This is a genomic window from Polaribacter batillariae (assembly GCF_017498485.1).
Classification (GTDB): Bacteria; Bacteroidota; Bacteroidia; order Flavobacteriales; family Flavobacteriaceae; genus Polaribacter; species Polaribacter batillariae.
The window spans coordinates 980,017-1,037,687 of record NZ_CP071795.1 but is presented as its reverse complement, the minus strand read 5'-3'; the positions used below and the strand labels follow the sequence as shown (position 1 = coordinate 1,037,687).

57 protein-coding genes, 3 tRNA genes, 5 pseudogenes and 1 CRISPR repeat array (2 of these 66 only partly in view) are annotated in these 57,671 nt (G+C 30.5%); of the genes and pseudogenes, 29 read left to right on the top strand and 36 right to left on the bottom strand.

Annotated elements, in window-relative coordinates; translation table 11 throughout:
• Positions 1–382, top strand: partial view of a type II CRISPR-associated endonuclease Cas1 gene (cas1, locus tag JL193_RS04595; protein WP_207972694.1) — the 3' end only. The gene continues 512 nt to the left of window position 1, outside the view; the window shows 382 of its 894 coding nt (coding positions 513–894); its start codon lies off the left edge, out of view; its stop codon occupies positions 380–382.
• Between the two features lie 7 nt (positions 383–389).
• A complete protein-coding gene (cas2, locus tag JL193_RS04590) occupies positions 390–728 on the top strand; it encodes a CRISPR-associated endonuclease Cas2 (RefSeq protein WP_207972693.1) in 339 nt (112 codons plus the stop codon).
• 116 nt (positions 729–844) lie between these two features.
• A CRISPR array of direct repeats spans positions 845–2,486; the repeat unit is 46 nt; unit sequence CTTGTGAATTCTCACGTAAAAATACAATTTGAAATCAATTCACAAC.
• Between the two features lie 43 nt (positions 2,487–2,529).
• Here the strand turns inward: cas2 and JL193_RS04585 are convergent.
• On the bottom strand, positions 2,530–2,862 hold the full coding sequence (locus JL193_RS04585; protein ID WP_207972692.1) for a helix-turn-helix domain-containing protein: 333 nt from the start codon (positions 2,860–2,862) through the stop codon (positions 2,530–2,532).
• A 10-nt stretch (positions 2,863–2,872) separates the two neighbouring features.
• The gene (locus JL193_RS04580; RefSeq protein ID WP_207972691.1) at positions 2,873–3,205 is read right to left on the bottom strand and encodes a type II toxin-antitoxin system RelE/ParE family toxin; all 333 of its coding nucleotides are present in this window, start codon (positions 3,203–3,205) and stop codon (positions 2,873–2,875) included.
• Positions 3,206–3,379: 174 nt separating this feature from the next.
• Between JL193_RS04580 and JL193_RS04575 the strand changes: the two are divergent.
• The 3 genes and pseudogenes from JL193_RS04575 to JL193_RS04565 all read left to right on the top strand — a co-directional run.
• A pseudogene (locus JL193_RS04575) lies at positions 3,380–3,493 on the top strand (DUF3467 domain-containing protein); the annotation flags it as partial.
• A gap of 241 nt (positions 3,494–3,734) precedes the next feature.
• Complete coding sequence (locus tag JL193_RS04570; RefSeq protein WP_207972690.1) at positions 3,735–6,581, top strand: TonB-dependent receptor; 2,847 nt, start codon at positions 3,735–3,737, stop codon at positions 6,579–6,581.
• A gap of 8 nt (positions 6,582–6,589) precedes the next feature.
• Complete coding sequence (locus tag JL193_RS04565) at positions 6,590–7,618, top strand: phytase (protein ID WP_207972689.1); 1,029 nt, start codon at positions 6,590–6,592, stop codon at positions 7,616–7,618.
• A 372-nt stretch (positions 7,619–7,990) separates the two neighbouring features.
• Here the strand turns inward: JL193_RS04565 and aroC are convergent, their stop codons facing one another.
• The 4 genes and pseudogenes from aroC to JL193_RS04545 form a co-directional block, all read right to left on the bottom strand.
• The gene (gene aroC, locus JL193_RS04560; RefSeq protein WP_207972688.1) at positions 7,991–9,055 is read right to left on the bottom strand and encodes a chorismate synthase; all 1,065 of its coding nucleotides are present in this window, start codon (positions 9,053–9,055) and stop codon (positions 7,991–7,993) included.
• Positions 9,056–9,573: 518 nt separating this feature from the next.
• Positions 9,574–9,816: pseudogene (locus JL193_RS04555) on the bottom strand (transposase); the annotation flags it as partial.
• A 206-nt stretch (positions 9,817–10,022) separates the two neighbouring features.
• On the bottom strand, positions 10,023–10,322 hold the full coding sequence (locus JL193_RS04550; RefSeq protein ID WP_207972686.1) for a type II toxin-antitoxin system RelE/ParE family toxin: 300 nt from the start codon (positions 10,320–10,322) through the stop codon (positions 10,023–10,025).
• Entirely contained in the window at positions 10,322–10,570 is a 249-nt protein-coding gene (locus tag JL193_RS04545) for a type II toxin-antitoxin system ParD family antitoxin (RefSeq protein WP_207973382.1), read from the bottom strand. Before JL193_RS04545 ends, JL193_RS04550 begins: the two co-directional genes overlap by 1 nt.
• 267 nt (positions 10,571–10,837) lie before the next feature.
• Here JL193_RS04545 and JL193_RS04540 point away from each other — a divergent pair.
• From JL193_RS04540 to JL193_RS04520, 5 genes are all read left to right on the top strand, one after another.
• Positions 10,838–10,922: transfer RNA gene (locus JL193_RS04540), tRNA-Ser, on the top strand.
• Between the two features lie 57 nt (positions 10,923–10,979).
• Positions 10,980–11,053, top strand: a tRNA-Arg gene (locus tag JL193_RS04535).
• 295 nt (positions 11,054–11,348) lie between these two features.
• Positions 11,349–11,852 (top strand): helix-turn-helix domain-containing protein, encoded by a 504-nt coding sequence (locus JL193_RS04530; RefSeq protein WP_207970603.1) that lies wholly within the window; start codon positions 11,349–11,351, stop codon positions 11,850–11,852.
• Entirely contained in the window at positions 11,797–12,417 is a 621-nt protein-coding gene (locus tag JL193_RS04525; protein ID WP_207973381.1) for an IS630 family transposase, read from the top strand. The genes JL193_RS04530 and JL193_RS04525 overlap by 56 nt, the downstream gene beginning before the upstream one ends.
• Before the next feature lie 5 nt (positions 12,418–12,422).
• Positions 12,423–13,145 (top strand): ThiF family adenylyltransferase, encoded by a 723-nt coding sequence (locus JL193_RS04520; RefSeq protein ID WP_207973380.1) that lies wholly within the window; start codon positions 12,423–12,425, stop codon positions 13,143–13,145.
• On the opposite strand, the gene JL193_RS04515 is transcribed toward JL193_RS04520, so the two are convergent.
• Entirely contained in the window at positions 13,146–13,904 is a 759-nt protein-coding gene (locus tag JL193_RS04515) for a response regulator transcription factor (RefSeq protein ID WP_207972685.1), read from the bottom strand.
• Positions 13,905–14,091: 187 nt separating this feature from the next.
• Between JL193_RS04515 and JL193_RS04510 the strand changes: the two genes are divergently transcribed.
• The 18 genes from JL193_RS04510 (at position 14,092) to JL193_RS04425 (ending at position 34,239) form a co-directional block, all read left to right on the top strand.
• Positions 14,092–14,682 carry a hypothetical protein gene (locus tag JL193_RS04510; protein ID WP_207972684.1) on the top strand — a complete coding sequence of 197 codons (591 nt, stop codon included), beginning with the start codon at positions 14,092–14,094 and terminating at the stop codon, positions 14,680–14,682.
• A gap of 198 nt (positions 14,683–14,880) precedes the next feature.
• Positions 14,881–16,770, top strand: a complete 1,890-nt coding sequence (locus JL193_RS04505; RefSeq protein WP_207972683.1) for an O-antigen ligase family protein — start codon at positions 14,881–14,883, stop codon at positions 16,768–16,770.
• Between the two features lie 222 nt (positions 16,771–16,992).
• Positions 16,993–17,226 (top strand): hypothetical protein, encoded by a 234-nt coding sequence (locus tag JL193_RS04500; RefSeq protein ID WP_207972682.1) that lies wholly within the window; start codon positions 16,993–16,995, stop codon positions 17,224–17,226.
• On the top strand, positions 17,227–18,387 hold the full coding sequence (locus JL193_RS04495) for a BF3164 family lipoprotein (protein ID WP_207972681.1): 1,161 nt from the start codon (positions 17,227–17,229) through the stop codon (positions 18,385–18,387).
• Position 18,388: 1 nt separating this feature from the next.
• Complete coding sequence (locus tag JL193_RS04490; protein WP_207972680.1) at positions 18,389–18,958, top strand: hypothetical protein; 570 nt, start codon at positions 18,389–18,391, stop codon at positions 18,956–18,958.
• 140 nt (positions 18,959–19,098) lie between these two features.
• Positions 19,099–19,239, top strand: a complete 141-nt coding sequence (locus JL193_RS17460; protein WP_207972679.1) for a DUF1573 domain-containing protein — start codon at positions 19,099–19,101, stop codon at positions 19,237–19,239.
• Positions 19,203–19,394, top strand: a complete 192-nt coding sequence (locus JL193_RS04480) for a DUF1573 domain-containing protein (RefSeq protein WP_207972678.1) — start codon at positions 19,203–19,205, stop codon at positions 19,392–19,394. The genes JL193_RS17460 and JL193_RS04480 overlap by 37 nt, the downstream gene beginning before the upstream one ends.
• Before the next feature lie 24 nt (positions 19,395–19,418).
• Positions 19,419–19,685: a hypothetical protein gene (locus tag JL193_RS04475; RefSeq protein WP_207972677.1), complete on the top strand. Its 267-nt coding sequence runs from the start codon at positions 19,419–19,421 to the stop codon at positions 19,683–19,685.
• 216 nt (positions 19,686–19,901) lie between these two features.
• On the top strand, positions 19,902–20,171 hold the full coding sequence (locus JL193_RS04470; protein ID WP_207972676.1) for a hypothetical protein: 270 nt from the start codon (positions 19,902–19,904) through the stop codon (positions 20,169–20,171).
• 49 nt (positions 20,172–20,220) lie between these two features.
• On the top strand, positions 20,221–20,814 hold the full coding sequence (locus tag JL193_RS04465; protein WP_207972675.1) for a 6-bladed beta-propeller: 594 nt from the start codon (positions 20,221–20,223) through the stop codon (positions 20,812–20,814).
• 433 nt (positions 20,815–21,247) lie between these two features.
• The gene (locus tag JL193_RS17455; protein ID WP_207973379.1) at positions 21,248–21,847 is read left to right on the top strand and encodes a BF3164 family lipoprotein; all 600 of its coding nucleotides are present in this window, start codon (positions 21,248–21,250) and stop codon (positions 21,845–21,847) included.
• A gap of 102 nt (positions 21,848–21,949) precedes the next feature.
• Positions 21,950–23,059 (top strand): efflux RND transporter periplasmic adaptor subunit, encoded by a 1,110-nt coding sequence (locus JL193_RS04455; protein WP_207972674.1) that lies wholly within the window; start codon positions 21,950–21,952, stop codon positions 23,057–23,059.
• Positions 23,060–25,003: a hypothetical protein gene (locus JL193_RS04450; RefSeq protein WP_207972673.1), complete on the top strand. Its 1,944-nt coding sequence runs from the start codon at positions 23,060–23,062 to the stop codon at positions 25,001–25,003.
• A 7-nt stretch (positions 25,004–25,010) separates the two neighbouring features.
• Positions 25,011–28,094, top strand: coding sequence for an efflux RND transporter permease subunit (locus JL193_RS04445; protein ID WP_207972672.1), 3,084 nt, complete (start codon positions 25,011–25,013; stop codon positions 28,092–28,094).
• A complete protein-coding gene (locus JL193_RS04440; protein ID WP_207972671.1) occupies positions 28,081–29,694 on the top strand; it encodes a TolC family protein in 1,614 nt (537 codons plus the stop codon). Before JL193_RS04445 ends, JL193_RS04440 begins: the two co-directional genes overlap by 14 nt.
• 218 nt (positions 29,695–29,912) lie before the next feature.
• Positions 29,913–31,091: a signal peptidase I gene (lepB, locus tag JL193_RS04435; RefSeq protein ID WP_207972670.1), complete on the top strand. Its 1,179-nt coding sequence runs from the start codon at positions 29,913–29,915 to the stop codon at positions 31,089–31,091.
• A gap of 6 nt (positions 31,092–31,097) precedes the next feature.
• On the top strand, positions 31,098–31,676 hold the full coding sequence (locus JL193_RS04430) for an efflux RND transporter permease subunit (RefSeq protein ID WP_207972669.1): 579 nt from the start codon (positions 31,098–31,100) through the stop codon (positions 31,674–31,676).
• 145 nt (positions 31,677–31,821) lie between these two features.
• On the top strand, positions 31,822–34,239 hold the full coding sequence (locus tag JL193_RS04425; protein ID WP_207972668.1) for an efflux RND transporter permease subunit: 2,418 nt from the start codon (positions 31,822–31,824) through the stop codon (positions 34,237–34,239).
• A 163-nt stretch (positions 34,240–34,402) separates the two neighbouring features.
• On the opposite strand, the gene JL193_RS04420 is transcribed toward JL193_RS04425, so the two are convergent.
• The 13 genes and pseudogenes from JL193_RS04420 to JL193_RS17120 form a co-directional block, all read right to left on the bottom strand.
• Positions 34,403–34,476 (bottom strand) — tRNA-Thr (locus JL193_RS04420).
• A 118-nt stretch (positions 34,477–34,594) separates the two neighbouring features.
• Positions 34,595–34,957 (bottom strand): SnoaL-like domain-containing protein, encoded by a 363-nt coding sequence (locus tag JL193_RS04415; RefSeq protein ID WP_207972667.1) that lies wholly within the window; start codon positions 34,955–34,957, stop codon positions 34,595–34,597.
• A 38-nt stretch (positions 34,958–34,995) separates the two neighbouring features.
• Positions 34,996–36,300, bottom strand: coding sequence for a cryptochrome/photolyase family protein (locus JL193_RS04410; protein WP_207972666.1), 1,305 nt, complete (start codon positions 36,298–36,300; stop codon positions 34,996–34,998).
• Positions 36,301–36,397: 97 nt separating this feature from the next.
• Positions 36,398–36,864, bottom strand: a pseudogene (locus JL193_RS04405) (SRPBCC family protein).
• 1 nt (position 36,865) lies between these two features.
• Positions 36,866–37,327: a TspO/MBR family protein gene (locus JL193_RS04400; protein WP_207972664.1), complete on the bottom strand. Its 462-nt coding sequence runs from the start codon at positions 37,325–37,327 to the stop codon at positions 36,866–36,868.
• Between the two features lie 217 nt (positions 37,328–37,544).
• Positions 37,545–38,228, bottom strand: a complete 684-nt coding sequence (locus JL193_RS04395) for an SDR family NAD(P)-dependent oxidoreductase (RefSeq protein WP_207972663.1) — start codon at positions 38,226–38,228, stop codon at positions 37,545–37,547.
• 7 nt (positions 38,229–38,235) lie between these two features.
• Positions 38,236–38,451 (bottom strand): hypothetical protein, encoded by a 216-nt coding sequence (locus tag JL193_RS04390; RefSeq protein ID WP_207972662.1) that lies wholly within the window; start codon positions 38,449–38,451, stop codon positions 38,236–38,238.
• A 78-nt stretch (positions 38,452–38,529) separates the two neighbouring features.
• Entirely contained in the window at positions 38,530–38,757 is a 228-nt protein-coding gene (locus tag JL193_RS04385) for a hypothetical protein (RefSeq protein WP_207972661.1), read from the bottom strand.
• A 2-nt stretch (positions 38,758–38,759) separates the two neighbouring features.
• Entirely contained in the window at positions 38,760–39,458 is a 699-nt protein-coding gene (gene folE, locus JL193_RS04380) for a GTP cyclohydrolase I FolE (RefSeq protein ID WP_207972660.1), read from the bottom strand.
• A gap of 60 nt (positions 39,459–39,518) precedes the next feature.
• The gene (locus tag JL193_RS04375; RefSeq protein WP_207972659.1) at positions 39,519–39,791 is read right to left on the bottom strand and encodes a TIGR03643 family protein; all 273 of its coding nucleotides are present in this window, start codon (positions 39,789–39,791) and stop codon (positions 39,519–39,521) included.
• Positions 39,792–39,802: 11 nt separating this feature from the next.
• The gene (locus tag JL193_RS04370) at positions 39,803–40,237 is read right to left on the bottom strand and encodes a hypothetical protein (RefSeq protein ID WP_207972658.1); all 435 of its coding nucleotides are present in this window, start codon (positions 40,235–40,237) and stop codon (positions 39,803–39,805) included.
• Positions 40,238–40,362: 125 nt separating this feature from the next.
• Positions 40,363–40,995, bottom strand: coding sequence for an FAD-binding domain-containing protein (locus JL193_RS17125; protein ID WP_243456833.1), 633 nt, complete (start codon positions 40,993–40,995; stop codon positions 40,363–40,365).
• A gap of 53 nt (positions 40,996–41,048) precedes the next feature.
• Positions 41,049–41,381 (bottom strand): hypothetical protein, encoded by a 333-nt coding sequence (locus JL193_RS17120; protein WP_243456832.1) that lies wholly within the window; start codon positions 41,379–41,381, stop codon positions 41,049–41,051.
• A gap of 167 nt (positions 41,382–41,548) precedes the next feature.
• On the opposite strand from JL193_RS17120, the gene JL193_RS04360 reads away from it, so the two are divergent.
• A complete protein-coding gene (locus JL193_RS04360) occupies positions 41,549–42,847 on the top strand; it encodes an IS1380 family transposase (RefSeq protein ID WP_207971324.1) in 1,299 nt (432 codons plus the stop codon).
• On the opposite strand, the gene JL193_RS04355 is transcribed toward JL193_RS04360, so the two are convergent.
• From JL193_RS04355 to JL193_RS04285, 16 genes and pseudogenes are all read right to left on the bottom strand, one after another.
• A complete protein-coding gene (locus JL193_RS04355) occupies positions 42,813–43,241 on the bottom strand; it encodes a deoxyribodipyrimidine photo-lyase (protein ID WP_207972657.1) in 429 nt (142 codons plus the stop codon). The genes JL193_RS04360 and JL193_RS04355 overlap by 35 nt on opposite strands.
• Positions 43,234–44,718 (bottom strand): cryptochrome/photolyase family protein, encoded by a 1,485-nt coding sequence (locus tag JL193_RS04350; RefSeq protein WP_207972656.1) that lies wholly within the window; start codon positions 44,716–44,718, stop codon positions 43,234–43,236. Before JL193_RS04350 ends, JL193_RS04355 begins: the two co-directional genes overlap by 8 nt.
• 140 nt (positions 44,719–44,858) lie before the next feature.
• Positions 44,859–46,169 (bottom strand): DASH family cryptochrome, encoded by a 1,311-nt coding sequence (locus JL193_RS04345; RefSeq protein WP_207972655.1) that lies wholly within the window; start codon positions 46,167–46,169, stop codon positions 44,859–44,861.
• A complete protein-coding gene (locus JL193_RS04340) occupies positions 46,139–46,279 on the bottom strand; it encodes a DUF2256 domain-containing protein (RefSeq protein WP_207972654.1) in 141 nt (46 codons plus the stop codon). Before JL193_RS04340 ends, JL193_RS04345 begins: the two co-directional genes overlap by 31 nt.
• Before the next feature lie 2 nt (positions 46,280–46,281).
• Complete coding sequence (locus tag JL193_RS04335) at positions 46,282–47,703, bottom strand: SDR family oxidoreductase (RefSeq protein ID WP_207972653.1); 1,422 nt, start codon at positions 47,701–47,703, stop codon at positions 46,282–46,284.
• Positions 47,704–47,714: 11 nt separating this feature from the next.
• Complete coding sequence (locus JL193_RS04330; RefSeq protein ID WP_207972652.1) at positions 47,715–48,332, bottom strand: flavin reductase family protein; 618 nt, start codon at positions 48,330–48,332, stop codon at positions 47,715–47,717.
• Positions 48,332–49,637: pseudogene (locus JL193_RS04325) on the bottom strand (ABC1 kinase family protein). Before JL193_RS04325 ends, JL193_RS04330 begins: the two are co-directional and overlap by 1 nt.
• A 10-nt stretch (positions 49,638–49,647) precedes the next feature.
• Positions 49,648–50,304 carry a TetR family transcriptional regulator C-terminal domain-containing protein gene (locus JL193_RS04320; protein ID WP_207972651.1) on the bottom strand — a complete coding sequence of 219 codons (657 nt, stop codon included), beginning with the start codon at positions 50,302–50,304 and terminating at the stop codon, positions 49,648–49,650.
• Between the two features lie 170 nt (positions 50,305–50,474).
• Positions 50,475–50,651: a hypothetical protein gene (locus tag JL193_RS04315; protein ID WP_207972650.1), complete on the bottom strand. Its 177-nt coding sequence runs from the start codon at positions 50,649–50,651 to the stop codon at positions 50,475–50,477.
• Between the two features lie 28 nt (positions 50,652–50,679).
• On the bottom strand, positions 50,680–53,256 hold the full coding sequence (locus JL193_RS04310; RefSeq protein ID WP_207972649.1) for a DUF8693 domain-containing protein: 2,577 nt from the start codon (positions 53,254–53,256) through the stop codon (positions 50,680–50,682).
• Between the two features lie 11 nt (positions 53,257–53,267).
• Entirely contained in the window at positions 53,268–54,479 is a 1,212-nt protein-coding gene (locus JL193_RS04305) for a T9SS type A sorting domain-containing protein (protein ID WP_207972648.1), read from the bottom strand.
• Positions 54,480–54,491: 12 nt separating this feature from the next.
• Positions 54,492–55,244: a T9SS type A sorting domain-containing protein gene (locus tag JL193_RS17115; protein WP_243456909.1), complete on the bottom strand. Its 753-nt coding sequence runs from the start codon at positions 55,242–55,244 to the stop codon at positions 54,492–54,494.
• A gap of 120 nt (positions 55,245–55,364) precedes the next feature.
• Positions 55,365–55,631, bottom strand: a pseudogene (locus JL193_RS17450) (cellulase family glycosylhydrolase); the annotation flags it as partial.
• A 17-nt stretch (positions 55,632–55,648) separates the two neighbouring features.
• Entirely contained in the window at positions 55,649–56,395 is a 747-nt protein-coding gene (locus tag JL193_RS04295) for a glycoside hydrolase family 5 protein (RefSeq protein WP_207972647.1), read from the bottom strand.
• Between the two features lie 21 nt (positions 56,396–56,416).
• Positions 56,417–56,764, bottom strand: a complete 348-nt coding sequence (locus tag JL193_RS04290; RefSeq protein ID WP_207972646.1) for a hypothetical protein — start codon at positions 56,762–56,764, stop codon at positions 56,417–56,419.
• Positions 56,765–56,916: 152 nt separating this feature from the next.
• Positions 56,917–57,671 carry the 3' portion of a sugar phosphate isomerase/epimerase family protein gene (locus JL193_RS04285; protein WP_207972645.1) on the bottom strand. The gene runs 118 nt beyond the window's last position, so 755 of the gene's 873 nt are visible here — the last part of the coding sequence; the start codon falls outside the window, past its right edge; its stop codon occupies positions 56,917–56,919.

Here is a 57,671-nt window from a genome sequence, read left to right as displayed (position 1 = left end):
GACACCTAATAATTTGCTAAATTTTGGTTATGCAGTTTTAAGAAGTATAGTGGCGAGAGCCTTGGTTAGTAGTGGCATGTTACCAGTTTTAGGAATTTTCCATAAAAATAAATACAATGCATATTGTTTGGCAGATGATATTATGGAACCTTACAGACCTTTTGTAGATAAGTTAGTTTTTAATTATGTGAATAGTAGTTATCGAGATAGTTTTAAATTAACGAAACCGGCAAAAGCCCAAATTTTAACCATTGCAACACAAGATGTCTTTATAGATGGAGTGGTTAGACCTTTATTTGTAGCGGTTACGACTACAACATCGAGTTTATATAAATGTTTTACAGGAGAATTAAGGCAAATTAAATATCCAGAGTTAGATTAGAATATAAATGTCAGAAAATAGATATAGCGCTTATAGAATTATGTGGGTACTAGTTTTTTTTGATTTACCAACAGAAACCAAAAAAGAGCGAAAAGCAGCAGGCTTATTTCGTAAAAAACTAATTGCCGACGGTTTTACCATGTTTCAATTTTCTATTTACTTAAGACATTGCCCAAGTAGAGAAAACTCTAAAGTACATAAAAAACGCGTAAAAAGAAGTTTACCCAAACACGGTAAAGTCTGTATTTTAGAAATTACAGATAAGCAATTTGCAAATATGGAGCTTTTTCATGGTATTAAAGAAATAGATTTGCCACAACCCACCCAACAATTACAATTATTTTAGAAAATAGAATTAAAAAAATAACTGTAATTTGTTTCTAAAAGTGCTAAGAGTATTGTTTTTCTAATTTAAAAAAGGAATCCCAAAGTATTGATTTTACTCAATATTTTGGGATTGACCTTGTGAATTCTCACGTAAAAATACAATTTGAAATCAATTCACAACGGAATGTATAAAATCCCTGAAATAGCAAAACTTGTGAATTCTCACGTAAAAATACAATTTGAAATCAATTCACAACAAGAACAGAACAAGCAACAAAAACGCGATACTTGTGAATTCTCACGTAAAAATACAATTTGAAATCAATTCACAACGAAGAGATAGAAGAAACTGCTTTAAATAGACTTGTGAATTCTCACGTAAAAATACAATTTGAAATCAATTCACAACTAGGAATAAGTAATATCATGATTTTTATTGCTTGTGAATTCTCACGTAAAAATACAATTTGAAATCAATTCACAACCCATACGCTTGCCGATGCGAACCGCTAGACCTTGTGAATTCTCACGTAAAAATACAATTTGAAATCAATTCACAACACTCGGCCACGGCTGCTGTGATGACCACTGCTTGTGAATTCTCACGTAAAAATACAATTTGAAATCAATTCACAACATCAGAATTTAGTCGAAATAAAAAACAACACTTGTGAATTCTCACGTAAAAATACAATTTGAAATCAATTCACAACGTGGTTCTGGTGGTGGTAAAACTATAACCACTTGTGAATTCTCACGTAAAAATACAATTTGAAATCAATTCACAACGCACATCACAAATATACAATACTTTACGATCTTGTGAATTCTCACGTAAAAATACAATTTGAAATCAATTCACAACTTACAAACCAAAGATTTGAGTTGCAAAAGACTTGTGAATTCTCACGTAAAAATACAATTTGAAATCAATTCACAACTTGCGTTAGCCAAAACGAAAATCATAATTACTTGTGAATTCTCACGTAAAAATACAATTTGAAATCAATTCACAACTAACAATGATAAAAGAAGCAAGATTTAAAACTTGTGAATTCTCACGTAAAAATACAATTTGAAATCAATTCACAACTATTAGATGATGAATAATTATGGCAATATCCTTGTGAATTCTCACGTAAAAATACAATTTGAAATCAATTCACAACGCCTGACTTATAAGCGTTTAACGTACTTATCTTGTGAATTCTCACGTAAAAATACAATTTGAAATCAATTCACAACGCATATAAATGTTCTAACAAAATTTCTAAACTTGTGAATTCTCACGTAAAAATACAATTTGAAATCAATTCACAACCTAACAGCCATTTTTAACAAGTTTTTAAAGCTTGTGAATTCTCACGTAAAAATACAATTTGAAATCAATTCACAACTTGGCAAAACAATCTCCGATAGGGACGCTCCTTGTGAATTCTCACGTAAAAATACAATTTGAAATCAATTCACAACCTGTTTTACTTATAAATGCTGACCATCCTGCTTGTGAATTCTCACGTAAAAATACAATTTGAAATCAATTCACAACTATACTTACAATGATAAGTTTGTTTTCATTCTTGTGAATTCTCACGTAAAAATACAATTTGAAATCAATTCACAACCTGTTTTACTTATAAATGCTGACCATCCTGCTTGTGAATTCTCACGTAAAAATACAATTTGAAATCAATTCACAACCCAGCAACAGAAGTATAAGATTTTACAACACTTGTGAATTCTCACGTAAAAATACAATTTGAAATCAAACTTTCTTCAGGTAGAAATGTACTTACTAAAACTTTGTTGCTAGTAGTGCTTTACGTTACTTTAAAGTCAAAATCATTCATTTCGACGCTAAATCGGACGTTTGCTTTTAAGGCTTTAAATACCTTTAAAATTGTTTCGATAGTCACGTTTTTCGTGTTTCTTTCCAATTTAGAAATTTGTGATTTCTGAACTCCAATTAATTCGCCAAGTTGTTCTTGTGTTAAATTTCGTTCTTTTCGTACAGATTTAATCATATCGCCAAGGACTTCCATTCGCAAGTCAAATTCATATTTGTCACGCTCTGGCGTTCCAATCTTTCCGATGTCTTTGTCCTTCATTTGGTCAAGTGTCATCATTTTCATCTTTTTATTTTTAGTTGCCATAATTTCAAGTTTACTCGCCAAAAAATTCAGCTCTAATTTTTAATGCTTTTTCAATTTGTGCTTTTGGAACTTTGCTCACTTTTTTAACCATTCCGTGAGTAGATAAGACAAGAGTTTCAGTTTTATCGTTTTTGTCCCAAAAAGCAAAAAGTCTATATTGAATTCCTTGGTAAAGTGTTCTAAACTCCCAAATTTCATCAGTCAGTTTCTTAAACAGTTTTGGGTCATTCTCAAGTTTTGCCTTATCCAAATTATAGTAAATTTTCTTTTTTGCTTTAGCATCTATTTTACTCATAAAGTCAATAGCTTGTTCAAGAAAAATTACCTCAAATTTTGGTTTCATTCAGTTTATTTGTCGGTTTACTTTAACAAAGATAATAAAAAAGTTGAATTATATGGAAACTTTATGGATTTGTCTCGCATTACTAGCAACTCCGATTAAGACAAAAACGCTTTTAGAAACCTTGTGAATTCTCACGTAAAAATACAAATTAAACTTTCTTCAGGTAGAAATGGACTTACTAAAGTTTTGGTAGAAAATGTTCGTAAGTTCGAAGAAGCACATGGAGAAATAAAAAATTACCAGCAACCACCAATTCCAATGAATTTTGGACCTACAAATCCGCCTTAAAAATAATAAATGGTATTTATCATAAAAGACGATTTTTTAAAAGATGGTCTTTTTTTGTGATTTTATCAAAATTTAGAAAAACAACCGTATCAAATATCAATTAAAATTATTGTAAAAACAAATTTTCCTAAACGTTAAATCTCGTTTATTTTCATTCAAACTTATCATTTTCTTTTCATTTAGTTAATGATAAAAATGCTTTGGCATTGCTAATTTTATGGTTTATAAATCAACTATAAAAATGAAGCAAACTAATTTATTAAAATTCTTTTTTCTAACGATATGCCTATCGTTTTTAACTCAAAAAGTAACAGCACAAACAGGAAGCATTCAAGGCTTAATTACAGATGAAAATGGTATGTATGTTCCAGGTGCAAGTATCGAAATTAAAACTCTTAAAAAAGGAAGTATTTCTAACTTCGAGGGGCGTTTTACAATGGTAGCCATTCCAATTGGAAAACATACAATTAAAGTTACATACCTTGGCTACGAAGATGTTAAAAAAGAAATTCTTGTAAAAGATAATGAAACGACAAGTGTAAAAATTCAACTTAATTCTGCGAATATAGAGCTAGAGGGAATTGAGATTAAATCTTACAGATTAGGAGGGCAATCGAAAGCTTTAAATACCCAAAAAAACAATTTAAACATTACCAATGTGGTTTCAACAGATCAAATTGGTAAATTTCCAGACAGCAATATTGGAGACGCTGTAAAAAGAATTCCAGGAATTACAATGCAAGTAGATCAAGGTGAGGCTAGAAATATTATCATTAGAGGGCTTTCTCCACAATTAAACTCGGTAACTTTAAATGGAAGTAGAATACCGTCTGCAGAAGGAAATAACAGAAATGTACAAATGGATTTAATTCCTTCTGACATGATACAATCGATTCAAGTTAACAAAGCAATCACACCAGATATGGATGGAGATGCTTTGGGTGGTTCTGTAAATTTAATAACCAAAACTGCACCTATAGGTTTTAGAGTATCTGCAACAGCAGGTTCTGGGATAAACACCATTACCAATAAAAGAATTTTAAACGGTTCTTTTTTAGTAGGAAACCGTTCTAAGAATAAGAAATTTGGTTGGATGGTTTCTGCAACTATAAATGATAACGATTTTGGTTCTGACAATGTAGAAGCAGAATGGACAGATAAATTCGGGTATTTTAATGGAACAGATGAAGTGGAGATAGACGTAAACCCTTACACAAATGTATTCGAACAACGCACTTATTTGGTACAGAGAGTTCGTAGAAGTTTTGCCGCAAATTTCGATTATCGAATAAATAATAACAACAACATCTATTTAAAAACCATGTATAATTGGAGAGACGATCGTGAAAATCGTTTTCGATTAGAGCAAGAAATTTTAGATGCAGAAGATATAGAAATGGCCGATTTTACACTTACAAACAATACACCAACAAGGTTTCCTGTAGAAGTAAAAAGGCAGTCTAAAGGAGGTATAAATAATAACAGAAATAAAAACAGACGATTAGAAGACCAAAGAATGCAAAATTACAGTTTGGGAGGAAATCATATTGCAGGAAATTTAAAAATCGACTGGATGAGTTCTTTTTCCAAAGCTTCCGAAGAACGTTTAAACGAACGTTACGCAGAATTTGAATCTAAATATAGTATAAATAACGACATCTCTAATCCTAGATTTCCGCTTTTTACTGCAGAAAATTCTACTGACTTTAATAATCTTACGAGTTTCGAATTTGGAGAAATTACTGAAGAAAACCAATATACAGAAGAAAAAGATTACAATACATTTATAAATTTTGAATTGCCAGCCGACTTTTTTGGAGAAGGAGCAGGATTCATAAAATTTGGAGCAAGAGGCCGATTTAAAAATAAATTAAGAGATAACAATTTTTTCGAGTTCGATTTAGAAAGCGAATACCCAACCTTGGCTTCTGTACCCACAAAAAATTACTCAGACCCTAATTTTTTAGTAGGAAGTCAGTACCAAGCAGGTATTTTTGCTGATGAAAAGTGGTTAGGAGATTTAGATTTAACTAATGGAAAAGCAGTTACAGATGAGTTTTTACGCGCAAATTATAAGGTTAAAGAAAATGTTTGGGCCGCTTATATAATGACCAATCAAAAATTAACAAACAAATTAAGCGTCTTAGCTGGTTTTCGTTTCGAACAAACCAACTTAACAGCAACAGGAAATAATATTTTAGATGAAGATACTTTAAATGGTGTAATTACGAAAAAAAACTCTTACGCTAACTTTATGCCTGGTTTGCATTTTAAATACGACATATCTAAAAATACCGTCTTAAGATTTGCGTGGACAAACACCTTAGCAAGACCCAATTATGTAGATATAACGCCCACTTTAGATGTTATTACTGGAGACGAAGAAATATATATTGGAAATCCAGATTTAAATCCTACAACTTCGATAAACTTCGATTTAATGGGAGAAACTTATTTTAAAAGTGTTGGTATTCTTTCTGGAGGTTTGTTTTACAAAAAAATAAAAGATTTTATTTATACCTTTCAAACCGAAACTACAGGAAACGATTACGGACCTAATACAACAGGATTCGAAGTTTATCAACCTTTAAACGGAGATAAAGCCTCCATTTTTGGGGTAGAACTTGCTTTGCAGAGAAAATTAGATTTTTTACCAGGATTTTTAAAGAACTTTAGCATTTACGCAAACTATACATATTTAACTTCAAACGCAAACGGAATTCGTAACGAAGATGGAGAAGAAAGAACAGATTTAGACTTGCCCAACACAACTCCGAACATGTTTAACGGTTCTTTAGGCTATGCAGACAAACGTTTTACGGCAAGAATTTCTGCCAATTTTTCCGATTCTTATATCGATGAAATAGGAGGAAACAATTTTGAAGATCGTTATTACGACAAGCAATTTTTCTTAGATTTTAACACAACAGTAATTATCAATAAAAATTTTAGAATTTATGCTGATGTGAATAACATTACGAATCAACCTTTGCGATATTATCAAGGAGTTAGAGAGCGTACAATGCAAATAGAATATTACGGTAGAAGATTAACAATAGGTTTAAAATACGACCTTTTTAACAACTAATAAAAGATATGGTTTTTTATAAAATAAAAAATAGCATTGTTTTTACAATTTGTGTTCTAGTTACTTTATCCTGCTCGAAAGGAAGCCAATTACCACAAATTAAACCAGATGTTATTACAGAAAAAACGGTAAACGATACAGATGACCCTGCAATTTGGATTCATCCAACAGACCCTTCAAAAAGTATTGTTTTTGGTACAGATAAAAAAACAAACGGAGCTGTTTATGCTTTTAATTTAGAAGGAAAAATTATCGAAGATAAAACCATTAGAAATATTAAAAGACCCAATAATGTCGATTTAGAATATGGTTTTAAAATAAACGATTCTACAACAACAGATATTTTAGTATTTACAGAAAGAGAAAAACAACAAATTCGAATTTTTTCTGTTCCAGAGATGAAACCTTTAGATAATGGAGGTTTGCCAGTTTTTAAAGATGAAAAAAAGATAGAAAATAGGCTTCCTATGGGGGTTGCTTTTTACAAATCTCCCATAGATTCTTCTTTTTATGCAATTGTTGGGCGAAAAAGAGGGCCAAAAGAAAAGTATTTATATCAATATAAACTAATAGCTAAAAACGGTACGATTAAAACAGAATTGGTAAGAAAATTTGGTAATTTTAGTGGTAAAAAAGAAATTGAAGCCATTGCTGTTGATGGTGAAATGGGCTTTGTTTACTATGCAGATGAGCGCCACTGCATTCGAAAATATTATGCAGAACCAACCAAAGGCAATACAGAGATTAGTTGTTTTGGCGGAGACTATTTTTTAGCAGATATCGAAGGAATTGCAATTGCAAAAATGCCAGATAAAACGGGTTACTTAATTATTTCCGATCAAAAAAAAGGGCAATTTAATTTATTTGATAGAACTACAAATGCATTTGTAAAAGCGGTTAATTTATCGACTCTAGAAACCGATGGTTGCGAAGTAGTAACAGTTCCTTTAAACGACACATTTAAAAGCGGATTGTTTGTAGCGATGAACAGCGAAAAGAACTTCTATTTTTACGACTTAGATAAATTGTTGAAATAAAAACAGATTTCTCTAAATTTAAAAAGAGGTTATCTCGAAAGTATTAAAATTTGTCATTTCGACTGTAATGGAGAAATCTTATTTATTGAATTTCAGTACTTTATGTTTTTCGATAACTTTGTTAGCTACTTTCAATTAAAATATATTTTGATTTTAGTAATGCTCAAAAATGATAGTTAAATTTACTTTTTTGACAGCCTTTTTTTAAAATGATACCAGTTACTGTTTGGAATTACTAGAAAATAAATTGATGTTTTTTTTCTTTATATAAAGAAGAAAGAGAAAGCATAGCCTTAGCTACGGTTTTTTTTATTCTGAAATAGAAAGGAAAAAAAGGCGATTTATTACAGGCTTTTCAAATGGTAAATGGTATTATACTTTTCTAGATTTGTTAAGTAACCAAAAATCAGCTAAAACGAGTGCAGTCATTGCTTCAATAATTGGCACAGCTCTTGGTACAACACAAGGGTCGTGCCTGCCTTTTCCAGTTATTTCTGTAACCTCAAAATCAGAATTTATAGTTTGCTGAGCGCTCATAATTGTAGCAACAGGTTTAAAAGCCACTCTAAAATAGATGTCCATCCCATTGCTAATTCCACCTTGTATTCCGCCAGAAAGGTTCGATTGGGTAGAGCCATCTTCATTAAAAACATCATTATGTTCAGAACCTTTCATTTTAGCGCCACAAAAACCACTTCCAAACTCAAAACCTTTAACAGCATTAATAGATAACATTGCTTTGCCCAAAGCTGCATGTAATTTGTTAAAAATAGGTTCTCCCAAACCCACAGGAACATTTTGTGCAACGCAAGTAATGGTTCCTCCAATGGTATCTCCTACTTTTCTAATTTCTTTAATTTTATCAATCATTTTTTCTGCTGAGGTTGCATCAGGACAACGAACAATATTACTTTCTGTCTTAGAAAAGTCTAAATCTTGGTAAGGTTTATCGATAAAAATATCTCCAACAGAAGAGGTAAAAGCATTAATGTTTATCGAGGAAATTAATTGTTTTGCCAAAGCACCAGCAACTACCCAATTTGCAGTTTCACGAGCAGAACTTCTTCCACCACCTCTATAGTCTCTTATTCCGTATTTTTTATCATAGGTGTAATCTGCGTGAGAGGGTCTGTAAACGTTTGTATTGTGGTTATAATCTTTAGATTTTTGATTTGTATTTCTAATGATAAAGCCTATGGAAGTTCCAGTGGTAATTCCATCAAAAATTCCTGATAAAAACTCTACAGTATCTGGTTCTTTTCGCTGTGTAACAATTTTAGATTGTCCAGGTTTACGTCTATCTAACTCTTCTTGGATTGCTTCAAAATTCACTTTTAAACCCGCAGGAAATCCATCGATAACTCCACCAATTGCAGTTCCATGCGATTCACCATATGTTGTTACTTTTAATAAGTTTCCAAAAGAATTAAATGACATTATTTTTGTATTTATTTAGGGTACAAATATACTAAAGTGATTCTTACGAAATTTTATTTTTCTTTATAAACCTAAGTTCGATATTAAAATTACATATAAAACATTTAATTGTTTTAAAATCAGTTATTTATCGGTTCGAGCATTGCTGAAAATCAAAATATATTTTAATTGAAAGTAACAAACGAAGTTTAGAGAGCAGTTGCAAAACTAGCATTTTAAATAAATCTCGACTACGCTCCATTTAGTTGAAAAGAATTTCTTGAAGAACGTTAGTCTGTCTCAAAACCACCATTTGTTGTTAAATATAAGAAATTTAAATTATTTCAGATTATTTTAAGCAACTTTTAAAGGTTTAATTTTATGAAATTGGTTTCGGTTTTTTGATGTAAAAAGTGTGTGAAATAGGCTTAAAATAACGCGTATTTGGGTTAAAAATAGAACCGAGGCATTCCATAAGCTTTTAAGTGGGTTTATGCCTTGATTTTTGAGAATATTCAGAATTCTACGCAAGTTATTTTTTCTAATTGGCGAGAGGAACGCATGCGGTTCATGTAGCCATAGATGAAGAGTTTGAGTAAATCGGCGGGGTTGTAAGAAGGCCTTCCTGTTTGGGCAGTCTTGGTCAAATCAAACTGGGATAAATCCAAGCGATCTACAAAAATGTCAATGGCTCGAACGCTGTTATCCTTATCGATCATGTGGTCCAAGGCGGTAGGGAAAAGTCCGAGTTGATTACGAGGGGTTCGTGCGATATATTCCATACTTAAAGACATAGAATTTTTACTTTTTTACCAATAAAATTGATGAGAGTTTTGAGACAGTCTGACGTTGTTGTATATGGTTTGTTGCGTTGTACTAGGAATTAAAGTTAGTTAAAAATTGATCATTTATCGCTTCCGTGTATCATTCCGTTGGAAACCAATCTAGCAATGAACGTTATACTTTGTTAGCTACTGCCACGTATATTTTACTCATCAAGTCTTGATTCAATATCCATTCTTTGGTGTAATATTCTAATGATTTCGACTCTTTCTTTTTTTCGATTGATTTTGTAGAAAATAAAATGTGATTTGATTCTAGATCTATAATATCCTTTTCTAATTTCATTGTAATCTTTTCCTGAAGTGGGATTTTTAGCGATATATTCAATTTCGTCCAAAATCAGATTAAAATACCTGTCGGCTTGTTCCGCTGACCAGTTTTCGAAAGTGTAGAGCCAAATGTTTTCGATATCACGATTTGCCTCTTGACTGATTTTATATTCCATTATTCAGTCAAATACTTTTGATGAATTTCTTTCAAGAGTTTAGTTCGGTCTAAGTTTTCTACAAATCCGGATTTTTCACCTTTTTTGAGTGCTTTGATCAATTCAGATTTCTTTGATTCCTGATGTTCAAACATTCTCAAAGCGGCTCTAACGACTTCACTTGCGGAAGAGTATTTTCCGCTTTTTATTTGTTGACTGATGAATTTATCGAAGTAATCACCAAGAAGAATAGAAGTGTTTTTCGGCATAACATGAAGTTTAAATTCAAATATACCAATACTTGGTATGTTATTCAAATTTTTTCTTTCGAAAATGTTTGCGAGTGGTTGTAGCTAACTCACTTTATAACAATTGTTACAACTTTAATACTAAAATAAACCTTAGATAATGAATAAGATAGATTGATGCGTTAGCGATATTTAAAAAAGATAAAAAATAATCGCTTTTTTCTTTTACAGAGTTAAAAAAGCTTTATATATTTGCATCCGCATTCAGGAAATACCTGAAAGATTTCTGGAGAAATGGCAGAGTGGTCGAATGCGGCAGTCTTGAAAACTGTTGACTGTAACAGGTCCGGGGGTTCGAATCCCTCTTTCTCCGCTAAGAAACCAAACCCTTGTATTTTCAAGGGTTTAAATTTCTTAAAAGTATTATTTAGGGCTCTTAGCTCAGCTGGATAGAGCACCTCCCTTCTAAGGAGGCGGTCGAAGGTTCGAATCCTTCAGGGCTCACATAAAGCTTCACAGAAATGTGAGGCTTTTTTGTTTTTATAGGTTTTGTAAGGGTTTACAGGATCAAGTCCAAAAGTTGTGTTTACGCAAAATATTGTTGTTAATCCAAAAAAAAATATCCGAAAAAACTACACTTTTTTAGTAGATTTTAATTGGTATAGGTGTCTTATTTTTGTAAAAAATAAAAATAATGAGGAATCGATATTGTAGAAACAGAATATACCTTATACCATTTAAACTTTGAATTCAAGATAATATTTATTATCTTTCGAGGTAAAATTTATTATCTTTCAATATGCCAAAGAAAATTACCTTATCCATTAAAGAAGAATCTGTTGAATTGCGAAAACTATATGAGTCTACCACTACAGAATTACGAAGAGATCGTTTAAAAATGTTATACTACATAAAGTCCGGGAAATACATCTATCGTAATGCGATCGCAAAGAAGCTTGGCAGACGTCCAACCACCATAGGCAATTGGATTAAAGACTATGAAACAGGAGGCCTTTCAAATTTATTAGAAATACATAGCGGAGGTAATAATACCGTTCATATTTCAGATAGAGCAAAAGCCTATATCTCCAAGACATTATCTAATAGCGATACCACCATAACTTCCTATATAGAGTTACAAGCTCGTATAGCCGAAGATTTATCAGAGATGATAAATTATGGTGCACTTTATGCACATTGTAGGCGAAAACATAAGTCTAAGCTAAAAGTATCAAGAAAGTCACACTATAAAAAAGACCCGAAAGCCGAAATGGTTTTTAAAAAACCTAGAAAACACTTTTAAATTATTTAGAACAAAACTAAATAAAAATAACTTTGAATCGGTCAATTTATTTTTTCAAGATGAATCTCGTTTTGGATTAATCACCAAACAAAAAAGAGTCATTACAGCTAAAGGCGTTAAACCTATAGCAAAGTACAAACATAGTTATCAGAGTAAATGGCTATGGGGAAGTTTTTCACCCATTACCGGTGAGAGTTTCTGCATGCTAACAGATACTGTGTGTAAAGACTTTTTTATTGAGTATTTAACAGACTTAAGTGCCTGTAATCCTTTGGAACTAAAAATTGTAATTATTGACAATGCAGCTTTCCACTCTACTAAAGATGTAAAATTGCCTGATAATATTATTTTATTACCTATCCCTGCATATTGCCCTGAACTAAATCCAGCTGAAAAAGTTTGGCAATACCTTAAAAGTAAAATTGCAATGAAAATTTATGACACTTTAGATATACTAGAATCCAAAATAGAGCACCTAGTTTATCAAATGGATAATAAGACCATTAAGTCTATAACCGGATATGAATTTTATCTAAAATCTTTTTATAACGTTTTTAATGTTTAAATGGTATTACTAAAAAAGAGCAAGAGATAATTAAAGATTATCCCATAATATTAGGAGGTAGTGGTATAGGTAGTAATATTGCTGAGTGTGCTTTAAGGCTTGGTTTCGAAAACATAACCATTGTCGATGGCGATCAAGTAGAATTGTCTAACCTAAACAGGCAAAATTATACTGAAAGTGATATTTCAGCAGATAAAACAGAAGCCCTAGCAAAAAGATTGAAATCAATTAACAGCAAAGCAAAAATAACTGTTCGTAATTGCTTTTTAACTTCTAAAAATGTTAAAGAATATATTCAAGGGTATAAAATAGCGATTAATGCTTTAGATTTTTCTTCAGAAGTCCCTTTATTATTTGATAAAATTTGCCAAGAACAAAATATTCCTGTTTTGCATCCGTATAATTTGGGTTGGGGAGGATTGGTAACAGTAATTACTCCAAAAGGTCTTTCTTTAAATGCAATTGCAAAACCGAATGAAACATTTAGTGAATTAAATATGGTCGAATATGCTTCAAGTTATATGAAGTTTTGGAATGATAAACAAAGTTGGATAGATAATGTAATTAAAGAATATAAAAAAGAGAAAGAAGATTTATCGCCACCACAATTAGCGATTGGCTCATGGATGGTGGCAGCTATGTGCACCCATATACTTTTTAATATTGCAACAAAAAAAGAGGTAAAAAAATTTCCTGAATTTTATTTGTCATCAATACATACAATGTAACTAAATAAGTTTGTTATTTGTTGCGTAAGCAATGGCTTCAGAGACATTGGTAACGCCTAATTTTTTAAATAATTTTCTTCTATGAAATTTCACAGTGTCTGCAGACACACAAGTAGCTGCAGCAACTTCATTTATAGTAAGCCCTCTTGTTGAATATTGAAGTATTTCTTTTTCTCTGTTAGATAGCTTTATTTTTTCTTCTGCTTTCCACAAATCGTTTTGCAAATCGTATTTAAGTATTTTATCACTTCCCTTTTTATGGATTTTTATATTTCCAGAATTTTGGTTGTTAGAAAGAGATACGATGCATATCGCTTTCCATACTTTTCCATCGTCTGTTAAAAATAAAGGAGTTAGTTTTTGATTGATTAAAATAGTTTTTTCTTCTTGATTTTTTAAATGGAAATCATAAGAGATGGTATAATATTTTCGTTCTCCTAAAGGAATTTTATCATAAAACTCAAACCCTATCGTATTTATCTTTAAAAGTAAATCAAGATCTGGTTTAGTTACATATTTAAAATAAAATGCATACCCTAAGGCTAGTACTTCTTCGGCTGTATGGCCACATAAAAATAATGGATTGTCAGAAACATATTCGAACCCTTTTTCTTTATAATCAATAACGTAGATACTTTTATAAGTCGTTCTTGCGAATGCTTTAATGGTCTCTAAATAGTTAGCTGTTTGTTTTTGCTCGCTATTAGAGACGTTGTTTACTGTATTTCTAAAAGAGAAAAAATCGTTGATAGTTGCCATTTATAAAAATCGAATAGTTCGTAATAGTGTTTGGTAATAAATAGTTTTACAAATTAACAAATAAAAATAATATACTAATTTCGACAAAACATGATACTTATTTTGCACTTAATAATCTAAAAACTACAATTTGGTGTAATGCTACTTATATACAGGCTAGATAACTTTACGAGTAAAATATATTATTATGATACTCAAAAAAAATTATTTAGAAAAACTTGAATCAGATCAGCTATTTGATTTAGCAGAATTTATTGTAATGGAAAACTTCAAACACCATTCGAACCAGGTTTTACCAAAAGATTACAGGAAAGATATTCATTCTATTTATAATGAAGAAATAATTTATTGTAAAAATTCAGAAATTTTTGTGGCTAAAGATCATTTAGGAGGTATGGTGGGGGCTATTCGTGTGTTAAAATGGAATTATATAGACGTTTTACCAATTCAAAAGATATTTGGAATCAATCCATTAGTAGCTACTAAAGAAATACATGTACACAATATTTATCATATTGGGCGATTTGCCATAAAAAAAGAAATAGGCAACATTTATTTGTTTAAACAGTTAATGATTTGTGCCATAGCCTCGGTTTGTGCGTATAAAGATAATATTGTTTTTGCCGAATGCGACAGTAAGTTAGTACGCATATTATCGCTACTAGGTATAAAAACGAATGTTATTGGTGCATCTATAAATTATTTAGGTTCCGAAACTATTCCTATTTCAATGGATTATAATGGACTTATTGAATTTTATAATAAAAACAAATCTTAGTGCCTAGAACTATCTTACATCTAAAAAAAAACTTTTGTATTAACGATAGTCAGCCCAGATTTTTTTAGTAAACAGCTACATAATGTTATCATTAGTGGTGTAAAAGTTCATAATTAGAGAAAAAACTACCCTTTAGTGTATTGACTTTTAGAAGATTATTTATTAACTTTGTTTTTTACCCAAAAAACAGATTTCATCATGTCGTTAACAAAAGCCTCTAATATTGTTTTAGTGCTTATTGTTGGTTTGCTACTAATGGTATTGCCTCAAATTAACATTGCAAATTATGTGCAATCTACCATTACAAGTAAATTTATAGTTTTTGCATATAGTTGTTTGGTAATTTTGGTAAGTTTTATAGCAATGTTTCTTTTTTCTAAAGGAAAAAGAATACAAATTTCTAAATTAGACATCATTTTTTTATTGCTTTTTGGTTGTATCACTATAAATAGATATTTTATTCAGCCCGATTATGGTTTTTCCATACGTTATATGGAGCTATTGGGGCTAGGTTTTTTGTATATTATCATGCGAAATATATCCTATAAAACCTATGTTTGGTTGTTGTTAGCTATTGTTATTTCAGGGATTATCCAAGCCATTTATGGCAATTTGCAATTGCTAAATTATTACCCTTCTAATCATTCTAGGTTTCAACTTACAGGTAGTTTTTTTAATCCAGGACCATATTCGGGGTTTCTTGTTGCAGTATGGCCCATAGCTTTAAGCATGTATCTATTTAAAGAAAAGTTCGTAGAACAGGTGCAGGCTCAAATGACCAATCACGCTAAATTCGTAAATACTATAGTAAAGTATGCCTTCGAATACATTCCTTTGTTAGGGGTAATAAGTATTATTTTAGTAATACCTGCCACGCATTCTAGAGGGGCTTGGCTAGCAGTAATAGTAAGTAGCTTACTTTTGTTAGAGTTTCGATATCGTTTTATAAAAAACACTTTTTATAAAGCTACTCTAACAAAAAAAATAGTTGTAATAGTATTCGCCACAAGTTTATTTACTACGGGGTTATTGGGTGTTTATCATTTTAAAAAAGAATCGGCAGATGGAAGACTCTTTATTTGGAAAGTCTCCTCAGAAATCATAAAAGATTACCCTTTTACTGGTGTAGGCTTCGATAAATTTAAAGCATATTATATGAATTATCAAGCCAATTATTTTGTAAAACATGGTGAAACAGCAGAAGCTTTGGTGGCAGATAACACCTACTACGCTTTTAACGATTGGTTGCAATTTGTTGTAGAAAACGGTTTAATGGGTTTTTTGCTATTGGCTATTGGTATATACATGCTTTTTAGAATAAAAGCTGGAGACAAAAACTATTACTTTTTTTTTATAGTAAAAGCAACATTTTTGGCCATTGGTACTTTTGCACTGTTTTCTTACCCTGTACAGATATTGCCTATTAAACTTATTATGGTGGTAGCTTTTGCTTTATTAGCAACTATAGACAAACAAAAATATACGGTTTTTAATACCCACAAAAGTACTATACCTTATATAGTGTGGGGGTTAAAAACAATCGTGCTAGCATTAGGTTGGGTAGGACTATCTTTTGGAATTGGGCATGTCCAAACCCTAGATTCAGGCTTTAAAACATGGAAAAACGCTTTAAACATGTACCAATATGGTGCTTATGAAGATGCTATAGAAGATTTTACAAGTGTCTATTCTATATTTAATAAAGAAGGCGAATTTTTAATGAACTATGGCAAAACCTTATCATTAGCAAAACAACATAAAGAAGCCGTGCAAATTTTAGAAGCAGCAAAACACCATTTAAATACCACTATTATAGAAACAGCATTGGGAGATGCATATAAAGGCATAAAGCAATATAAAAAAGCAGAAATAGCTTACCAACATGCGGCTAATATGATACCTGTTAGATTTTACCCTTTGTATTTGCAAGCAAAGTTATATGAGGAAAGCGAACAAAAAAACAAAGCGATTGCCATGGCTAAAACCATATTAAAGAAAGAGGTTAAAATACCCTCGACAGCAATAAAAGAAATAAAAGCCGAAATGAAAAAAATAACAACAGAAAAACCTCTGGGTTTAAAAAATTAAAAAATACAGTACAATCTTTAATCTTAAAAAATGTAACACAATGACTTAGCTTTACAATACCCCAGAAGAAATCTTTACTATTTTAAAGATATTATTACCTAAAAAAATAAGTGATTTTGGTGTTTGGCAAAAGTAGCACCTTCTCTAAGACTTTGCAAAATTAATAATTAATAATATACGCAAGAATAAGATATTCTTGTTAACAGTTTAAAATTTAACAAAATGAAAAAAATAATAGGAATTATAGGAGTTGTTGCTATAGCAATGACTGTGTTCTTTAGTTCTAACTCTGGAAATAAAAATACAGATTTAGCAGGTTTAATTGCAATGAATACTGCAAATGCTGAAAGTGACTCTAACGGTTGTGATGATGATTTGCACGATCAATGCTTGATTTATGGACAAACAATTCAAGATTGTGATCCTTCAAGGGCATGGCATACTTGTAGTAAATAATTGAAAAAATTATCATATAGACAAGGTGGTTTGAGAAATATCAAGCCATCTTTTTATAGGTTTAAAATTAATCATAATAAGAACAATATTTATATAATGACAATAAATAATAAATTATTAATTTTTAGTACAACTCTATTTTTTATTCTCATTTCTTGTAGTAATAAGAATAAGGTTGTTTTAAATCATAGCAATTCTTCATTTGCTAATTTTCCAAAGGAACAAAATGTCTCATTTGAAAATCTTTTTGAATACAAAGTTGGAACTCCAAAAGCTATGAAATTAGTTGATTCTACCCTAATAATATTTAATTCAACTAAGAAAATTAAATCATTTTTTTATAATTATTCTATTAAAAGCGGTCAAATATCCCGTGGATATTTACACAAAGGAAGAGGTCCTAAAGAAGCTTTAGGTGCTTCTTGCTTTGGAATAGTTGATAATATATTATGGGTACATGATGTAACGTTAAAAAAAATATTTATTATGGATAAAAAAGAAATTTTATCCGGAAACATTTCATCTTTTAAAGCATACCCCTTAGAAGGAAACTATTATCAAATTTCTGTTATTGATAATAGTAGTATCTTAATCAATGGGAAAATAGATTCTAATTATAAAATTCAAGAAATAAATTTTTCCGAGAGATTATTAAATGAATTTGGAGAGTTTGAAAATTTACCTAAAGATTTGCCTCTTGACGCGCTAAAAGATGCTTATCACTCTTTTTTCTTTTTAAGCCCTTCTAAAGATAAAGTAGCCATTTCATATTTATATACAGATTTGTTAGAAATATACAATTTAAAAAGTCCATATGAAAATGAAACAGTACAGGGACCTGAGGGTATTAATATAGAATTTGAGATAGGAAAAAGACAATATTACAATTACATGAAAAAGAATGAAGGAATTAGAAAAACTTTTCTTGCTGGTGCAGTTACAGATAAACATATTTACTTAGCTTATTCTGGTTTAAGCTATGCCGAGAGAAATGATATTAATTATTGCAAATATGTTTATGTGTATGATTGGAATGGAACCCCAGTAAAAAAGCTAAATTTGAATAAGCGTATTATGGGGTTGGCTGTTTCTGGTGATGATAGAACCATATATTCATACGATGCGGATACTGGATTTATTGTTAAAGCTGAAATTGAATAACATGAAACAAATTTATATTTTAAAATATTTTGTACTAATTACATTTGTTTTTTGCATAATATCTTGCAAAAAAGGAAGTAATAATGAAATTAAGCCTCTGAGATCTGTTATTGAAAAAACAATAGGAAAGAAATTGGTACTCCCAGATAATATCAAAATATACGCTCCTTTTTCAAATTATATTGCAGATAGTAGTAATATTTGGAATTCTGAATATAGAATTTATTCAAGAATCGACGCTTCATGCGGTACATGCATAGGAAATATTAAGATGTGGAGTAAATTGATTCCTGAATTTCAAAAATATAAAGTTCCTATAATTTTAATATTTCATTCAGACGATAGATTTGAGTTGATTAAATATTTTTGTGAATCTGGTCAAATAGAAGAATTTTCTTTTCCATTCTTTTTCGACAGTGAAAATAAATATGCCGAAATGAATGAGTTTATGAAAATAAATAAAAATTTTGAAACAGTTTTAACTGATACCAATAACACCATACTTTTAACCGGAAACCCAACTACATCTACCGATATTATGAATTTATATATAAAAGAAGTAAGTAAGTAAGTAAGTAAGTAAGTAAGTAAGTAAAACAATCATTTTTGTTGGAGTTATTTTTAGTTTAATTTTTTTTTCAGCAACTCTAAAGAAAGGAATGATAATGGCGTAATAGATGAACTACAATCTAGAATGTTATTTAAAACGATGTGTATAATTTTGGCTTAATTCCAGCTAAAAAAGATACAACTGCTGTTTTTAACTTTTCTAACACAGGAGAAACTCCATTAGTTATAACAGGTGTAAAAACCAGTTGCGTACCATACCAGAATACCCTAAAGGTATTATAAAACCTAGCGAGAGAGGAGAAATAAAAGTGGTATATGATACCAAATACCCAGGACGTTTTAACAAAACGATTGCCGTATTTTATAATAGTAAGGGTTCGCCAAAGATATTAACTATAAAAGGAGAAATACCTTATCCAAAAGATGTTAAGAATTAGAAGCTTTAAAAGCGTTAAAAGAATATGACTATAAAAACTAAATCACTCATTCAAGTAAAAAGATCACTAATTCTTTTATTAGTTACCTTCTCGTCTTGCAAAAAAGACCAAGCCAAAGCAGAAGAGGAAACCATTGAAAATAAGCAATACCTCCCCGAAAAAAACAAAGCCATTGCCCTAGCTAAAACCATATTAAAGAAAGAGGTTAAAATACCCTCGACAGCAATAAAAGAAATAAAAGCGGAGATGAAAACAATAATAACAGAAAAACCTCTGGGTCTAAAAAATTAAAAGATACAATGTTTAACATTAAAAATATAAAACAATGACTTTGCTTTACAATACCCCAGAGGAAATCTTTACTATTTTAAAGATATTATTACCTAAAAAAATAAGTGATTTTGGTGTTTGGCAAAAGTAGCACCTTCTCTAAGACTTTGCAAAATTAATAATTAATAATATACGCAAGAATAAGATATTCTTGTTAACAGTTTAAAATTTAATAAAATGAAATCAAAAATTTTAACAAGTTTGGGAATAGGCGCTATTGCTATGGCTCTATTTTTTTATACTAATGCAATTAATGACAAAAATACCAATGTAGATTTGGCCAGCTTAATTACTATCAGTAATGCTAATGCTGAAGAAAATAATTGCCAAATAGGAGGTCTTGCAAACTTATGTTGTCCATACTGGAATGTAACAATAACATGGACTTTTACTGGTCCTAAAACTTCTTGCACTACAGGAGGTTTATTTAAATGTAAGGAATGCTAACTAGACAAGGGAGCATAGTTATGCTCCCTTACTTTTAAAAATTAAAAATATGATTTTACAAAAAATAAGCTTATTTGTTTTTCTTCTTGCCGTTCTTTCATGTCAAAATGAAAAAACTAATTTATTACCTTCTAATATGAAAGTAAAATTAGAAAAGGTTTGTAATCTTAATTCGAATATCGAACAAATTGGAGAAATTCAATCTTTCGATTTTATAAATGAAAAGGAATTTATAATTTCAATTAAAGAGAGTAACGATATTTTCATATACGATTTCAATGGGAATCAAATTAAAAAAATAAATAATTCAGGTAACGGGCCAAATGAATACGGAGACGCTTCTATAATAAGGGTTTTTGACCAAAAAATTTATGTTTGGGACTCAACTAAATTGAATGTGTTTGTTTACGACCTCAATGGAAATTCTATAAAAGAAATAAACAAATTAGGAAGTGCAATTAAAGACTTTATCCCAACAAAAACCCATATTATCTACTATTTAGCAGGTGGTTATGAAAATTTAATTGCAAGTTATGATATACTCAATGATAGCTATAAATATTTAGGGAACACATCAGAAGAGCATATCCTTCTAAATATGAATAGTCATTCTGGGGCATCACTCTTTTTAATGATACAATAAGGTATTGTAGTTCTGATAATTTAACCCTTAACAATTATGATTTAAAAAGTAGTTATACTTCCCATATTTCAATAAAAGACAAAGAATTTGAAGTTCAAAAAGTCAAGAACGGCGTTTCCCTTGTAAATGGAAATAGAGAAAAGGCAATAAAGTACCTTATGGAAAACAGCCTAGTCTCTGGACTTTTCTCAACTAAAAAGAATATTTTTCAAATAGCAGATGTTGGAATATTAAAGACTGAAAACAATTCTTTAAATATTTCGAATAGATTTAAAAAATTTTATATTTTTAACAAAAAAATGGAATTAGAGGGAGTTGCAAAAATAAATTACTCTCTAACCGATAACATTTATACGAGCAACAATGAAAACCTTTTTTTAATCAAATTCAACTACGAAAATAGTAAACCCAGATATGAATTGTTTAAAGTTAAATTGGGTTTAAAATAGTATATATAATTTATGCTATAAAAACGTTTTCATCAGCAGCGTACAGCAATGGCTATATTATTGGATCTTCAGACAATAAGCGATTCGGTTCGTATAATTTAACTAATAAAACCAGTGTTGAAAAATTTGAGTACCCAAAAGGCAAAGGAATATTAAGTGACCAATATTGTTTTCAAAGTCACCCATCAAAGAATTTTGTTGTAGGAGTTCAACTTTATTCAAAAATAATATCAATCTTAGAAATAAATAACAATAACCTACATTTAAAAGAACTAGTTTGGTGGCAAAATACGAATAAGCAATTACAAAGTGGAAATGAAATTACAAAACAAATTTCATCATTAGAAGACAAAAATTGTTTTCTGGATGTAGCAACAACTAAAGACTATATTTATGTTTTATATAGTGGAAAACCTTACGGAAATACAAAAGCATCTGTTGGTAAATCGTATTTAAGCAATTTAATTTATGTATTTAATTGGAAAGGAGAACCTGTTAAGAAATTTAAATTAGATAAAGAGGTAATATCAATAACAATTGATAAAAAAATAAGACTTTATATGCAGGTTCTTTCGAAAATTTAGAGCCGTGTTTGTTAAAGTTTAAATTAATTTTATGAAAAGAGTTGTATCTTAAAGAAATTAACAAAAGGATTTAATACTTTAGTCTGCCATAAAGAAAATAATATGTGTAAAAAAAGAAAAACACTCATCCACTTAAAAATATTTATCATCCTTTTTGCGATTACTTTCTTGTCTTGCAAAAAAGACCAAGCCAAAGCAGAAGAAGATCGTCTTGAGAAAAAGCAGTTCCTTCCCGAAAAAAACGAGGTAAATGCGATGGTATTAGAACAAGGAATTTTTAAAAAGGAAATCGTTAGCAATGGTAAGTTAGTAGCTTTACAAAAAAATCAACTAAGATTTAATGTAAGCGAAAATCTAGAAAAACTCTATGTAAAAAACGGAGACTATGTAAAAAAAGGGCAAACTTTGGCTGTTTTAAAAACCTTTACCTACCAACAAGCTTATACCAAAGCCAAAATTAATTTAAATAAAGCAGTATTAGAACTTCAAGATAAATTGGTAGGTCGTGGATACGAAAGCTTTAACAAAGACAGCATTCCATCAGAAGAATACGAGATGCTTACTATTCGATCGGGTTATAAAGATGCGTTGCATGAGTTGCAAAATACAGAGTTTAAATTAAAATCTACCAAACTTATAGCACCTTTTAGCGGTAAAATAGCGAATATAAAAAATAAACTTTACGAACATATAAATGCAGGATCAGAAATTATGACCTTAATAAACGATCAAATTTTTGAAGTAGAGTTTTATTTAATAGAATCTGAAGTTTCGGAAATCGCAGTTAACGAACAAATACAAATTGAGCCCTTTGCACTAAAGAAAACCTATCAAGGGCGAATCGTAACCATTAACCCCCAAGTAGAAAAAGACGGTACCATTTTAGTGAAAGCCAGAGTTAAAAATGATGGCAACCTAATTGAGGGAATGAATGTTAAGGTATTTATCCAAAAAGATGTTCCCAATCAATTTGTAGTCCCCAAAGCATCTGTAGTTTTACGACAAAACCAAGAAGTACTATTTATCATAAAATCTGGAAAAACCTATTGGACCTATGTACAAACAACCAATGAAAATAGCAAGCAATACACCGTAATTCCTCACCCAGATAAGAGTAGTGCCTCATTAAAAGTTGGAGATACTATAGTGGTTTCAGATAATTTAAACTTAGCACACGATACAGAAGTAACTATTAAAAAAATAATAGATTAAGTGAGCGCAATTAACCCATGTATTTTTACAATTATCGTAGCATTGTTATTAAGCTTATCTTCTTGTAGTGAGCCCTCTAAAGAGATAGGGCAAGCTTTAAAATTAGCAGGCGAAAATAAAGCGGAACTGCAAAAAGTAATAGATCATTACCAGGCACCAAAAGATAGTTTAAAACTAAAAGCAGCCCTTTTTCTTATTGGAAATATGGATAGTCATTATTATAAAACCATTGCACCTAGAGAAAAATGGGAAAGAGTATTAAGAGCTTCAGATAGTTTAATTAAAAACAAAATTCCTGATTACAAAAAAAAGATAAAAGACATGTTTTATAGTCAGGGAAACTTAATAGCTTCTCCTCGTTTAGATGTACAGACTATAAAAGCAAAAGATTTAATAACCAATATCGAATTGGCTTTTAAAGTATGGCCACAACCTTGGAACGATTTTTTAGATTTTGATGGTTTTTGCAACTTTATATTACCATATAGATCAAAAAATGAGCCTTTTACTAAAAATTTTAGAACACAAAGTCACAACGAACTTTTTGAGCTTATAAGCAACACAAATTCTAAAGATATATTAACAACTATCGATAGATTGTCGCCTCTTGAAAACGGGGGCAGGCTTATAAAATTATTCCCTACAGATTTAGCGATAAGCGATATAGAAAAGGGTAAAATGGCAGATTGTATCGATGCAACAAATTATGTAATTGCAAAAGGAAGAGCTGTTGGAATTCCTATGGCTATGGACTTTACCTTTTGGGCAAATGGTAGAAGTAGCCACTATTGGAATGCATTTTTATATAGTAAAGACAGTTTACAAAGAGCAGACAGCATGTTCTTTTGGGGATCTCCTGGAACCTATAAAACAAGAAATAAAGTAGCCAAAATTTACAGGTTTATGTATAGCAAACAAGACCAAAATATTAAAAATAAAGAAATCAATACCTTTCTTAACAGCCCTTACATACAAGATGTTACTTCGCAATATATAAAAACCACAAACATAAAATTAACACTAAATAAAAACGAAGGTAAAAAATACACAAAAGCTTATCTCTGTATTTTTAACGATAGAAAATGGACTCCCATAGCTGTAACAAAAATAAATAATGAAAACAAAGTCAGCTTTCCAGATGTTGGTAGAGAAAATATTTTTGTAATTGCAGCTTATAGAAACCATAGAATAATTCCCTTACATGACATTTTATCTTTAGACAAGACAGGCAATATTCAAACATATATAATTGATAATAACAAAACAGAAAGTGTTATTTTAAAACGCAAGGCAAACAAAAGTAAAAGCTTAGATTGGGTTACTTCTAGCATGCTTCATTCTTCTTTTGAAGTATCTAACCATTCTAATTTTAAAGAATATCAAACAATATACAAACCACAGCCTGGTGATGATTTAAATAATGGAAGACCCATAAAAGTAACGCTAAACTTAGATCATTCTTTTAGATATTTTCGATTTAAAACTGAAATAAAAGACTGGCTTACATTAGCAGAAATGGCTGTTTATTCTAAAGGTAAAAAAATAGAAGGTAAAGTTATTTATTCAAAACATTTTAAGGCTGAAAATATAAAGCCAATGTTAAAGATTTTTGATGAGGATCTTTTAACCTTTTATACGGCTCCCAATGCAAAACATTCTTATTGGGTTGGGTTAGATTTTGGAAAAAGAAAAGAACTAAATGAATTGTTTTATGCCCCTAGAAGTGATGTAAATTATGTGAAGCCTAATGATGTTTACGAACTTTTTTATTGGAATGATGCATGGGTATCTCTTGGAAGCAAGGTAGCTAAAGAATATTTTATAAAGTACGATAACGTTCCTAAAGGTGCTATTTTATGGTTGCGTAATTTAAGTGAGGGTATAGAAGAAGATCTGTTTGTTTATAAAAATAATAAACAATCATTTTGGTATTCCAAAAATTAATAAAAAAATGGTAAAGTTTCTCATACATAAGCCTATAGCTGTATTGATGACCACTCTTGGAGTGCTTATCCTTGGGCTGTATGCTTTTGGTTTTATTCCTGTGTCGCTAATGCCAGATATCGATATTCCTGAAATTACAGTACAGGTATCTTCGGAAAACATGTCTGCAAGACAATTAGAAGATGCTGTGGTAAAACCACTGCGTAGAAATTTAATGCAGTTGAGTCACTTAAAAGACATTAAAAGCGAAACGAATAACGAAACAGGTGTTATACGATTGCGATTTAACCACGGTACAAAAATAGATTATTCTTTTATAGAAGTTAACGAAAAGATAGATCGCGAAATGGGCAACTTTCCTAAAAACATAAAACGCCCCAAAGTCATAAAAGCAAGTGCCACAGACATTCCTGTGTTTTATTTAAGCATGACGTTAAAAGAAGAAAAAAAACAATTCACTTCCAATAAAGATTTATATCCTGTATCTCAAGAATTTATAGACTTTAATCGCTTTACCAATCAGGTAATTCGCAAGCGTATAGAACAAGTTAATGAAGTGGCTATGGTCGATGTAAGTGGATTGGTATCTCCAGAAATATTAATCATTCCAGATACTAATAAACTCACTGCTTTAGGTATTAGTTTAGATGAATTAGAATCCAATATAAAAAAATACGATCTCGAAATAGGAAGCTTACTCATTAAAGATAGTCAATACCAATACGATGTACGTTTAGGGAATACCTTAAATAATATTCAAGAAATTAAAGAAATTTATATTCGTAAAAACAATAGAGTTTATCAATTAAAAGAACTAGCAGAAGTTTTAGAACACCCACAAAAACGAACAGGCCTTGTTTTGTCTGATGGTAAAGAAGCCGTTACTATGGCCATCATTAAACAAAGTGATGCTCGAATGGGAGACCTAAAAAAAGCTTTAAATAAACAGCTAGAGTATTTTAAAAACGATTACCCTAATATCGATTTTACAATCACTAGAGACCAAACTGCATTGCTAGATTATGCCATTAGCAATCTCTTTCAAAGTTTGCTATGGGGTATGCTTTTGGCCTTTGGAATTATGTTTTTGTTTCTTAAGAATGTAAAATCTCCGTTGTTAATAGGTATTACGATTCCAACATCTATTATTGTTTGTTTGCTTTTTTTTCAACTATTAAACATCTCTATTAATATTATTTCTTTATCGGGTTTAGTACTTGGTATCGGTTTAATGATAGACAATTCTATTATCGTTATTGATAATATCACGCAATTTAGAGAAATGGGTTTTACCCTTAATAAAGCCTGTGTAAAAGGTACCAACGAAGTAATTAAACCATTATTAAGTTCTGCCTTAACTACCTGTGCCGTATTTTTACCATTAGTGTTTTTAAGTGGTATTAGTGGAGCATTATTTTATGATCAGGCTATGGCTATAAGCATAGGTTTATTTGCTTCATTTTTTGTTTCTATTACTTTATTGCCAGTACTGTTTCGCTTATTTCATTTACGTAAAAATACTAAAGACGGGCGTATTACACGTTTTCTTACCAAAACAAATACACTAGATTATTCCGCTTTATATGAAAAAGGATTTCGCTGGGTTATGCGCAAACAGAAGCTCTCATGGAGTATCTGTATTATTTTACTTTTATTAACTTTTGGTTTATTTACGCTATTGCCAAAAACACAAATGCCTCATTTTACCAAAACCGAAACACTGTTAAAAATAGACTGGAACAAACAAATACATGTAGAAGAGAATAAAAAACGTCTCTTAGATTTATTGAATCCTATAAGAGATGATTTATTGAACCAGACAGCATTAGTAGGAAATCAACAATTTTTACTTGATAAAAGTACCGAGGCAAGGGCTTCAGAAACTACCTTGTATTTTAAATGTAAAACCCCCGAAGAATTAGAAAAAATTAAAATAGCATTAAGTAATGCTATTAAAAAGAATTACCCATCATCTTTATATGAATATAAAGATGTAGATAACATATTTAATCTTATTTTTTCTGATGAAGAAACCTCTTTAATAGCTCGCTTACGAAATGTCGAAAATTTAGGAAGAAGCCAAAATAATGAGTTAAAAAAAATATGGTATAAAGTACAACAAGGTTTAGAAAATATAGAACTTAAACCCATTGTTTGGCAAGATTATTTAACCTTGGTAGCCAATCAAGAAAAATTAATAACCTATGGTGTAAGTGCCAATAACATATTTAATACTTTAAAAAGTGCTTTTAATGAACGAGAGATTTTATCCATTACCGATAATCAAAACTTTGTTCCCGTAATTTTAGGAGGGGCTTCAAAACAAATTAATAATATTTTAAGTGAAACGACAGTGGTTTCGAAAGACAGTGCTGTATTTCATATAAAAGATTTTGTTAAAGTTGTACCTTCAAATGACCTAAAAACAATCAAAGGAGGTACAGAAGGTGAGTATTACCCATTAGAGTTGCAAGTAAAAGAGCATCAAATAGATAGAACTATAGCCAATATAAAAGAAGTAGTTCATAAAAATCCTTGGTATGATGTGAGTTTTTCTGGAAGCTATTTTAGCAATCAAGAATTAATGAGCGAGTTAAAAATCGTACTCCTTATTTCTTTAATATTACTCTATTTTATTTTAGCATCTCAATTCGAATCTTTCACGTTACCAATTATTATTTTATTAGAAGTACCTTTAGATTTAGCAGGAGCATTCCTTTTTTTAAAACTTTTTGGAATGAGTATTAATCTAATGTCTATGATTGGTATTGTGGTAATGAGCGGTATTATTATTAACGATTCTATTTTAAAAATAGATACCATTATTCAATTACAACGTCAAGGGTACTCCCTAATAAAAGCCTTACTTGTAGCTGGGCAGCGCCGTTTAAAACCTATTTTAATGACAAGTTTAACCACCATACTAGCACTTACTCCCTTATTATTTTCAAGTGGTTTAGGTGCCGAATTGCAAGCTCCTTTAGCTATTGCCTTAATTGGTGGTATGTTATTAGGTACATTAGTTAGCCTATATTTTATACCACTTTGTTATTATTATCTTGCTAAACTTAAAACCCATGTTAAAAAATAATCGTTTTAGTAAAAATAAAATGTTCGTTCGAGTAGTCTCTATAAGTCTTTGGGTGATATCGAAAACAGGTATTTTAAATATTAAAACTAGTAGAGTTAGTACTATAAAAATTTCGATAATGGTTTTTATGATGCTAAGTTACGTCTCATTAGTAGCTCAAGAACCTGTAAATTTAGAGCAACTCAAACAAAAAATCTCTTTAAATGAAGTTTTAAAACTCGCAAGTCAAAACTCGTTAGACGCCTTTAAATCTAAACGCAAATATGGTGTTAGTTACTGGCAATTTCGCTCGTTTAAATCGAGTTTATTGCCAAAAATTAATTTCGAAACTCGCCCTTTTACCTTTAATAGAGCATTGGTTAAACGTTACGATTCCGAGCAGAATGTAGATGTATTTAGGTTACAGCAAAATTTAAGTTCTTACGCAAATGTATCTTTAACCCAAGATATTCGCTCTACAGGAACAAGTCTATTTATTAATTCTAGTTTCGATAGGATTGTAAATTCTGGAACTTCGGAGATAGAAAACTATAGTGCAACCCCCATACGAATTGGACTCATTCAGCCTATTATGGCATACAACCGTTTTAAATGGGAAAAGAAAACAGCTCCCTTACAATACCAAAAAGCAAAACAAGAGTTTATTTACGAACAACAAACCATTAACCTTAAAACTATCGACTTCTTTTTTAACTGGGCTTTAGCTAGCAAAAAAGTAGAGATTGCACAAGAGAATAAAACCTCTGCAGAAAAACTATTTAAAATTGGAAAAAAACGCTACGACATAGGGGCCATAGAACGAGACGATTTACTTAATTTAGAAATGGATGTTTATAACGCCAATACCAACCTTACCCAAAATCAACAAAGTTTGCAAAAGGCAGAAGCCGCACTTAAATTGTATTTAAGAGATGTTTTACCCAGTAACACTATTCCAGAGTTGCCAGATCTAATAACCAATATACAAATAGATATTAATGAGGCTACGCAATATGCCAAAGCAAATAATCCAGAGCTTATCGACCTAAAATTGCGACAAGTAGAAGCTTTACGTGATTTAGATAAAGCGATTAAAGATAACCGATTCGATTTATCGATAACAGCTAGTTATGGGTTAAACCAACAAGCCAATACCTTTAGAGACGCCTATAGTAACTTGTTAAACCAACAAATGGTATCTGTAAACTTTAGCATTCCTATTCTAGATTGGGGAGAACGTAAAGGCAATATAAAAACAGCTAGAATGAACAAAGACGTCGCTGAAATAGAATTACAACAAGACGAGGATAAGTTTAAACAAGATATTACCCAAAAAGTAATTGATTTTAATTTACAAAAAGATTTAGTAGAAGGCGCTTTAAGAACTAGCGAAATAGCTAGAGAATCTTATAAAATTACCGAAAAACGATTTTTATTAGGAAATTTAGATTATTTACGATTAACCGCTTCAAGACAAGCATGGCAGTCTGCAACAGAACGTTATATACAAAGTTTATTAAATTATTGGAAATTATATTATCAGGTGCAGCAACTAACACTTTACGATTTTATAAACAATAGAACTATTGAACAAAATTTCGATATTATTTTAAATGATTAAAAAAGAGGCCGTCTTAAAAGTATTGGAATTTGTCATTTCGGTTGTAATGGAGAAATGTTACGTATTGATTTTTAGTGTTTTATGTTTTTTTGATTTCGCTCAAAATAACAGCTAAATTTACTTTTAAGACAGTTTCAATTGTGCTAACATTCTTTATTTTTAACAAGAATGTTTAAGAGAACAAGTATAGAATTAGTAGTAGTATTTAAAAAAATAAAATGATTCTTTTTAAAAATAAAAATATATTAAAATATCTCATCATTTTATTTTTGCTTTTTATCATTGGGCTATGGTGGTTTGCCATCATTCTATTAATTGGTACTTTATTGTACTGTATGGTTTTTAAATTGTTAAAAGTTATTAAATATGTGCTTTTAAAAAAGATAGCAAAAAGTATTTTTTTATTTCTTTTTATATTCCTTACTGCGATTTGCATTAAATTACTAATGCTCGATATTTATAAAATACCAAGTTCTTCTATGAATGATACACTATATACAAATGATGTTATTCTAGTAAACAAGCTAAAATACGGTCCTAAATTACCTCGTTCACCTTTTGATATTCCTTGGTTGAACATAGCATTTTATTTTAATGACAAGGCTAAAAAAAGAATAAAAGAAAATTGGTGGAAGTATCATCGGTTATCTGGTTATTCTCGTATTAAAAACGGAGATGTTCTAGTATATGAATATTTTAGCAAAAACAACTTTTTTGTAAAACGATGTGTTGGTATTGCCGGAGATACATTAGCAATTAAAGATGGACAAATTTTTATAAACAGTAAACTACAGAATTTTTCTAATAACATAAGAAACACTTATCGCTTTAAAATAACCAACAAAAAACAGTTTAATAAAGACATAGACCGTTTAGAAATAGATCAATTGATAGGTAAAGATTTAGAGAACTTAACTTTTTTTAAAAGCTCTTTAAAAAGAGGAGATTACGATAAGTTAAAGAAATTACCATATATAAGCAACTTACAACAAATAATAGCATCTTTTGACCCAAAAGATGGCTTATTTGCGAAACCCCAAGACAATCTTTGGACAAAAGATAATTTAGGTCCCATTGTAATACCTAAAAAAGGTACAACTATAACACTAAATACCTTTAATTTCAACGTATATAGCACGGCTATAAACAGTCACGAAAAAGAGGTTCAAATAAAACATAAAAATGGCCAATTTATCATCAACGGAAAAGAAGTTACAACTTATACATTTCAACAAAATTATTATTTTATGATGGGAGACCATAGAAATGGCTCATACGATTCTCGTTTCGTTGGTTTTATTCCTGAAGAGAAGGTCGTAGGCAAAGTACAGTGTATATTGTGGTCTAATTACCAAGATGAATTTCAATGGAGCCGATTATTTAAAAGTGTTAATTAAATTGTTATGAAACGAAAAATATCTTCATTTACGATTCTTACCATTTTCATTAGCCTATCCATTATAGGGGCAAGTTTAATTCCTTTATTAAGCGTACAACTTACCCCAACTCGTAGTAATAAATCGCTTAGTGTTTATTTTGGTTGGCATGAGGCTTCTGCAAAAGTGATGGAGCAAGAAGTCACTTCAAAATTAGAAGGTATGTTTAATACAGTTCGCGGTATTAAAAGCATTAGTTCCACATCACGAAAAGGTAGTGGTTCTATTTCTATGGATTTTAAAAAGTTTGTAGATATGGACGCTGTACGTTTTGAAGTGGCCAATCTTATTCGGCAAGGCTATTCAGAACTACCAGAAGGTGTAAGTTATCCTTCCCTGTCTAAAAGTACAGCCAATGAAAACACTTCTCCTATCGTATCCTACAGCATTAATGCCAATGAAAGTCCATATTATATAAAGAAGTTTACTAAAAATAACATCCTGCCTAAATTAACAACAATAAAAGGGGTAAATAAAGTAAATGTATATGGAGCAGCACCCTTTGAGTGGGTAATAGAGTATAATGCCAAAAATTATACCAGCTAAATATATCTGTTGGTGAAATACAAAATGCTATTGGCACTTATTTAAAAAAACAAGAATTAGGAAATGCTTTAATCCAATCTAAAAACAGTAAAGTAAATCAAGAAATTTCGTTGGTATTGGCACATAAACCAGAAGGTGAAATCGATTGGAACCATATCCCCATCAAAAAACAAACAATCGCATTATCTATTTAAAAAATCTTGCCAAAGTTAACTATAAAGAAGGCAAGGTAAATGCCTACTATCGCATTAATGGACTTAATACAGTAAATATGGCAATCTATGCAGAGAAAGATGTAAACACGATAGATTTGGCTAAAACCGTAAAAACCATTGTCGATGATTTAAAAAAAGAAATGCCCGCGGGCTACACCATAAAAATGACTCAAGATACTACCGAGTTTATTATAAAAGAGTTACAAAAAATACAAAAACGTACCCTATTTTCATTTTTAATTCTATTGGTGTTAATTGTCTTAATTAATAGAAGCATTAAGTATTTAACCGTATTATTTTTAAGCATTATTACCAACCTACTTATTGCTGTTATTTTCTATTATACCTTTAATGTACAATTACAATTGTACTCTTTTGCAGGCATAACTATTTCTTTTGGAATTATTATAGACAATAGTATTATAATGATTGACCACTTGCGGAATAAAGGCAATAAAAAAGCCTTTTTAGCAATTTTAGCAGCTACTTTAACCACCATAGGAGCATTAATGGTTATATTTCTATTAGAAGAAAACCAAAGATTAAATTTATGGGATTTTGCATTAGTTATTGCTATTAATATTGGCGTTTCTTTATTAGTCTCTTTGTATTATGTGCCTGCGTTGCTAGAAAAAATAAATTTACAGAAAAAGCGAGTACATTTTTCCAGAAAAAGAAAACGTCGTATCTATAAATTTACAAAAAGCTATATGAATCTTATAAATTGGATGCAAAAACCTAAATTTAAATGGGCTTTTGTGACATTATTTATTTTAGGTTTTGGATTGCCTATTCATTTATTACCAAAGGAATTAGAAGGAGATAATGTTTGGGCTAAATTATATAATAACACTTTAGGTACAGAATGGTATAATGTAGAACTACGTTCTAGTTTAGAAAAGATTTTAGGTGGCTCATTACGATTATTTACTGAAGATGTTTTTGAAAATTCGTATTATAATGAACCCGAACGCACTACTCTTCGTGTAACTGGGAGTATGCCAGATGGCTGTACCATAGAACAATTAAATGATGTGATTCTAAAAATGGAAAATTATATAGGACGTTTTGATGAAATATCCTTATATGAAACACGAATTAACAATGCAAAAAGTTCCAGTATTACCATTCATTTTAAAGAAGATTTTGAATTTGGTGCTTTCCCATACACTTTAAAAAGCATGCTAGAATCTAAAGTAATTAGTTTAGGAGGGTTAGATTGGTCTGTAAGTGGTGTGGGGCGAGGTTTTTCTAACGCTTTAGGAACAGGTTATAAAAACAACCGTATAGAGTTAGAAGGCTATAATTATGATAATTTATATGGTTATGCAGAATTACTCAAACAACAATTAGAAACGAATTCTAATGGTCGAGTAAAAGAGGTCGAAATAACAACTGGTGGTTGGGGTAGTAACACCCTTAATGAATATTATTTAGATTTTAACCAAGAACGATTGGCAATGGCTAATGTATCTCAAAACCAACTGTATTGGTATTTAAAAAATCAAATGCATTCGGGAAACATTACCTCCATCGTTAAAGACCATGAGTTACAGCAAGTAAAATTGGTTTCCGATAAGTATCAAAAATTTAATGTGTGGGATTTAAAAAATACTCCAATTCCTATTAATAATAAACAGTATAAGTTAAATCAATTAGCTTCTATTAAAAAAAGAAAAACAGGTAATACGATCCAAAAAAATAATCAACAATACCGTTTAACAGTTGCTTATGACTTTTTAGGAACACATCCTTTAGCAAAAAAAGTAAGAGAACACAATGTAGAAGAAATAAGAACGAAGTTACCAATAGGCTATCGTATTTTAGAACAATCTTATAGAGGGTGGAATAAAAAAGGCTCGAAGCAGTACTATTATCTTTTTGTTGTTATTTTTATCATTTTCTTTATTTGTAGTATTTTATTAGAATCTTTAAAACAACCCTTTGCAATTATAAGCATGATTCCCTTGTCTTTTATAGGGGTGTTTTTAACCTTTTACCTTTTTGATTTTAATTTCGATCAAGGTGGTTATGCTTCGTTTATTTTGTTATGTGGTATTAGTGTAAATTCTGCCTTATTTATTATTAACGACTATAATAATTTAAAAAGACAATATCCAAAAAGAAATACACAGCAACTGTATTTTAAAGCTTTTAATTATAAAATCATACCTGTTATTTTAACCATAGTATCTACAATCGTTGGATTAATTCCTTTTGTTTGGCATGGACAAAAGGAAGCTTTTTGGTTTTCGTTTGCAGTAGGTTCTATAGGTGGTTTAATTTTTTCTTTAATCGGAATATATTTTTATTTACCAATGTTTAGTTTAAAAAATAAATTAAAATAGAAATGGTATTGTATAAAAAGAGGCTGTCACAAAAGTAAATGTAACTGTTATTTTAAACGAAGTCGAAAAAATATAAGACGCTGAAAATTCAGTAATTAACATTTTTGCATTACAGTCGAAACGACAAATTTTAATACTTTCGAGACAGCTTCTTTTAATTAAGAGCCGATGGAGGGACTCGAACCCACGACCTGCTGATTACAAATCAGCTGCTCTAGCCAGCTGAGCTACATCGGCTTTTTATTTAACGAGCGCAAATAAAATACAAATTTTAAAATTGACCTAAATAAAGTTGATTTTTTTACATAAAAAAGCTTCAAAATTATTTTGAAGCTTTAATAACAAGAAGAATAAATTACATTGTATAGAAAAATTGCTCGTTGGCAATTTTTCCATCCTGTACTTCAAAAACGCAAAGTTCGTCCATTTGTTGCCTTCCTCTGCTTTTAAATGTTACATCGAAACTCATTTTACTAGAAAAATGATTGTCTGCAACTACTGGCTCAGAAATTTCGCTGCTATGAAACTCTACCACATCTTCTAACCATTGTTTGCTTTTTTCAAAAACATTTTGTTTACCGGTAACAACTTCACTATTAGGAAGGCCTGGCATTTCTCTACTAACTACATTGTCTGCATACAATTCATTAATGCATTCTAAATTTTTTCCTTCTTGGCACATTTGGCGCCATTTGTTTGCAACTTCTAAAGTGTTCATAATTTTTATGTTTTGGTTTGACTTTAAATTTAAGAAAATTATTTTAATGCCTCTTTATAAGTTTTTAAACAACGTTCTCTTGCTTCTTTATGGTTTACCATTTCTTTCGCATACCCTAGTTCTTGAAATTCGGGCACCCATTTTTTTATGTATGCCAAATCTTTATCGAACTTTTTAATTTGCGTTGTGGGGTTAAAAATTCTAAAATAAGGCGAAGCATCTACACCAGAACCTGCAACCCATTGCCAATTGCCCACATTGCTAGCCATTTCGTAATCGTGTAATTTTTCGGCAAAGTAGGCTTCTCCCCACCTCCAATCGATTAACAAATGTTTGCATAAAAAACTACCTACCAACATTCTTACTCTGTTGTGCATAAACCCCGTTTTGTTTAATTGACGCATTCCTGCATCTACTAGAGGATAACCTGTTTGTCCTTCGCACCATTTTTTAAATTCATCTTCGTTATTTCTCCATTCGATTCTATCGTATTTAGCTTTAAAAGCTTTTTTGTGAGTATGAGGAAAATGCCATAAAATTTGCATAAAAAATTCTCGCCAAATTAATTCTTGCCAAAAAATCTCATTTTTTTCTGCAGTAGCTTTTTTAATTATTTTTCGAATACTCACTGTTCCAAATCGTAAATGAGGTCCTAATTTTGAGGTGGCATCTTTTGCTGGAAAATTACGTGTGTCTTCGTAGTTTTGAATTAAAGTAGGTGTAACATCGTAATCTTTAATTTTTTGTTTGGATTTGGTACAACCTAAATCAGCTAGCGAAACATTGGGTAAACGTGTGTTTTTTACCAAGTTTTTTAAGAAAGAATTGGTATAGTAAATATCTAAATTATAGGTTTTAAACTGCTCTTTCCACACTTTCATATAAGGTGTGTAAACTACGTATGGTTCGCCATCTTTTTTTACAACTTCGTCTTTTTCGAAAATTACCTGATCTTTAAAAGTCTTAAAATTAATGTTATTATTGGCTAATAATTTTTCTATTTCTTCGTCTCTTTTTGTTGCATAAGGTTCGTAATCTCGGTTTGTAAAAACGGTATCTACTTTGTAATTTTTTATTAATTTTTTATAAATATTTTTTGGTGTTCCATAATAAATAGCCAAACTACTGTCGTTTTCGTCTTGTAATGTTTTTCTCATTTTTTGCAATTCATCAAAAATAAAAGTAACTCTGGCATCGTTTTTTGGCAATTTGTCTAAAATATTTTCATCAAAAATAAAAATAGGAAGTACAGGGAAATCACTTTTTAAAGCGTTGTAAAAACCGATATTATCATCTAATCTTAAATCTCTTCGAAACCAAAAAATGTTTATTTTGTTTTTCATTTATGCAATTTTTTATTCAGTTTTAATGGGGAATTGTGGTAGTTACACAATTTTATGTCATATATCAAAAGTCGTAAAGCGACAGCGTTCTTATGTCTTATTTTTTGTATTCTCCAAAAAGTTCTACCAATTTTTTTGTCTGTATTCAAAGATTTCTTCTAATTTTGGTTTTACTAAAAACGGATGTGCCATTTGCCCTAAAAAGCCCATAGGAACTTTGTAATCTATAACATCTTCCATTTCTATACCACCATTAATTTCTTTGATAAAGTGTTTGTGATGCCATAAAGCATAAGGTCCAAAACGTTGTTCATCTACAAAATATTCTTTGTCTTTTACATGCGTAATTTCTGTGACCCATTTTGTTTTTATCCCTAAAATTGGAGTTACAATATACTGAATTATTTGTCCAGGAAACATAGGTCTGTCTGCACCAGAAAGAATATCGAAACTCATATAATCTGGTGTAATTGTTTTTAAATTCTTTGGATTTGATAAGAATTCCCAACCTTTTTCCAATGAAATTGGTAACTTTTGTTTTTTATGAAGCGTATATATTTTCATTTTAATTGTGTATAAAAACATAAAGATTTAAGGAAGTTGCAATGCACAACCAAATCATGTAAGGGAGTAACAAATATTTATAATTTTTTACTTTAGCACTTAGTTTAAAGAAGTAATAAAAGAGGAGGGAAGTTAATAGAGTAATGGTTATCAACCCGAATAAAACCAAATGCTGATTGAAGAAAATATAATTCCAGCTGACATTCAATATAAATTGAAAAAGAAAAACAAGTTTCGTTTTTTGGGTATTTTCTTCAGAAAAAAGTTTGCCTAAATATATTGAAAAGCAAATCATAATCAAGGTCCAAGCTACCCCAAAAACCCAACCTGGAGGTGTCCAAGGAGCTTTGTTTAAGTTAAGGTACCAATCTGTCATTGGTCCATTTTCCATCAACCAATTTCCAATGGCCAATCCACCAAAATTAATGATTAAAAATAAGATGGTAAGCTTTAATTGTTTCATTTTTAGAAGTTTAGTAGTTTTGTTTTTTTTAATAAATTCTCGGCTTGTAAATGTTTTTAATTACTATCTGTTCTATGAAAAAGGTTTCAGTTAAAAACTTATTGTGAAGTAAAACCACATTTACAAGTAAAATATATTTTTTTTGTATTCAGATAAATCAATAGCTTTTTTTTTGTAAACTATTAATTTTAATATCGTAGCTATTGGTCCATCTATTTTAAATTTTAAAACTGACAATTCCGCAGTCTAATTCGAAAATTTGTCCAGAAATAGATGTTGCTTTGTCAGAAATTAAGAAAGTTGCCAAATCTGCAACTTCAGCAGGCTGTAAGAATTTTTTAAGAGGATGACGTTCTGTGATATTTTCTACCATACGTTCGTTTCTTAAAAGTTTAGAGGCCAATGCTGTGTTTGTAACTGTAGGTGCAATTGCATTTACACGAATTGTTGGTGCAAATTCTGCCCCTAAAGATTTTGTTAAGCCTTCTACAGCAGATTTTGCAGCAGCTACACTCGCGTGAAAAGGCATGCCCAATTTGGCAGCAACTGTACTAAATAATAAAATATTAGGGTTGCTTCCTTTTTTTAATGAAGGTAAATAATGCTGAATTGCTTTTACAGCACCAACAACGTTAATTTCGAAATCGTTTCTAAAGTCTTCTAACTTTAATCTCGAAATTGGTTTTAAGTTAATACTTCCAGGACAATAAATTAAAGCGTCTATAGTTTCAATATCTGGTAAAGCATCTTTTAAAATATTGCAATTATGATGAGTGAGATTAGTGTGAGGCTGCAAAGGAGCAGATCTACTGATGTTAATAACTTCGTTTTTTTCAACTAAAGCATTTACAATGGCGTTTCCAATTCCTTTGCTTCCTCCAATAACTACTATTTTTCTCATAATGCTTTTAAGGTCTTCCTTTCAAGCGTTTTTCAATTTTTTGTTTTACCACTGTTAAACGCTTCATTAAATCCATTAATTCTGGATCTTTGTCTTTTTTATATTCTTCGTTAAGCTCTAATACTAAAGCTTTTACTTCTCTTGATGCTAAAATTCTATCACTTGTAGTTTTAAATGAGAATTTTCTATTTTCAAATTCTACGGCCTTTTCTTTTAATGTCATTATAATATGTATTCGATTTTTTTTCTAATTTTCGAATATAATTATAATTGTTAGAAAAGCAAGTAAAAAGTGAATTTATTATGCAGTTAAAGGTTTTCCCTTTAAACGTTTCTCGATTCTTTGCTTAATTACAGTAAGTCTTTTCATAATATCCATAATTTTTTCGTCTTTGTTTTTTTTGTAAATTTCGTTTAAACTTAAAACTAAATTCTTTGCTTCTCTTGCCGCCATAATGCGATCGCTGGTGGTTGGAAATCTCATTTTTCTTGTTTCGAATTCCAAGGCTTTTTCCATTAATTCTTTCATAATTAGTACTTTAATGTATTTTGTAATTCTGCTATTTTTTCTTGATTGTTAAATTTTCCTCCAAAATAAGAAGTAACTGTTGAAGAGGTATCGTCTTTTATTCCTCTTGAAGAAACACATAAATGTTTTGCATCAATAATTACGGCAACGTCTTCTGTATTTAAAATTGCTTTTAATTCTTCTGCAATTTGGTTGGTTAATCTTTCTTGAACTTGAGGTCTTTTTGCATAATATTGTACAATTCTGTTCAATTTAGAAAGACCAATTACTTTTCCTGAAGAAATGTAAGCAACGTGAGCTTTACCAATAATTGGTACAAAATGATGTTCGCAATTCGAATAAAAAGTAATATTCTTTTCTACCAACATTTGGTTGTATTGGTATTTATTATCAAACAAAGCAACTTTTGGCTTATTTGCAGGATTTAAACCGCTAAATATTTCTTCAATATACATTTTGGCAACTCTTTTTGGAGTACCTTGTAAAGAATCGTCTGTTAAATCCAACCCCATTACATCCATTATTTCTGAAAATAAATGAGCAATTTTTTCTTTTTTTTCTTCATCAGAAATTTCAAACGCATTTGGTTTCATTGGAGTTTCTAAACCTGTAAATAAATGGTCGTCTCCAACTTCTTCAAATGAAAAGCCGTTTAATTTTTCTGAAAATTCTTTTTCTTTTGTTATTACTTCTGTAATCATTTTTTGTCTTTTTTATGTGCTGTCTTTAAGTACTCTAACCTTAAAAGCAAAGCACGATTTTTATCTTTTTGCTATAGAGTTGTTTGATATTTGTTTTTGTCTAGAACATTTGAATCTGCCTTTTTCAAAGGTTCTTAATTTTTCGTGTTTCGTTTTTCTTCCTTGTACTCTTTTTCGCCACATTTTAAAGCTTTTTGGCTTCATTTCTCTTCGCATTAAATCGATAACTTCTTGTTCTTTTAAACCAAACTGAAACTGAATTGCTTCAAAAGTTGTTCTGTCTTCCCAAGCCATTTCTATTATTCTATCAATTGCTATACCATCTAAAACCATTTCTTATCAATTTAATTTATAGTGTTATAAGACTCGTAATTCTTGTTGTTTTCGATTTTTAAATCCACTAGTTTTGCAATAAATTTTTTATTTTCTTTTAGTAGTTTGTTGTTTGTAAATCTCACAAAGTTGCCTTGGGCATGAATACTAAAACCATTTGTTTTATACATGTATAATTGATAAAAAGGAATTGCCCAACTGAAGTTTTTTAATCCTTTATTGATGTGAATAAGAATGCCTTTTTTTCTGATTTCGATATTCGCATAATTGATGTCGGAAACTGTATTCATTACATTTTTAAATCCTTGACTTACGTCTGTAACTACCATTCTTTTAGATCCTACACCTTTCATTTTTATAGCTTCTATAAAAGAATAACGTGCTCCAACTAAATCGTTTATTGTAGTTTCTGCATCTTTATTTGTATGTGTTGTATTAAAAATCACACTCAAAGATACATAAAATATATTTTTGTTTAACTATTTTTTAATATAGATAAACAAAAATTATAAAAGTATTAACAAAACCATCTTCTATTTGGGTTTAATAATTTGATTGTAAGGTGATTATTTTATACCATTTTATTACTACTTGTGATGGTGTGTTTTTTTAAAATTCTTCTGTTTTCTGCTATAACATCAGGATTGTCTTTCATTTTCCAAAGAATTTCAGTGGCTTTTTTACGAGTCAAATTAATATCTACAATTGTTTTTGGGTAGTTTTTACCTAAATGGAAATTATTAAATTGCTCATCTAAAGAGGTCATTAAATATGGTTCATGAATAAATGCAGTTGGTAAATTTGCTAATTCTGGAACCCATTTTTTAATAAAAGCAACATCTTCATCATGCTCTTTACTGTTTTTAATTGGGTTGTAAATGCGGAGTGTATCTAAACCAGTTTCACCAGAGTTCATTTGTAATTGAGGAAAATGAATTCCAGGTTCAAAATCTAAAAACATTTGCGATAAATGTTTGCTAGCATCTTGCCAAGGTTGCCATAAAATATGTGTAAAAAATGAAACTAATAGTGCGCGCATTCTAAAATTTAAATAACCAGTTTCATTTAAGCAGCGCATACTTGCATCTACTAAAGGGAAACCTGTTTGTCCGGTTTTCCAAGCTTCTTGATATTTTTCTGAGATACTTTTTTTTAATTTTCTAAAACCTTTATTTAAACTAGCTTTTTCCATGGTATGTTCCATTTCAAACTTTTGAATAAAATGAGCTTGCCATCTTAAACGAGATATAAAAGCATCTAAATGTTTTTATTGTTATTGTTTTTAGCTTCGTTTGCTTTTTGAAATATTTGTCTTATGGAAACATTTCCCCAAGAAATATAAGGTGACAGTCTGCTACAGCTTTCTCTTGCCAAAGCTGGTTTTGAAATGTGAAACATGTATTGTTTGTGCCTTGTTTCAAAAAAAGTATTGGCATATTTCCAAGCTGTTTTTGTGCCTCCTTTTTGAAATTTTTTTGAAGGAGTTGTTTGTAAATCAACAACAGTAAACCCTTTTTTTAAATTGGCAATTTCTGCTGACGATACTAGTTTTTCTGTTTTAAAATTTATTTTTATTTGATTGGCATTCATGTATTCTTCCCAATGATCAAACCAATCTTCTCTATTTAATAAACCTCTTAAAATCGCATTGTTTTTATTTTCTTTCCATTTAACCTGAATTATGCAATAGATGATTTAAAATTTTGTATAAACGCTTATGATTATTAGCTTTATAGCGAATTTAACACATAACCCAAATGGTTAATCTCCCTATTGAGTATTCAAGTAAGAAAGTCACCCCTTTTGGAGGGATGAGCTTAATGAAGCGTTTTATTGATCAAACAGAAATTAGAGAACAACTAGCACAATTAGATTTACCTCAACCAAGCTCTAATGCAGGTTATAATCCTGCACATATAACTGAAGCTTTTTGGTTGAGTATTTGGACAGGAGCTTCTCGTTATATCCATTGTGATTGGTTACGTTATGATAGCACATTGCAAGATATTTTTGGATGGAATCGTATGCCATCACAAAGTACCTATAGTCGTTTTTTTGGCAAGTTTTCTCAAAAGCGCAATACAGAAGTATTTCCAAAGTTGCAACATTGGTTTTTCAAGCAATTAGATGTTGACAACTTAACTATAGATTTTGATAGCACAGTTATTACAAGATATGGAGAGCAACAAGGTAGCGCAAAAGGTTATAATCCCAATAAAAAAGGCAGGAACTCACATCACCCATTAATGGCCTTTGTAAGCCAAACCAGAATGGTTGCCAATGCTTGGTTAAGACCAGGCAATACAGCAGATAGTAGTAGCTGTAAAGAGTTTATGGAAGAAACCTTCAATGAAGCTTTAAAGGACAAAAGAGTTGGTTTAGTTCGTGCAGATAGTGGTTTTTACACACAAGATTTATTAGATTATCTAGAAGGCAAACAACTCAATTACATTATGGCAGCACGTATGTACCCAAATATAAAAAATGCAGTTTGGGGTTTGGATAATTGGATAGAACTCACAAAAGGAATTGAGCTTAATGAGATGATTTTTAACCATACAGATGGTAAGTCAAGGCGCTATATTGTCATAAAAAAGAAAGTAGAAGATCGTCCAAAAGCAGCTGGAAAATTACTTTTTGATGATCTGCCTGGTTATCGTTTTAGTTGCTATGTAACCAATCTAGATTTACCGCTAGACCAAGTTTGGAATATCTACAACACCAGAGCTGATTGTGAAAACAGAATCAAAGAACTCAAAGAAGACTTTGGATTAGATAACTTTTGTTTAAAGGATTTTTGGGCAACTGAGGCTTCCTTTAGATTCATTATGGTGGCTTATAACCTAATGAGTTTGTTTAGACATTTTGCCTTAAATCATCATAATCGAGCAACTTTAAAAACCCTAAAAGTCTATTGCTTTGCATTAGGAGCTTGGACAGTAAATCATGCTAACAGAAAGGTCTTAAAGATTGCTTTAAACACTAAAAAAAGACCTTGGATGGATGGCTTATTCTCCCAAATTAATGATTTAAGTCCTCCTTTTGTGTATTCCTAATGCATAATGCGGGTTTAATGGAGTTGTTTCTACAAAATCGTGCAAAATCTTTATCTCTATTGTATGTTAGTAACAAACCTGTTTCTTGATGCGAAAAAACAGTATTTATTTTATAGGTGTTTAAAAGTTGATTAAATGTGGTATTTATTTCTGATGAAACACATAGTATTTCTGAGTCATATTTTTTTAAATCTTCATTTAAATCTACTAAAGATTGTTTTATAAAATTCCAATGACGCTCACTATAGTGAATGTCATCTTGTAGTGATTTTTCAAAAACGTATATAAAAAGAACTCTTTTTTTTGAGGCCAGCGCATTGTAAATCGCTTCGTTATCCTGAATTCTTAAATCGCGTTTAAACCAAACAATATTTATTTCTTCTCTGTTACTCATGGTCTAATTGATTTAAAAATAATTTAGCGTTTTCGAAATGTGCTTCTTTTTTATCTTGATTCATTTTGTCGAAAGTTCTTATTAGCATTCCCAATCTTGGGTTGCTTAAAAAGAAATCTCTGTGCTTGTCCATAAAAGTCCAGAACAAACCATCCCAAGTTTTTTGCCAATCGCCTTTTTTGTAATTGCTCATTTTCATGATGTAATTACTACTACTTATATAAGGTTTGGTACTCATTAATCCTCCATCTGCAAATAAACTCATTCCATAAACATTGGGTACCATAACCCAATCGTAAGCATCAATAAAAAGTTCCATAAACCATTGGTAAACTTCATCTGGGTCAAACTCACACAAGACCATAAAATTCCCTAAAATCATTAAGCGTTCTATGTGATGTGCGTAAGCAGTTTTATTTACTTTTTTAATCACATCGTCTATAGGTTGAATGCCAGTTGTACCATCATAAAAAGATTTTGGTATTTTTCTACTGAATTTCCAGAAGTTTTTGGTGCGTTCTTCAGTTCCTTTTACTTCGTAAACACCTCTTATAAATTCTCGCCAACCTAAAATTTGACGCACAAAACCTTCTGTAGAATTTATAGGAACATCATTTTTTTTTGAAAATTCTATAGCTTGGTCAATAACATATTTTGGATTTAATAAACCTATATTTATTAAAGGAGATAATAAACTGTGATTCAAAAAATGTTCTTCTCTAACAATTGCATCTTCATAAGCACCAAATTCGTGAAAACGTACTTCAAAAAATTGTTGTAACCACTCTTGGGCAGATTTATAATCGATAGGATACACTAAAAATTCGTTTAGTTTTCCGTAGTTTTTTGAGAAGTTTTCATTTACATATTTTGTAGCTTCTTTGTGATATTTATTTTGCGCAGGAAACTGAATTATTGGAGGTGTTTTTGTCTTCGGATATTTCTTTCTGTTTTCATCATCAAAAGTTAATTTACCACCAACATGGTTTTTTCCATCCATTAAAATATCTCTATTTTTTCTTTCACTTTTATAAAATGAAGTCTGGAAAAATTTCTTTTTTGTAGGTTTAAAAAAAGTTGATAACTCTTCTTTTGTATTGATAAATAAAGGATTATCGTAACAAATTAATTCTAAATCTTCTTTAGATTGATGAATATGTTTTTCTAACCAATTGTCTGTTGGGTCGATAATGTGGATTTTAGAAACACCGTCTTTTGATAATTTTGGGAGTAATTTTCGAACATCACTCAACTCATTTTTAGCCTCTATATAACTTACTTTTTTTCCTTTTTCGGTTAAAAAGTCCGCATAAGATTTCATACTTGCTCTGTGAAAAGCAATTTTTTGTTGATGAAATTTATACTGATTGAAAAACAAATATTCTTCAACTATAATAATATCATCCACTTTAGCTAATACTTTGGAAGTTTTAAAAAGTTGATGCGGAAAAATAATATGTATTTCATTTGATTTCATAAAAAATAATGTTTTCTATTCAATAGTTTTTAATGTGATTAAATTTTGTCAGGTCGAGCGCAGTCGAGATCTAATTTAAAATTCAAATAACTTAAAAAAACCTCTCGACTGCGCTCGAGGAGACACTAATTTTAATAACCTTAAAACAAGGTTTTTTGCAACCATAATTTTCTAAACTTATGATTCGCATCATAACGTTCTGCTTGTAATTTTGTGTTGAATTTTCGATCTCTTGGGTCATTTCCAACACCAGCAACATACATCCAGTTTCCATAATTACTATGCACATCGCAATCTATTAACAACGATTCGAAATAAGCAGCGCCAATTCGCCAATCTTGTAGTAATTCTTTGGCAAAATATGAGGCAACATTTTGTCTTCCTCTGTTGCTCATCCAGCCAGTTTCTTTTAGTTCTATCATGTTGGCGTTTACAAAATCGTCTTCTGTTTTTCCATCAATCCATTTTTGAATAATTTCTAAATCGGTATTCCAATGATATTCTTTTTCTAAAACTCCACCAATTTTAAAGATTTTTGAATGATACTTTAAGGAAATGTATTTAAAATAGTCTCTCCAAATCAATTCAAAAATTACCCAATAAGTAGATTGATTTGCGCCAAATTCAGCTTCAAATTCTTTCATTTTCCAATAAATAGTTTTTGCTGAAATACTTCCGTTTGCTAACCAAGCAGAAAATTTTGTACTATAATCTGTACCAACTAAACCGTTTCTGGTTTTTTTATAAAAAGCAACTTTTTTAGTTTCAAAAAAGTAATTGTTTAGTCTTTCTAATGCCGAATTTTCGCCACTGGAAAAAGGGAAAGCAGTTTTTTCGTTTTTTTTAAAATTTTGAAAACCTAACTCTGTTAAAGTTGGAATTTTTGTGTTATTTTCAATTAAATTAGTATCCGAGAGCTTTTGAGTAGTATTCAATTCTTGAATTTTCACTTTTTTTTCTAACTTTTTTCTGAATTGTGTAAATACATTCGGAATTTTAGAAAAATCTGTTACAACTGTATTTGGATGATATAAAAACTGGTCATAATCTTCGATAAAAGAAACATTTTCAGGTAACGTATTCTTTATTAAATTATTGGTATCAACTTCTTCTTTTGTCCATTCTTTTTGAGTGTATATGGTGTCAATAGAAAATTCGCTACAAATTGCATGAATTTTATCTTCTGGAGCATCAGAATAGGTAAGGAGTATAATGTTTACATCAGAAAGATTTTTTTGTAAATCGGTAATTGTTTCAATTAAAAACTTTGCTCTAAATTTTCCAGTTTTTTGGAACCCAAACTCATCAATTTTAAAATATTTTGGATCAAAAAAATAAACTGCAATTACGTTCTTATGATTTTCTGTTGCTTTTTTTAAAGAGATATTGTCATTTACTCGTAAATTATTACGAAACCAAACTAAACCTGTTTTTTCTTGTTTCTCCTGCATTTTTCGCTACAATATTTTACTTCTTCCCAATTTTTTTCCCATTTTTTTCGCCAAGTAAATGGTTTCTCACAAACCAAGCATATTTTTTCAGGAAGATGTTGTTTTTTCAAAACTACTTGTTAATGTTGTTTATCATTCCATTAAATACAAACCAATGGAAAGGCATTACTGCATACCAATACAATCTACCAGCCAATCCATGAGGTCTAAAAGTGGCGGTTTGATATAAAATATCGTTTTCGATTTTAAACTCTAGCCAGGCTTCTCCTGGTAAAATCATTTCTGCATAGAGTAGGAGTTTGCCTTTTTCTTTATCAGCATAAATAACTCGCCAAAAATCTAAAGCGTCTCCAGCATAAAGTTCTGTTGGGTGTCTTCTTCCTCTTCGTAAACCTGCACCACCAAAAATTTGATCTATAAATCCTCTTATTTTCCATAAAAAGGTTCCATAATACCAGCCAGTATCTCCACCAATTGCCCAAATTTTATTTAAGGTTCGTTCTTTATTTGTTACTTTTCTCTTTTTAAAATCTTTAAAACAACCATATTCTGGAACATTGATAAACTCGTGTACATAATTTTTTAACTTACCACTGCTTACATAAGAATCTTTCCAACTAGAAACGATGCTATTTTGCTCAATTTTTTTGAAGGCCAATTTTACAGCTTTCTTGTATGTCATTGGGTTTACGTCCAAAATTTTATTAATGTCACTCTTTTTTCCTATAACTTCTACACCCATAGAATTTACCAAAGAACTCGCTAATTTATAAGAAGTAGATGTTACGAAATACAACCAATAAGAAGATAGTTTAGGTGTCATTACAGGAACTGTAATGATGGTTCTCTTTAGTTTTCTTACGTCTGCGAATTGTAATAACATTTCTTTATAAGTCAATATTTCTGGACCAAAAATGTCGTAAGAAGTGTTGTATAATTCTTTTTTACCAAGCGCCTTGTGTAAAAATGATAATACATCTCTAATGGCTAAGGGTTGTGTTTTGGTATTTAGCCATTTGGGGGCAATCATTGCGGGTAGTTTTTCAACCAAATCTCTAATAATTTCAAAGGAAGAACTTCCAGAACCCACAATTATACCTGCTTTAAAGGTGGTTAACGCGTATTTGTTAGAAGCTAAGGTGTTTTCGACATTTTTTCTTGATAATAAATGTTTAGACAGTTTGGTGTCGTTTGTAATTCCGCTTAAATAAATGGTTTGTTTTAAGTTTGTTGTTTTTGCAAATCGTTTAAAATTGAAAGCGCATTTTTTTTCTAAAATATGAAATTCTTTGGCAGAATTAGACATCGAATGAATTAAATAATAAGCAATATCGATATCTTTTGGTATGTTTTTTAGGCTGTCTGCATCTAAAAAATCGGCTTCAACAAGAATTATATTTTCTTTTTCTTTGAAGTAATTTTCGGCTCTTTTAAAGTCTCTAACAGGGCAAACAACACTGTGTCCATCATTTAATAATAAAGGAATTAATCTTTTACCAATGTAACCAGTTGCTCCTGTAACAAGAATTTTCATAGCGTTTATAGTTATTTTTTGGGTCTCTGGTATGGCAATTGCTTCTTAAATTGTGGAATTGCATAGGTGTCTAAACCGTTGATAGTTGCCACGTTTGCCAACGATAAGTTTACCAAACCATCATCTTGTAAAAGCGCATCTTTTATATACAATTCTTCAATTTGAGAAACGATAAGCATCACATCATTCGAGGGTACATAAATTTCTTCAATAAATTTCATACTCATTTGAACAGGACTGTTTTTTACAAAAGGTGCTTTAAAGTTTCCTTTATATTCTTCTTTTAAATTGGTCTTATCAAATTCTGATATTTCTTCTGGATATTTTGCTGAAGTATGATGCGCGTCTTCAATAATATCTTCAAAAATATGGTTGATGGTAAAAAACCCGGTTTCTTTTATGTTCTTGTACGTATTTCTAGGAACCGTGGTTGGTCTTAAAATAAAGCCCAAAGTTGGCGGATTGGAGCCTAAGTGTGTTACAGAGCTAAAAATGGCAACATTGGGTTTACCATCTGTAGAAATAGAACCCAAAAGATTTGCAGATTTAAAACCAGAGCAACTATTTATTAAATTTATTTTATAAATTTTGTCTAATCGATCGATGTTTTTTCTATTGAAAAATGCCATTATAGAGATTTGTAGTTATCGATTTTTATGTTTTTTGCCTTTAAATCGTGCATTAAATTATACAAACCAAAAAAGGTTCTGTTGATGTAAATAAAGTGTTTAGAGCCTCTATTTCCATTCATGTTTTTTTAACTCTGTACTTTTAGAATATTTTGCACCTAATTCAGAAAGCTTTCCGAAAAATACTTCGTCAGAAAAATCGAAAGTTTCTTGGTGGAAAGGTTGCGTAAAAAGGCTTAACATTTCGTGAAACATGGCTTTAAAAAAGATAAGTTCTTCTTTAGAATCTTCTTTTTTTAAAATTTCTAATTCGTATAATTTTTGTTCAAAATATGCTGCATTTGCTAAGTTTTCTTTTTTTGATAATTCAAAATAAGGAACATAAAAATCGTTAGGAATGGTTTTCATACATCCAAAATCAATTACAATCAACTCATTTTCTGGAGAAATTAAGAAATTTCCAGGATGCGGATCTGCATGTACTTTTTGTAAGTTATGAATTTGAAACATGTAAAAATCCCACAGAGCTTGACCTAATTTATTGGCAACTTCTTGGTTTTTAAATTTAAATTCAGATAAGTGTACACCATTCATCCAATCCATCGTAATAATTCTGTCTGAAGATAATTCTGGATAATAATTAGGAAAATTTAAATTTGGTATATGTTTACAAGCATCTACAATTGCTTTACTTTGCTCAACTTCTAAAACATAGTTGGTTTCTTCAACCAATTTGTTTTCAACCTCTTTAAAATATTTATCGGAATCTTTTCCTCTAATATTAAACATTTTAATGGCAATAGGTTTTACCAAAGCCAAATCGGATGCGATGCTTTCTGCAACTCCAGGATACTGAATTTTAACCGCCAGTTTTTTGCCATCTTTTTCGGCTTTATGCACCTGACCAATGCTTGCGGCATTTACAGAAACAGTATCGAATTTATCGTAAATCTCATTCGGATTTTTACCAAAATATTTTTTGAAAGTTTTTGTAACTAAAGCAGGAGATAGTGGTGGTACAGAAAATTGAGATAGTGAAAACTTTTCTACATAAGCTTGTGGCAAAATGCTTTTTTCCATGCTTAACATTTGGGCTACTTTTAAGGCACTTCCTTTTAATTTTTTTAAGCCATCGTAAATATCTTCTGCATTATTTTCATTTAATCTTGCTTTGGCTTCAACTTCTGTTTTGGTAATTTTATCTCCATAATATTTTAAATAATTTACGCCTATTTTTGCACCTGTAGTTACTAATTTACTGGCGCGTTGCATTTTTGATGTTGGTATGGAATCTATGGTTTTCATGGCTTTTTATTTAGTAGAAATTCACTTTTTCTTTTAAAATGAATTTTCCAAAATCGATGATGCTTTTTAAGGGTTTTATATCCATTAAATCGAAACGAGCATTGATTGACTTTTCAATAAAAATATCTGTTTTTTCGAAAGATGGAGAAGTATCATCTAACCAAAACTTTAAAGTTATTAATAAATGCATCCACGAAGATTCTTTGATAGAAGTATTTTGAATTTTCTCTAATGTTTCTTGTTTTAATTCAATTCTTTCAATATTTAAATCTTCAACAAATTGGGTGTATTGTTTACGTAAGTTCTTTAAAGATTTTAATTTTTTAATATCTTTTTTACTATCTTCTAGTGCATAAACCACGTAACTTCTGTTTGCTGTTAATATTTCAAAAAAGGTGAAATAGAAAATGAGTAGCTTATTTCTAGCATCATAATTCTCAAACTCTTCGCTTTTATGTAAAATCTTTATGGTATGATGGAAGAATTCTGAAAAAATTGCTTCTTCAATAGCTTCAAAAGAACCATAAAATTTGTAGAAATCACTTTCTTCAAAATTATTTTCTTTTGCAAAACTAAAAACGGATTTTGGTTGATGGTTGTTTTCAAGTACAAACTCCATGTACCAATTAATTAACTGATCTTTTGTGATGTTTTTTTTTCGAGCCATAATATAGAATTTATGTAAAGATACGAATGTTTAATAAAATTAATAAATTGTTAAACAATAATATTTTGTTAAATTGATTTTATTCGGGGCATTTTAAATGATTAGTGGTATAAAAAAAACCAAGAACGGCTGTTCTTGGTTTTTTGAGTTATTTTTATTGTAAAAGTCTTTTAAAATCCTGTACCAGGAGCTTCTGGGCTTTGTGCTTGGGCTTTCTGTGGATTTAAAATCATATAGGTGCCTAATGCAGTTAAGGCTGCGTATTTTCCGTAATTACCAATCTTTTTAAGAGCATCTTTACGAGAAATTTTTTCGTTTTTTTGTTTGTTATTTATATGTTTCTTCATGATGTTGCGTTTTTGATGTTCTCGTAAGTTATTCTAAAATTATTTTCTTGTATAACTTTGCGTTTTCTGCTTGTAATTTTACAATGTAAACTCCTTTTGCTAATTTAGGTAGCGCAATGTTATTTACGTTTGAAGCTTCAAAAGAAGTGTTTAAAACTTGTTTTCCTAAAATATTGAATAAAGAAATTGTTGATGTTCCTTTTTGTAAACCAACTACTTTAAGATTATTATTAGAAGTATATATGTTAACGGTGTTTAAAATTTCTTGGTCTGCACTTAAAACAGAAGAAGTTTTAGCGTGTATATAAAAACGCCCCTCTATATTACCAGCAGCTACGTTTGTTTTGTATTCTGAATTTACTTCATCTAAACGAGTAAAAGTATTGTTTTCTCTATCTTCTAAAAATACTTTATAGTCTGTAGGTAAATTTAGTGCTTCTGCTGTAAAAGTAATTTCTTTTGCAGTTTTAGTGAAAACTCCTAAAGGAATTACCATGTCTTCTAAATTACTATTAGGTAATGATTGTATTTGATAATTTTTACTTTGATTACCTTCTAATAACTTACTAAAAATATCTATATTATTTGGAACTCCGTTAAAAGTTTCTCCATCATATCCATTATCAAAACCTAAAGTACTACCATTTTGGTATCTTACTTTTGCATATCTTGTTACGTCTCCATCCTTAATATTTACTATTATTTCTGGTTTTCCAACAGATTTTAAGAAAGTATCTGTATCGTGACTTAAAGAAGAGGTTTCAAAAGTTACATCTCCATTACCAGTTGCTGCTTTTGCTTTTACAAAGAAAGCTTGTCCAGGAGCAATTTTAAAAGGTGTTACGTCTCCAGATAATTTTGCATCGTAGTTTTTAGAAGATGGATTCCAAACCCAAATTGTTTCAGAATCTAATAAAGCTGTATTTGCTGCCAATTCTAAAAAAGTTTTAGCATTCACATAAGCAGTAAAAGGGTTGCCTATTAGATTAAAATCGGTTCCGCTTGCACCAGATTGTGTGCTAATTGTAACATCTGTAATATTCGTAGTATTTAAAGTTCCTGTAAAAGAAACATCGCCTGTAGTCGTTCTTTTTATAGAATATCCTGTTCCGGTATTAAAAGTAGCAGCAGTTCCTGTAGAATATGCCCAGTTGTTTGAAGCTACAGTATTATTATAGGTAGCAACACCTCTATTGGCTCCAGTACCACTAGCGATATTATTATCAGTAAACCAAGTTGTAGCACCACCATAAGCTTGTCCGTTAACAGGAGAAGACATTAAATGCCAACCTTCTAAATTATCTATAGAAGTATCTCCAGTTGGAGCAGGAGTTGTAATGTTTCTGTTGTAAGTTACCTCTCCTGTAGAGGTTCCTGATACTATTAAAGAACCTCCAGAATTAATGGTTAGAGAAGCTCCAGCATCTATCGTTAAATTATTAACTGTTGCACCTGTAGTTGCTCCAATTACTGGGTTGTTGGCACTTACTTGAACGTCTGCATCTGCTGTTGCTATTGGAACAATACCATTTGTCCAGTTAGCTGTAGTTGCCCAGTCTGAATCTGTACTACCAGTCCAAGAATTACTTGTTGTAAAGGTATTTAAATCAGTTGTTATAAAATCAAAAGTGATTACATCTCCTGATTGTGGAACAGTTCCATTATTGTGAACACCTAAACTTAATTTAATCTGATTGAAGTCATCTGTAAGACCTGTTTTGGTAATTGATATTTCTTGCCATGTATCTGCAGCTGCTACAGCAGTTACACCTGAAAATTGAGCAGAACCTATAAGTGAACCTCCAGCATCATAAAATTGCCATCTAGCTCTTACATTAATTCCGGCTCTTGACGACTTTGCCCAAAAATTTATGGTCATTTCATCTCCTGTTAGGCCTACAGTTTCTCCAAAGTCATAGATGTCGTTTTCTAACCAATTACCTCCTGATGTTGCATTTTGTGTAAAGGTAACTGTTCCTGATTGTGAACCTATTATAGGATCTGTAGTAGTATAACCTCCTGTAATATCAGGACCATTAGCTGTCCAGTTTGTCATAGTTTCAAAATCTGGATTAGAAAGCCAGTTATCAGTATCAATAATTACTATTTGTGCAACTTTTAATTCTCCTCCTGCTGACCAATCGTAGGCATTACCTTGTTTTGCTCTAATGGCAATTCTATCTATTATACCATCAGGTGTAGTTGTTTTTACGGTAATTGGAATATCATAAGTAGTAAATCCTGAACCAGCAGCAACAGGTGTTATTGTAAAATCTGTTCTACCAGCTGTATTACCTGCCGTACTTCCAGGTTGATAATTCATAATTTGCCATTCAGAATTTGCAGTAGAATTTTCAACCACAATTCTTATCACTCTATACTTTGTTTCTGATAAATTTAAGCCTTCAGGTGTTCTAATTTGCTGAAAACCGCCTGTAAATGTAGTTGCATCGCCAGTAGTTACAAAACCGTTTGCATTATATGCAAAACTTGGAAAACCACCTTGTGTAAAGGATTCTGTATCTGAATTGAAATTATAAACAACATCTTGTCCATAAAAATTTACAGAAAAGACTGTTAAGAGAATAAGTAAAACTTTTTTCATAATTTTTGTTTTTAGTTAATAATTAATTTTTGTGTTTTTGTGTTATTATTTTCGTCAATTAACCTTAGTAAGTACATACCTTTGCTAAATTGAGAAAAATTTAATGATTGATTATTAAATTTATTGATTTCAAATACTTTTTTACCAATTAAATTAAATAACTGTACAGAAGATAATTGTGCTTTTGTTTTAATATTTACAATACCATTACTTGGGTTTGGATATACAGATACATCTGTAGCAAATTTATTATCTTCTACCCCTAAAACCACATGAGAAAACTGAGAACTAACATTATCGAAAGTTACAGTATCTCCTGTAAAAGCGGTTGAAGATTCGTTAATTTTAAGCCTAACTTGAATTTTATGAAATGGTTTTGTAATTGGTTTATTAAATGTAATTGTTTCCCAGGTATCTGCAACAGTTACTGTTTTTTTACCTGTATTTGCTGTTTCTAAAACAGCGCCAGAAGCATCTAAGGTTCTAAAAACCACTTGTAATTCTATTGCTGTATTATTTGATTTTGCATCAAAACTTATAGAAATACTAGAAGGGTTAACTGTTTGACCAAAATCGTACTCATCGTTATCTAAAAAATTAAATGTTGTAATGTCTTGAGTAAATGTTAATACTGCAGCTGTAGTACTTCCGTTTCCTGTACCAGAAGTTAAACTTACATCTGCTCCATTATTTGTCCATCCATCTAAAGAACCTGTTTCAAAATCTCCGTTTGTAACAAACATATCTTCTGTTGTAGTTTCCAGTAACTCAACATCATCTATTAAATAAGTGGCATTACCTGTTCTTGCAATAATTCTAAGGTTAAGTGGGTCTGTTGTTAAGCCGTTAAAAGTTGTTACATATTCTTCCCAAACGTCAGTTGCTTTAATTGTATAAACAGCACCTCCAAAGAAACTACCTTGAAAAACATCTCCACGAATTTGAGAATCTTTCGTTCCTTTTACTTTAAATTTAAGAAGGTAATTACCAGCTTGCGTAAGTGTGATATTGGGATCTATTTTTGCCCCAGAGTTTTGAAGCGATGTAGCTATAATTTTTAAAGAACCATTTGCGGTTGCTCCTTCTGAAGCTTCATGAGAAATAGTTCCAGAATTTTGAGAAACCCAGCCATTTATGTCTGTGTCAAAGGTACCATTTACTACTTGCGAAAAGCCAATGGTGCTTAAGAATAAAAAGAATGCTGATAAAGTAATTTTCTTCATATGAATAAGGTTTTAATTGATTGCGATTTTCGAATGATTGAATGTGTTATCTTCAAAAAAAGTTCTTAAAAAATAAACTCCGGTGTTAAATTTAGTTAAATCTATGCGATTGTGCAAAATTTCAAGTTCGAAATGTTTGTTATTAATTGTGTAAAGAATTATTTTTTTTATTTTTTTTGAAGATTCTACGTTTAAATATTGATTTACGGGGTTAGGATATGTTTTAAAAATATTTTTAGCACTCGAAACATTTTCGACACTTAGCACTTTTCCTTGTATAGAAAAATCATCGAAATAATATTCTCCTGAAATTTTGCCACACAAAACCTGAAATTCTATACTTGTTGTGTTAGAAGGTATGGTAAAATTAAACTTGTATTGTTCGAAATTTGTACTGGATACGCTAAAACTATTGGAAGCATTGAATGTTGCTACACCATTTGAAATTGTTTTTATTCGAAATTTAAATTGTTGTTGAGGTGTAGATGCTTTTGCAAATACACTAACTTCAATAGTTTTATTAGAAAAGGTATCATTATTAATCGTGCTATTTTTTAAGATTACCTCATTAAAGCTATTGCCAGCATTTGTAACATTTACATTTAAAGATTTGTTGTTTTTACTATTGTTAGGTGTGGCTTCTGTTAATGAGGCTACTGCATTATTTTGTGTAAAGAGATGCCATATGTGGTTTGCTCCGCATTCTATATCTGTATTTTTAATTAATTCGTTGTTAATACATGTACTTACAGAGGTGCCAAGCAAAACATTTTTAATTTCTTCAACCCAAGTTCTGTCTGTTACTTTATAGACTGTTTTTTCTGCTTTGTCTCCTGCATCCCAAGCTGCAAAACTAAAACCTCTACTGATAGCAGCTTCTGCTAAATACTCGTGGTAAGCAATTCTAGAGGCTTTATCTGGCCCGCCAAAGTTGCCACATTTGCCTTTTACATAATTATAACCACAAACATTGTCTGCGGAGAATTCCCCTAAAAAAATAGGAACGTTGTTGTTTGTTGCCCAGGTTTTTACTTGATCAAATTCAGAATCTACAATTGCTTTATCATCCGTAGTTCCCCAATCGTTATCTGTAAATTTCTCTTTAGAAGAACTAGTAAAATTAAAAGGTCTATAATAGTGAAACGTTGGTATTAAGTAAGAATCGCTGTTTAAAATAGTTGATGAAATTTGTAATGGTGCTTGCCAAGAATTAGCACCACCCCTGTAATTATAATATTTCTAGCAACATTATTGTTTCCGGAGTTTCTTATAATATTTATAATATCTGTATTTAAAACATTCATTTCTGTGGCAAACATTCTAAAATAAGGTTCGTTTACAATTTCAAACAATAAATTATAGGAATAGTCTTTAAAACGTTCGGAAATTTGCGTCCAAATAGCTCTAAACTTTTGATTATCAGCTACACGTTTTGCTGAGGTTGGATGGGTGTATAAAGCTGGTTTATAAGAAGCATCAAAAGTATCTAAAAATTCTTCTTTTAGTTTGGCTCCATGAAAATCTAAAATAACAATAAGATTTTCGTTTAAAGCCCAGTTAATAACGGTTTCAATTCTATCTAAATAAGAAGCATTTACAACATAGTCTTTAGAAGTACCAGTGTAAGATGCAGATGTATTCGCACTTTTAGAATATATAGATGTATCTCCAGAAGTTCTACTCCCAAAAAAATCCATTGGTATTCTTACATTGGTAAAGCCTGCAGTTGCAACGTCTTGTATGTAGGTTCTTTGTAGCACAGGTGCCCAGTTTCCTTCTACAGGAGCACTAAGTACATTGCCAATATTTATGCCTCTTCCCATATTTTTTACCATTTGGTTAGGAGCAATTTGGGCAATGGTAAACCCCGTAAAGAGAAAAAATAATAGCGAAACTAAAGAAAACAGTTTTTGCATGGTAAAATCTTTGTGAGATTATCATTTTTTTCTACTTTTTTTTCTTTGGGCTTTTATTTGCTCTTTTGTAAGAATTTCTGAAAAAATCTTTTTATAGTAAGATTTATTAAGTTTGTCTTTTTCTTCTTTACTAGCATCTTTGCCTAATTTTTTTAAAGCATTAATTCTTTCTGTATGAATTTTAATGATTTCAACTTTTTGTTCTTCAGATAGTGCTACATTGGCATTGCCTTTTACAATTCTGTCATTTAATTTGTTGGTAATTTCAGTAGCTTTAGTTTTAACTCTTAATACCTCTTTCTTTGATTGTGAAAAAGTTGTGAACGACAACCCTAAAAAAAGGACGAATAAAAAAGTAATTTTTTTCATGACTTAAATTTATTTATTGTTTTTAAATATTATGAATGTAAATATCTATCTATAATATAAATTTAAGGTTTAATAATTGTCAGTAAAGGTATTAAATGAGTGAATTCTACTGGAAATTGCAAAAAAACGACTGTTTTTGTAAAGATTTTGCATTATTTTTTAGAAAACAGCAATTGCAAACCTTGGTAGTTTTGTTCGATAATAACCTCAGGATCACCTCCTTTTACGTGTCCTAAAAGGTTAAAAGGGCCTCTGTAATTTAAGTCAATTAATTGTTGAATCATTTGCTTTTCTAGGTTTCCTTTTCCAATAGTAATTATTTTGGGACCCTCTGCTTTCATTCCATTTAAACTTACAGACCATAAGTAGGGTAACAAGCTTTTTATGTTTTCGTGATAATTATCTAAAGAATCGTGTGCATGATGAAAATTAAACACAACTCCTAAATCTTCATTTGGCAACGCTTTTATAATTCGAAGTTGGTTTTGAGGCTTCCCAAACCAACCTCCATGGTTGTACAATGCTATTTTACAACCTAATTTATTTGCTCTTTTAGACAAATAAGATATCATGTTTACAGATTGTTTTAAAGCTTCTGCATCTGTTAAGTCATTAAAATATTCTGGATAAAAACCCACCCAAATTTGAGTTTTTAAGCCTACTTTTTCTAGATTTTTAAAAACAGCTTCTGCATCGGGTCTTAAGGCACCAATACTATCTTTATATAAATTTACATAAAGCCAAACTGCAGAGAGTTTTATGTTTTTTTGAGCTGCCAACTGCCATTCTTGTGCCATGGTAGGCAAATGTTTAGGGCGATAACCATAAGCATATTGTTTGTACCCTAAACGTTCTAACATTTCTAAACGCTGCTTTGGTGTACGCTCTTTTACGTCGAAACCAACGA

Bases quoted from the DNA above. Each gene is read 5' to 3' on its own strand.
- cas2 (WP_207972693.1), top strand. From the start codon at position 390: ATGTCAGAAAATAGATATAGCGCTTATAGAATTATGTGGGTACTAGTT.
- JL193_RS04585 (WP_207972692.1), bottom strand. From the start codon at position 2,862: ATGGCAACTAAAAATAAAAAGATGAAAATGATGACACTTGACCAAATG.
- JL193_RS04580 (WP_207972691.1), bottom strand. From the start codon at position 3,205: ATGAAACCAAAATTTGAGGTAATTTTTCTTGAACAAGCTATTGACTTT.
- JL193_RS04570 (WP_207972690.1), top strand. From the start codon at position 3,735: ATGAAGCAAACTAATTTATTAAAATTCTTTTTTCTAACGATATGCCTA.
- JL193_RS04565 (WP_207972689.1), top strand. From the start codon at position 6,590: ATGGTTTTTTATAAAATAAAAAATAGCATTGTTTTTACAATTTGTGTT.
- aroC (WP_207972688.1), bottom strand. From the start codon at position 9,055: ATGTCATTTAATTCTTTTGGAAACTTATTAAAAGTAACAACATATGGT.
- JL193_RS04550 (WP_207972686.1), bottom strand. From the start codon at position 10,322: ATGGAATATAAAATCAGTCAAGAGGCAAATCGTGATATCGAAAACATT.
- JL193_RS04545 (WP_207973382.1), bottom strand. From the start codon at position 10,570: ATGCCGAAAAACACTTCTATTCTTCTTGGTGATTACTTCGATAAATTC.
- JL193_RS04530 (WP_207970603.1), top strand. From the start codon at position 11,349: ATGCCAAAGAAAATTACCTTATCCATTAAAGAAGAATCTGTTGAATTG.
- JL193_RS04515 (WP_207972685.1), bottom strand. From the start codon at position 13,904: ATGGCAACTATCAACGATTTTTTCTCTTTTAGAAATACAGTAAACAAC.
- JL193_RS04510 (WP_207972684.1), top strand. From the start codon at position 14,092: ATGATACTCAAAAAAAATTATTTAGAAAAACTTGAATCAGATCAGCTA.
- JL193_RS04505 (WP_207972683.1), top strand. From the start codon at position 14,881: ATGTCGTTAACAAAAGCCTCTAATATTGTTTTAGTGCTTATTGTTGGT.
- JL193_RS04500 (WP_207972682.1), top strand. From the start codon at position 16,993: ATGAAAAAAATAATAGGAATTATAGGAGTTGTTGCTATAGCAATGACT.
- JL193_RS04490 (WP_207972680.1), top strand. From the start codon at position 18,389: ATGAAACAAATTTATATTTTAAAATATTTTGTACTAATTACATTTGTT.
- JL193_RS04475 (WP_207972677.1), top strand. From the start codon at position 19,419: ATGACTATAAAAACTAAATCACTCATTCAAGTAAAAAGATCACTAATT.
- JL193_RS04470 (WP_207972676.1), top strand. From the start codon at position 19,902: ATGAAATCAAAAATTTTAACAAGTTTGGGAATAGGCGCTATTGCTATG.
- JL193_RS04465 (WP_207972675.1), top strand. From the start codon at position 20,221: ATGATTTTACAAAAAATAAGCTTATTTGTTTTTCTTCTTGCCGTTCTT.
- JL193_RS04455 (WP_207972674.1), top strand. From the start codon at position 21,950: ATGTGTAAAAAAAGAAAAACACTCATCCACTTAAAAATATTTATCATC.
- JL193_RS04445 (WP_207972672.1), top strand. From the start codon at position 25,011: ATGGTAAAGTTTCTCATACATAAGCCTATAGCTGTATTGATGACCACT.
- JL193_RS04440 (WP_207972671.1), top strand. From the start codon at position 28,081: ATGTTAAAAAATAATCGTTTTAGTAAAAATAAAATGTTCGTTCGAGTA.
- lepB (WP_207972670.1), top strand. From the start codon at position 29,913: ATGATTCTTTTTAAAAATAAAAATATATTAAAATATCTCATCATTTTA.
- JL193_RS04430 (WP_207972669.1), top strand. From the start codon at position 31,098: ATGAAACGAAAAATATCTTCATTTACGATTCTTACCATTTTCATTAGC.
- JL193_RS04415 (WP_207972667.1), bottom strand. From the start codon at position 34,957: ATGAACACTTTAGAAGTTGCAAACAAATGGCGCCAAATGTGCCAAGAA.
- JL193_RS04410 (WP_207972666.1), bottom strand. From the start codon at position 36,300: ATGAAAAACAAAATAAACATTTTTTGGTTTCGAAGAGATTTAAGATTA.
- JL193_RS04400 (WP_207972664.1), bottom strand. From the start codon at position 37,327: ATGAAACAATTAAAGCTTACCATCTTATTTTTAATCATTAATTTTGGT.
- JL193_RS04395 (WP_207972663.1), bottom strand. From the start codon at position 38,228: ATGAGAAAAATAGTAGTTATTGGAGGAAGCAAAGGAATTGGAAACGCC.
- JL193_RS04390 (WP_207972662.1), bottom strand. From the start codon at position 38,451: ATGACATTAAAAGAAAAGGCCGTAGAATTTGAAAATAGAAAATTCTCA.
- JL193_RS04385 (WP_207972661.1), bottom strand. From the start codon at position 38,757: ATGAAAGAATTAATGGAAAAAGCCTTGGAATTCGAAACAAGAAAAATG.
- folE (WP_207972660.1), bottom strand. From the start codon at position 39,458: ATGATTACAGAAGTAATAACAAAAGAAAAAGAATTTTCAGAAAAATTA.
- JL193_RS04375 (WP_207972659.1), bottom strand. From the start codon at position 39,791: ATGGTTTTAGATGGTATAGCAATTGATAGAATAATAGAAATGGCTTGG.
- JL193_RS17125 (WP_243456833.1), bottom strand. From the start codon at position 40,995: ATGGAACATACCATGGAAAAAGCTAGTTTAAATAAAGGTTTTAGAAAA.
- JL193_RS17120 (WP_243456832.1), bottom strand. From the start codon at position 41,381: ATGAATGCCAATCAAATAAAAATAAATTTTAAAACAGAAAAACTAGTA.
- JL193_RS04360 (WP_207971324.1), top strand. From the start codon at position 41,549: ATGGTTAATCTCCCTATTGAGTATTCAAGTAAGAAAGTCACCCCTTTT.
- JL193_RS04355 (WP_207972657.1), bottom strand. From the start codon at position 43,241: ATGAGTAACAGAGAAGAAATAAATATTGTTTGGTTTAAACGCGATTTA.
- JL193_RS04350 (WP_207972656.1), bottom strand. From the start codon at position 44,718: ATGAAATCAAATGAAATACATATTATTTTTCCGCATCAACTTTTTAAA.
- JL193_RS04345 (WP_207972655.1), bottom strand. From the start codon at position 46,169: ATGCAGGAGAAACAAGAAAAAACAGGTTTAGTTTGGTTTCGTAATAAT.
- JL193_RS04335 (WP_207972653.1), bottom strand. From the start codon at position 47,703: ATGAAAATTCTTGTTACAGGAGCAACTGGTTACATTGGTAAAAGATTA.
- JL193_RS04330 (WP_207972652.1), bottom strand. From the start codon at position 48,332: ATGGCATTTTTCAATAGAAAAAACATCGATCGATTAGACAAAATTTAT.
- JL193_RS04320 (WP_207972651.1), bottom strand. From the start codon at position 50,304: ATGGCTCGAAAAAAAAACATCACAAAAGATCAGTTAATTAATTGGTAC.
- JL193_RS04315 (WP_207972650.1), bottom strand. From the start codon at position 50,651: ATGAAGAAACATATAAATAACAAACAAAAAAACGAAAAAATTTCTCGT.
- JL193_RS04310 (WP_207972649.1), bottom strand. From the start codon at position 53,256: ATGAAAAAAGTTTTACTTATTCTCTTAACAGTCTTTTCTGTAAATTTT.
- JL193_RS04305 (WP_207972648.1), bottom strand. From the start codon at position 54,479: ATGAAGAAAATTACTTTATCAGCATTCTTTTTATTCTTAAGCACCATT.
- JL193_RS04295 (WP_207972647.1), bottom strand. From the start codon at position 56,395: ATGCAAAAACTGTTTTCTTTAGTTTCGCTATTATTTTTTCTCTTTACG.
- JL193_RS04290 (WP_207972646.1), bottom strand. From the start codon at position 56,764: ATGAAAAAAATTACTTTTTTATTCGTCCTTTTTTTAGGGTTGTCGTTC.